At 38.0% G+C, this 57,671-nt stretch carries 56 protein-coding genes and 3 pseudogenes (2 of these 59 only partly in view); 39 read left to right on the top strand and 20 right to left on the bottom strand.

From position 1 onward, the window contains the following. From H1A11_RS05195 to H1A11_RS05205, 3 genes are all read right to left on the bottom strand, one after another. On the bottom strand, window positions 1–1,644 hold the 5' portion of the coding sequence (locus H1A11_RS05195) for a sel1 repeat family protein (RefSeq protein ID WP_181757812.1). 756 nt of this gene lie to the left of the window's left edge; only the first 1,644 of its 2,400 coding nucleotides appear in the window; its start codon is at window positions 1,642–1,644; the stop codon falls past the left edge of the window. Between the two features lie 207 nt (window positions 1,645–1,851). Beyond that, entirely contained in the window at window positions 1,852–2,148 is a 297-nt protein-coding gene (locus H1A11_RS05200; RefSeq protein WP_181757813.1) for a hypothetical protein, read from the bottom strand. Window positions 2,149–2,206: 58 nt separating this feature from the next. Continuing rightward, a complete protein-coding gene (locus tag H1A11_RS05205) occupies window positions 2,207–5,098 on the bottom strand; it encodes a DUF6035 family protein (protein WP_181757814.1) in 2,892 nt (963 codons plus the stop codon). 247 nt (window positions 5,099–5,345) lie between these two features. Here H1A11_RS05205 and H1A11_RS05210 point away from each other — a divergent pair. Beyond that, window positions 5,346–5,945: pseudogene (locus H1A11_RS05210) on the top strand (transposase); the annotation flags it as partial. Here H1A11_RS05210 and H1A11_RS05215 read toward each other — a convergent pair. Continuing rightward, window positions 5,919–6,191: a hypothetical protein gene (locus H1A11_RS05215; protein ID WP_181757815.1), complete on the bottom strand. Its 273-nt coding sequence runs from the start codon at window positions 6,189–6,191 to the stop codon at window positions 5,919–5,921. The pseudogene H1A11_RS05210 and the gene H1A11_RS05215 overlap by 27 nt on opposite strands. A 281-nt stretch (window positions 6,192–6,472) precedes the next feature. After that, window positions 6,473–6,619: an HU family DNA-binding protein gene (locus tag H1A11_RS05220; protein WP_181757816.1), complete on the bottom strand. Its 147-nt coding sequence runs from the start codon at window positions 6,617–6,619 to the stop codon at window positions 6,473–6,475. Window positions 6,620–6,757: 138 nt separating this feature from the next. Here H1A11_RS05220 and H1A11_RS05225 point away from each other — a divergent pair, with 138 nt between their 5' ends. The 8 genes from H1A11_RS05225 (at window position 6,758) to H1A11_RS05255 (ending at window position 12,098) form a co-directional block, all read left to right on the top strand. Beyond that, complete coding sequence (locus H1A11_RS05225) at window positions 6,758–7,669, top strand: YafY family protein (protein ID WP_181757817.1); 912 nt, start codon at window positions 6,758–6,760, stop codon at window positions 7,667–7,669. Between the two features lie 44 nt (window positions 7,670–7,713). Further along, entirely contained in the window at window positions 7,714–8,088 is a 375-nt protein-coding gene (locus H1A11_RS05230) for a hypothetical protein (RefSeq protein WP_181757818.1), read from the top strand. Between the two features lie 601 nt (window positions 8,089–8,689). Next, window positions 8,690–9,604 carry a GIY-YIG nuclease family protein gene (locus H1A11_RS05235; protein WP_255461534.1) on the top strand — a complete coding sequence of 305 codons (915 nt, stop codon included), beginning with the start codon at window positions 8,690–8,692 and terminating at the stop codon, window positions 9,602–9,604. Next, the gene (locus H1A11_RS19020) at window positions 9,564–9,809 is read left to right on the top strand and encodes a hypothetical protein (RefSeq protein ID WP_255461535.1); all 246 of its coding nucleotides are present in this window, start codon (window positions 9,564–9,566) and stop codon (window positions 9,807–9,809) included. Before H1A11_RS05235 ends, H1A11_RS19020 begins: the two co-directional genes overlap by 41 nt. Before the next feature lie 12 nt (window positions 9,810–9,821). Then, a complete protein-coding gene (locus H1A11_RS05240) occupies window positions 9,822–10,088 on the top strand; it encodes a hypothetical protein (protein ID WP_181757819.1) in 267 nt (88 codons plus the stop codon). A gap of 9 nt (window positions 10,089–10,097) precedes the next feature. Continuing rightward, window positions 10,098–10,955, top strand: coding sequence for a hypothetical protein (locus tag H1A11_RS05245; RefSeq protein ID WP_181757820.1), 858 nt, complete (start codon window positions 10,098–10,100; stop codon window positions 10,953–10,955). 33 nt (window positions 10,956–10,988) lie between these two features. Continuing rightward, window positions 10,989–11,654, top strand: a complete 666-nt coding sequence (locus tag H1A11_RS05250) for a hypothetical protein (protein WP_181757821.1) — start codon at window positions 10,989–10,991, stop codon at window positions 11,652–11,654. 36 nt (window positions 11,655–11,690) lie between these two features. Continuing rightward, complete coding sequence (locus H1A11_RS05255) at window positions 11,691–12,098, top strand: hypothetical protein (protein ID WP_181757822.1); 408 nt, start codon at window positions 11,691–11,693, stop codon at window positions 12,096–12,098. 933 nt (window positions 12,099–13,031) lie between these two features. On the opposite strand, the gene H1A11_RS05260 is transcribed toward H1A11_RS05255, so the two are convergent. Next, window positions 13,032–13,877, bottom strand: coding sequence for a DNA-deoxyinosine glycosylase (locus tag H1A11_RS05260; protein ID WP_181757823.1), 846 nt, complete (start codon window positions 13,875–13,877; stop codon window positions 13,032–13,034). A 317-nt stretch (window positions 13,878–14,194) separates the two neighbouring features. Further along, a pseudogene (locus H1A11_RS05265) lies at window positions 14,195–14,400 on the bottom strand (transposase); the annotation flags it as partial. A 1,098-nt stretch (window positions 14,401–15,498) separates the two neighbouring features. Between H1A11_RS05265 and H1A11_RS05270 the strand changes: the two are divergent. Continuing rightward, window positions 15,499–15,828, top strand: a complete 330-nt coding sequence (locus H1A11_RS05270; protein WP_181757824.1) for a hypothetical protein — start codon at window positions 15,499–15,501, stop codon at window positions 15,826–15,828. Window positions 15,829–16,616: 788 nt separating this feature from the next. Here the strand turns inward: H1A11_RS05270 and H1A11_RS05275 are convergent. The 3 genes from H1A11_RS05275 to H1A11_RS05285 all read right to left on the bottom strand — a co-directional run bounded on the left by H1A11_RS05275 (window position 16,617) and on the right by H1A11_RS05285 (window position 20,655). After that, window positions 16,617–16,820: a hypothetical protein gene (locus H1A11_RS05275; protein ID WP_117866667.1), complete on the bottom strand. Its 204-nt coding sequence runs from the start codon at window positions 16,818–16,820 to the stop codon at window positions 16,617–16,619. Window positions 16,821–17,351: 531 nt separating this feature from the next. Next, window positions 17,352–18,596 carry a BT4734/BF3469 family protein gene (locus H1A11_RS05280; protein WP_255461536.1) on the bottom strand — a complete coding sequence of 415 codons (1,245 nt, stop codon included), beginning with the start codon at window positions 18,594–18,596 and terminating at the stop codon, window positions 17,352–17,354. A gap of 835 nt (window positions 18,597–19,431) precedes the next feature. Continuing rightward, window positions 19,432–20,655 carry an AAA family ATPase gene (locus H1A11_RS05285; protein WP_181757825.1) on the bottom strand — a complete coding sequence of 408 codons (1,224 nt, stop codon included), beginning with the start codon at window positions 20,653–20,655 and terminating at the stop codon, window positions 19,432–19,434. Between the two features lie 461 nt (window positions 20,656–21,116). Between H1A11_RS05285 and H1A11_RS05290 the strand changes: the two genes are divergently transcribed. The 28 genes and pseudogenes from H1A11_RS05290 to H1A11_RS05420 all read left to right on the top strand — a co-directional run bounded on the left by H1A11_RS05290 (window position 21,117) and on the right by H1A11_RS05420 (window position 48,536). Then, on the top strand, window positions 21,117–21,455 hold the full coding sequence (locus H1A11_RS05290; protein WP_181757826.1) for a hypothetical protein: 339 nt from the start codon (window positions 21,117–21,119) through the stop codon (window positions 21,453–21,455). Further along, entirely contained in the window at window positions 21,452–21,886 is a 435-nt protein-coding gene (locus tag H1A11_RS05295; protein ID WP_181757827.1) for a hypothetical protein, read from the top strand. Before H1A11_RS05290 ends, H1A11_RS05295 begins: the two co-directional genes overlap by 4 nt. Window positions 21,887–21,890: 4 nt before the next feature. After that, on the top strand, window positions 21,891–22,604 hold the full coding sequence (locus tag H1A11_RS05300) for a hypothetical protein (RefSeq protein WP_181757828.1): 714 nt from the start codon (window positions 21,891–21,893) through the stop codon (window positions 22,602–22,604). A 42-nt stretch (window positions 22,605–22,646) separates the two neighbouring features. Then, window positions 22,647–25,238, top strand: a complete 2,592-nt coding sequence (locus H1A11_RS19705) for a BACON domain-containing protein (RefSeq protein WP_181757829.1) — start codon at window positions 22,647–22,649, stop codon at window positions 25,236–25,238. A gap of 109 nt (window positions 25,239–25,347) precedes the next feature. Further along, on the top strand, window positions 25,348–25,818 hold the full coding sequence (locus H1A11_RS05310; protein WP_181757830.1) for a hypothetical protein: 471 nt from the start codon (window positions 25,348–25,350) through the stop codon (window positions 25,816–25,818). Window positions 25,819–26,398: 580 nt separating this feature from the next. Continuing rightward, a complete protein-coding gene (locus tag H1A11_RS05315) occupies window positions 26,399–26,929 on the top strand; it encodes a UpxY family transcription antiterminator (RefSeq protein ID WP_117867149.1) in 531 nt (176 codons plus the stop codon). A 3-nt stretch (window positions 26,930–26,932) separates the two neighbouring features. Continuing rightward, window positions 26,933–27,424, top strand: coding sequence for a UpxZ family transcription anti-terminator antagonist (locus tag H1A11_RS05320; RefSeq protein ID WP_117867148.1), 492 nt, complete (start codon window positions 26,933–26,935; stop codon window positions 27,422–27,424). 26 nt (window positions 27,425–27,450) lie between these two features. Then, window positions 27,451–27,645 (top strand): annotated as a pseudogene (locus tag H1A11_RS19710) (hypothetical protein); the annotation flags it as partial. A 95-nt stretch (window positions 27,646–27,740) separates the two neighbouring features. Continuing rightward, window positions 27,741–30,161, top strand: a complete 2,421-nt coding sequence (locus H1A11_RS05325; protein ID WP_181757831.1) for an SLBB domain-containing protein — start codon at window positions 27,741–27,743, stop codon at window positions 30,159–30,161. 37 nt (window positions 30,162–30,198) lie between these two features. Continuing rightward, entirely contained in the window at window positions 30,199–31,287 is a 1,089-nt protein-coding gene (locus H1A11_RS05330) for a Wzz/FepE/Etk N-terminal domain-containing protein (protein WP_181758076.1), read from the top strand. Window positions 31,288–31,403: 116 nt separating this feature from the next. Continuing rightward, window positions 31,404–32,540, top strand: a complete 1,137-nt coding sequence (locus tag H1A11_RS05335; protein WP_181757832.1) for a glycosyltransferase — start codon at window positions 31,404–31,406, stop codon at window positions 32,538–32,540. A gap of 61 nt (window positions 32,541–32,601) precedes the next feature. Further along, complete coding sequence (locus H1A11_RS05340; protein ID WP_181757833.1) at window positions 32,602–33,885, top strand: lipopolysaccharide biosynthesis protein; 1,284 nt, start codon at window positions 32,602–32,604, stop codon at window positions 33,883–33,885. A 26-nt stretch (window positions 33,886–33,911) separates the two neighbouring features. Then, on the top strand, window positions 33,912–34,985 hold the full coding sequence (locus H1A11_RS05345; RefSeq protein WP_181757834.1) for a polysaccharide biosynthesis protein: 1,074 nt from the start codon (window positions 33,912–33,914) through the stop codon (window positions 34,983–34,985). After that, a complete protein-coding gene (locus tag H1A11_RS05350; protein ID WP_181757835.1) occupies window positions 34,985–35,380 on the top strand; it encodes a WbuC family cupin fold metalloprotein in 396 nt (131 codons plus the stop codon). Before H1A11_RS05345 ends, H1A11_RS05350 begins: the two co-directional genes overlap by 1 nt. After that, on the top strand, window positions 35,377–36,573 hold the full coding sequence (locus H1A11_RS05355) for a capsular polysaccharide biosynthesis protein CapF (protein ID WP_181757836.1): 1,197 nt from the start codon (window positions 35,377–35,379) through the stop codon (window positions 36,571–36,573). The genes H1A11_RS05350 and H1A11_RS05355 overlap by 4 nt, the downstream gene beginning before the upstream one ends. A gap of 1 nt (window position 36,574) precedes the next feature. Continuing rightward, the gene (locus H1A11_RS05360; RefSeq protein WP_181757837.1) at window positions 36,575–37,750 is read left to right on the top strand and encodes a UDP-N-acetyl glucosamine 2-epimerase; all 1,176 of its coding nucleotides are present in this window, start codon (window positions 36,575–36,577) and stop codon (window positions 37,748–37,750) included. Between the two features lie 48 nt (window positions 37,751–37,798). Next, window positions 37,799–39,016 carry a glycosyltransferase gene (locus H1A11_RS05365; RefSeq protein ID WP_181757838.1) on the top strand — a complete coding sequence of 406 codons (1,218 nt, stop codon included), beginning with the start codon at window positions 37,799–37,801 and terminating at the stop codon, window positions 39,014–39,016. After that, entirely contained in the window at window positions 38,955–40,238 is a 1,284-nt protein-coding gene (locus H1A11_RS05370; RefSeq protein ID WP_181757839.1) for an O-antigen ligase, read from the top strand. Before H1A11_RS05365 ends, H1A11_RS05370 begins: the two co-directional genes overlap by 62 nt. A 5-nt stretch (window positions 40,239–40,243) precedes the next feature. Continuing rightward, window positions 40,244–41,515: a hypothetical protein gene (locus H1A11_RS05375; RefSeq protein ID WP_181757840.1), complete on the top strand. Its 1,272-nt coding sequence runs from the start codon at window positions 40,244–40,246 to the stop codon at window positions 41,513–41,515. Continuing rightward, window positions 41,506–42,492, top strand: coding sequence for a glycosyltransferase family 2 protein (locus H1A11_RS05380; protein WP_181757841.1), 987 nt, complete (start codon window positions 41,506–41,508; stop codon window positions 42,490–42,492). The genes H1A11_RS05375 and H1A11_RS05380 overlap by 10 nt, the downstream gene beginning before the upstream one ends. After that, the gene (locus H1A11_RS05385; protein WP_181757842.1) at window positions 42,489–43,118 is read left to right on the top strand and encodes an acetyltransferase; all 630 of its coding nucleotides are present in this window, start codon (window positions 42,489–42,491) and stop codon (window positions 43,116–43,118) included. The genes H1A11_RS05380 and H1A11_RS05385 overlap by 4 nt, the downstream gene beginning before the upstream one ends. Continuing rightward, window positions 43,118–43,861: an SDR family NAD(P)-dependent oxidoreductase gene (locus H1A11_RS05390; protein ID WP_044468919.1), complete on the top strand. Its 744-nt coding sequence runs from the start codon at window positions 43,118–43,120 to the stop codon at window positions 43,859–43,861. The genes H1A11_RS05385 and H1A11_RS05390 overlap by 1 nt, the downstream gene beginning before the upstream one ends. Window positions 43,862–43,878: 17 nt before the next feature. Next, entirely contained in the window at window positions 43,879–45,279 is a 1,401-nt protein-coding gene (locus H1A11_RS05395; RefSeq protein ID WP_181757843.1) for an AMP-binding protein, read from the top strand. A 14-nt stretch (window positions 45,280–45,293) separates the two neighbouring features. After that, window positions 45,294–45,539, top strand: a complete 246-nt coding sequence (locus H1A11_RS05400; protein WP_118132088.1) for an acyl carrier protein — start codon at window positions 45,294–45,296, stop codon at window positions 45,537–45,539. Between the two features lie 8 nt (window positions 45,540–45,547). Further along, window positions 45,548–45,922 carry a DapH/DapD/GlmU-related protein gene (locus H1A11_RS05405; RefSeq protein ID WP_255461537.1) on the top strand — a complete coding sequence of 125 codons (375 nt, stop codon included), beginning with the start codon at window positions 45,548–45,550 and terminating at the stop codon, window positions 45,920–45,922. Between the two features lie 56 nt (window positions 45,923–45,978). Beyond that, window positions 45,979–46,590 carry a sugar transferase gene (locus H1A11_RS05410; RefSeq protein WP_118132186.1) on the top strand — a complete coding sequence of 204 codons (612 nt, stop codon included), beginning with the start codon at window positions 45,979–45,981 and terminating at the stop codon, window positions 46,588–46,590. A 1-nt stretch (window position 46,591) separates the two neighbouring features. Further along, window positions 46,592–47,179: an MBL fold metallo-hydrolase gene (locus H1A11_RS05415; protein WP_098032044.1), complete on the top strand. Its 588-nt coding sequence runs from the start codon at window positions 46,592–46,594 to the stop codon at window positions 47,177–47,179. Between the two features lie 106 nt (window positions 47,180–47,285). Beyond that, window positions 47,286–48,536, top strand: a complete 1,251-nt coding sequence (locus tag H1A11_RS05420; RefSeq protein WP_181757844.1) for a DegT/DnrJ/EryC1/StrS aminotransferase family protein — start codon at window positions 47,286–47,288, stop codon at window positions 48,534–48,536. Window positions 48,537–48,792: 256 nt separating this feature from the next. Here the strand turns inward: H1A11_RS05420 and H1A11_RS05425 are convergent, their stop codons facing one another. The 9 genes from H1A11_RS05425 to H1A11_RS05465 all read right to left on the bottom strand — a co-directional run bounded on the left by H1A11_RS05425 (window position 48,793) and on the right by H1A11_RS05465 (window position 56,068). Then, complete coding sequence (locus H1A11_RS05425) at window positions 48,793–49,026, bottom strand: hypothetical protein (RefSeq protein WP_181757845.1); 234 nt, start codon at window positions 49,024–49,026, stop codon at window positions 48,793–48,795. A gap of 4 nt (window positions 49,027–49,030) precedes the next feature. After that, window positions 49,031–49,714: a recombinase family protein gene (locus H1A11_RS05430; RefSeq protein WP_181757846.1), complete on the bottom strand. Its 684-nt coding sequence runs from the start codon at window positions 49,712–49,714 to the stop codon at window positions 49,031–49,033. Between the two features lie 160 nt (window positions 49,715–49,874). Then, the gene (locus tag H1A11_RS05435) at window positions 49,875–50,228 is read right to left on the bottom strand and encodes a hypothetical protein (protein ID WP_117879167.1); all 354 of its coding nucleotides are present in this window, start codon (window positions 50,226–50,228) and stop codon (window positions 49,875–49,877) included. Then, the gene (locus H1A11_RS05440) at window positions 50,215–51,204 is read right to left on the bottom strand and encodes a hypothetical protein (protein WP_181757847.1); all 990 of its coding nucleotides are present in this window, start codon (window positions 51,202–51,204) and stop codon (window positions 50,215–50,217) included. The genes H1A11_RS05435 and H1A11_RS05440 overlap by 14 nt, the downstream gene beginning before the upstream one ends. Then, window positions 51,173–52,780: a hypothetical protein gene (locus H1A11_RS05445; protein ID WP_181757848.1), complete on the bottom strand. Its 1,608-nt coding sequence runs from the start codon at window positions 52,778–52,780 to the stop codon at window positions 51,173–51,175. The genes H1A11_RS05440 and H1A11_RS05445 overlap by 32 nt, the downstream gene beginning before the upstream one ends. Before the next feature lie 104 nt (window positions 52,781–52,884). Continuing rightward, entirely contained in the window at window positions 52,885–53,166 is a 282-nt protein-coding gene (locus H1A11_RS05450; protein WP_136011463.1) for a hypothetical protein, read from the bottom strand. Between the two features lie 278 nt (window positions 53,167–53,444). Further along, window positions 53,445–54,482: a DUF3871 family protein gene (locus H1A11_RS05455; protein WP_131225469.1), complete on the bottom strand. Its 1,038-nt coding sequence runs from the start codon at window positions 54,480–54,482 to the stop codon at window positions 53,445–53,447. A 186-nt stretch (window positions 54,483–54,668) separates the two neighbouring features. Continuing rightward, entirely contained in the window at window positions 54,669–54,833 is a 165-nt protein-coding gene (locus H1A11_RS05460) for a hypothetical protein (RefSeq protein ID WP_005824152.1), read from the bottom strand. A 551-nt stretch (window positions 54,834–55,384) separates the two neighbouring features. Further along, the gene (locus H1A11_RS05465) at window positions 55,385–56,068 is read right to left on the bottom strand and encodes an FRG domain-containing protein (RefSeq protein WP_181757849.1); all 684 of its coding nucleotides are present in this window, start codon (window positions 56,066–56,068) and stop codon (window positions 55,385–55,387) included. Window positions 56,069–56,298: 230 nt separating this feature from the next. Here H1A11_RS05465 and H1A11_RS05470 point away from each other — a divergent pair, with 230 nt between their 5' ends. Then, window positions 56,299–57,201: an Rpn family recombination-promoting nuclease/putative transposase gene (locus tag H1A11_RS05470; protein WP_181757850.1), complete on the top strand. Its 903-nt coding sequence runs from the start codon at window positions 56,299–56,301 to the stop codon at window positions 57,199–57,201. A 43-nt stretch (window positions 57,202–57,244) separates the two neighbouring features. Here the strand turns inward: H1A11_RS05470 and H1A11_RS05475 are convergent, their stop codons facing one another. Then, a protein-coding gene (locus H1A11_RS05475; protein ID WP_181757851.1) for a hypothetical protein crosses the window boundary here: on the bottom strand, window positions 57,245–57,671 show its end. Its footprint extends 1,142 nt past the window's final position; the window shows 427 of its 1,569 coding nt (coding positions 1,143–1,569); the start codon falls outside the window, past its right edge; it ends in the stop codon at window positions 57,245–57,247.

Consider the following 57,671-nt stretch of genomic DNA (forward strand, 5'->3'; position numbering starts at 1 on the left):
GTTTCCTTTTTGTCGTTCTCCAAGTATATATAAAATTGCCAAATTCCACAAGCAGCGAATAGAAGGGCAAGGTTCTCCACAAACTTTCAATAGATATTCAATAGCATGTTCAAAATCACCAATACCCCATAATATACTGAAGGTATTTTGCATAGCATTCTTAGAACCATTTGATGCCGCAAGACTTAACCATCTCAGCCCTTCATCCATATCATTTTCGCAATTCAGCAAAAGAATGCCTATATTGTTTGCTACTTCATAGATTCCATCATTGTATGCTTGCACATAACAAGCCTTTATGTCATTATAAAATTGAATATTCTTTTTGAAGAGGTGAGAAAGCATGAACTCATTAAAATTTCCTGCACATTCGGCAAGACTACAAGGTTTACATACCGAAAAATCAGCAAAAGACCTGTTTCCAGAATCCACTACATAGTTTTTATCAAGATTATCAAAATACTTGGTATCTTTTAACGGATTATCAAAATACAAGTTTCTCGTTATGAGCTGAGATAGAATAAACACATCCTCCTGTCTAACCTTATTTTCTACTTTATCAGTTTTTTGTCCTTGAACTTCTTCGTTGTCAATCGACACACCGGGGTAGAATTCAACCACTTTCCGACAGTTCTCGCATACAGACACAACACCGGCATAAGACAATGGACCAAGGTCTATATTTACTTTATACCATACAAGCCCCTCTGATGAATTGCCACACTTCAGGCAAGGAAGTCTTTTGGGCTCACCCGGTATTTGTTCCTGCACATTATCCATGACATAGTCATACGCAAACGGTAACCGTTTAAAACTCCAATACCTAACTGTTGGATCTTGTAATGGGTCTGGCGCACACACCACATGGGTTACAATATCATCCTTAACTCTAAAAAGAACATACATCGGTTTATAACCCTCTACTTGGTCGTACACTGCTACATGACTATAATAATTGCAAAATTTGATACTTGTGCGTACATTGATACAATCATGCTTTAGTCGGTTTTCTTTATCTATCCAATATGATTCAAAATCAGCAATACCACTTAGTTCTTTGTGCTTATAAATAATAAGTTTTACGTTTTCTGATAGGAAAGGCCTTAGTATAGAAAAATCTTGATTATATCTGCAAAACGCAAATCTCTTTGCAATCTCAGTATATATATCATTAGGCAAAGAATCTTCAATCAGCAATCCTTGCCTATCTATCTCCATAGCATCCTTATCCTTTTGAGAAAGTTTCTCCTCAAAACCTTTTCCATATACATCATCCAAAGTAAAAGCTGTTTTATGAGTTTCATTATATTGAGACAAAGTCACAACCCTATCCGAAGTAACATCTCGCACTTTATAAACCGGATACAATCTTCTGTCCCTCGAAGATAAGGGCTTTGGCCGATTTCTATAATACATTTCTTTTAATGCGCTTATTGCAATAAAAGGCACTGCCAATACAAATAGAGGCAATAGAGATGAGATTAAGATTCTTATCCACAAAGCCGGAGTTTTGCCAAATAAGTCATCATCATCGCCATCAACACGTTTAGCATTCTTATGCTTGACATGTCTTACAATAATCCATACTATTGCTGATAGAGTAAGAATAGCATACACGATGCCTATAGTCAACCAAATATTCATATTTATATAAATTTGTAATTTCTGCAAATTCCTATCACCTCTAATGCAATCCAATTCAGAATTTTGTAACAAAAGTAATGATTCCAAAGGATTTGCTCTACCTCGAATTCACGTTAAGCTATAACATCACCAGTATCCATATTTAATACATACATTTAAAGATTATCCCAAAACTCCGGAGATTGTTGATTCATATCCAAATTATCCTTATATGTAATAAGGATTATCATCAATACTTCCCCAACCATCAGAATCCTCCTCAATATAATTCTCCTTTATTACATTATCTTCAAATTCTTCTACAAATTCAGGAGCACCTCCTATCATATCTTCTACCCTATCAAATTGCGCTCTTAACAAATCCTGTTCAACCTCTTCTTCTACATTATTATACTTTGCTTCAAGTGCTGCGTATACATCTTCTTGCTCACTAATAGAAACTTGATTATCAATAGTTTCGTGCATTACCATTTCATCATCCATAATTAAATCTTGTTTTTCCATTTTTATATCTCCTATTTTATTAATATGATTGAATATCTAAAAATTAAGTCTTTACTTCTCACGAAAGGATTGATATTATTTCCCAAATATGTTTCTTATAGAATTGGTCATAATCTATTTTTTTAAGTGTTATAGATTTACTCTTTTCAAGTTCTTCTACCGTATATTTACCCAAATTCGAACTATGCAGAAATATCTTTATCCCATTTAACTCACGTATGATAACACCATCCTTCTTCTTATAAAGGAATCTTCCTGTATAAATTGCTCCGAATGGTATATCTTTATCTTCAATTTTTATTTGTTGCTTTTCTCCTCTCACAGGAACAGCACTTAGGTATAGCAATGACCTTTCGACATTAACAAATGAAAAATATAATTCTTTCATATTTTGAGGCTGCAATCCCAAATTTCGAGCTTTATTTTGTTGACGAAGATTCATAAGAGCTTCCCGTTTACCAAGTTTGAAGATTAACATCTTTCTGTCATTTCTGGATATATATTCAACTTTTACGGGGCAATCTGCATCTATCTTTTCATCTATAATAGAAAAAGAGACACCACTAACCCCGACAAGTCTATCTTTATAGGAACCTATTTCATCATACTTACTGGGAACAACTATCGAGCCATCTTCACGTTCAATCCCCCATTTATCCATTTGAAGAAATTTCTCCATTCCATTATCCAATCTTCTACTCTTCTCCTTCAAGCTCTTACAATTACTATCTATAAAACCATTACAACCATCACATTTGACATTTGCTATATTGTCAGCGTTTAACTCACTGATATATTCATAATTACTTAAAATCTCATTCCCTTGAAAATCCACAATGCAATATAATCCATTGCGCATAGCTATAATTTTGTCTGAAGACCATATCTCCAGCTGAGAATAACAAGCTGGCGTTAAAGGAACCCCCTTTTTAGTCATAATTCCCCAAAGTAATGCACCATCTGTCTCCTTTACATATTTGTTACCTATAGGATTGAATTTTTCAATTCGCCTTATTCCAGTATTAAGAAGAGTATAGTTATTGTCGAACAAATCATGTAACTCATCTTTCGTTCCTTCATACCATCCTGTGTGAGGAGTAATTAATTCATATTCAAAAGCTATTCTTATTTCGCCATCGAATGTAATCAATCCACATTTTCCATCTTTCTTTCCAATTACATATCTTTGAGTACTTTTCATTATGGCATCCAACTCAAATGCTTCTGATAAGCGTTCCAACTTATCTTCTGTTTTCAAATCTTCTTGTTTTTGTCGCCATAATTCATCCAGTTCTTCAAGGACTCTTTTATTCTCTTTCTCAATATCTGAAATTTTCGATTGAAATTCAGGATGCGCTTCAATATATCTCTGTTCCGCATCAAAATAATACGGTTTGTATGTGCTATCATATTGTAAATCAGAGAGACAGACAAATGTTCCACCCAAACCATTTGAAGAATTCTCATTCAGGTACTCCCAACTCCCATCTGCCTTTAACCAATTGCACTTTAAAATGAGTTCACCTCTTTCCTCACTTTCCTTTTGAGCTTCTCTATCAAAAATGAAAACATTCATTTTATTATTATAATAAATATCTTTTGCCATCATATTATCCAGATTGACGTGTTCATCTTGTTCATCAAAATTAAAAATCCAAATGATGAATTTCTCATTAAGCCGATAGAACAAATCTCTTTCTGCAATTACACTGACAAAGGTTGTGCTTAATTGCAATTCAAATACAATTTCTTGTCCCCTAAAACTGGTCAAAATATCAGGACGTTTCCAATTTAGTATAGGGTGATTTCCTATAACGTTTTTTTCTACTTTTACGTCCGAAACACCAGGAGTCATTTCCAAGAGTTCAGCTATTTTATTTTTTAATCTTTTGTGACGCTCCCCTTCATTACATCGGGCATATTTTTCTCTATTAATATCCCTTCTGGTTCTTTCTGTCGTTGTTTTATAATCACATTCATCACTATCTTTGAAATGTGAAAAGAAACTAGCTTTACCACGTTCTATCTTCCGACCTGATATTTTAACTGCCTGACGACAATATTTGCATACTAATTTAGGCTTTTTCAAATATATTGATTTTTGCAATTCAGTTCTAACTTTAAAAATCGCGTTCTCCGGTTGAGCAAAAAAATCTCTTGCACTTATTTCTAAACCAGTGTCAGTATCAATAACAGTATCTATGGTACGTTTAGTTTTATCAACATAACCTAAATTTGTATTTCCTATAGGTTCTATTGTTATCATAGAACCTTCACCTACTATTATTTTCTGTTCTCCGCTATCTGTTTTTACCTTATTGTCTTTTTCTATCGTAGGCACTGACTTGCTCAATTCAGAAATCTTATTTTGCAATTCGACTTTCTCTTTATTCAAAATGTCAATTATTGCATCTTTAGTACAAATTTTAGCCTTACAATCCTTATACTCTTTATTTATGCTGTCATATTGCTCTTTGAGATTTTGATATTGCATCTTCAAGCTGTCTATTTGGTCTTGCATCTGTTCATCAGATATTTTTTCATTATCTTCATCTACAGATTCTAACGCTTGAATATTTGCTTGCAGTTCTTTAATAGCATTATCTTTTTTCCCAATTTCTATTATGTGGTTTTGGCTCTGTAACTCCAAAGATTTAACTTTTTCTTTTGTTAATGTCAATTCCTGTTTTAATGAACTAACACTTTCTTGTAACTGTTGAGATTCATTTATATTACTATTCAACTCATCCAACAAACGTTTTTTTTCATTTTGTAATACAGTATTCTCTTTTATTAGAATGTTATCTTTCTTTTCCAACGTTGCATTTTCCTCCAACAATTGTTTCGTTTTATCTGACAACACTTTGTTTTGTAACTGAATGCCTTTGATATCAATCTTAAAAACTCTCTTTAGAAGCCCCATTACAATATTCTTCATATAGTCTGCCATAATCACCCACCTTTTAAATTATACCATTTAAATAATATATTTATTGTTTATAAGACTGATTTAAATAAAAAAATAAAGTACTATACATATCCCTTTCACAATACCCGATAAGTTTTTTCACAAATACTTAAAATAGCATTACATGAGTTCGGAATAAGAATAAATATAATCTATTGTTAAATAAGAATATAACGATAAAAGTCTTAAACTTATAGTGTCAAGTTATAACATTTAAACGATCACCACTATGTTCTCAGAACCTAAAGTTACGGAAATTTATTGTATGGCTGATGATTTTTGCAAGGAATTTGCATTGCAACAAGAAAAATATATGATTGAGTATAAGAAGACCAAGCATCGTAACAAGCTCAACCGTATGAGTGATGCAGAGATTATGGTTATTCTAATCCTGTTTCACTCCGGTGGTTGCCGCTGTTTTAAACATTATTACAAAGAGTATGTCTGCAAACATCTGAAACACTTGTTTCCGTGCCAGGTAATCGTTTTGTGGAACTAGAGAAGGAAGTACTGTTTCCTCTGGTTATTTTCATCAAGAATCCTGCTGGGAGCCTGTACCGACATCAGTTTTGTTGAATTCACTCCTTTATGTGTCTGTCGTAACCAAAAGATTCTGATTCATAAAACATTTGAAGGGATTGCCGGGCGTGGAAAATGTTCCATGAGCTGGTTATTCGGGTTCAAACTGCATCTGATAATCAATGATAAGGGTAATTTTTTTAATTTCATGTTTACACCAGGAAATGTAGATGATCGTAAATCATTGAAATAGAGTAAATTTCTAGAGAATATCAAAGGGAAACTATGCGCAGACAAGGTATATATTGGCTAGGTTCTGTTCGAAAATTTCTTTTTTAACGATATCCAGTCTGAAAGCGACAACAGAACGTCCTTCTATATTATCCGGAATGCTGTCAAAAAGGGAGTAATTGATATTGGACGAGATAAACCTCATACATGCAGCCATTCCTCCCGGAAACTCAGGTTGTTCTTCCGGAATGGAAAAAAAAGTTCCTTCTTGTGCCTGCGTATTAGAATATGCTAAAAAGAAGGAAACAGACAATAATATTTTCATGATACCCTTTCTCATAAGCCTCTTGAGCCATTAATCGAATGCTGCCCTAAAGATAGAAATTTAATATGAAAATTGAATGGAATTTGATTTCATTTTCCAAGAGATTGCTGCAAAACATTTCCTTCTCAGAGTCTTATGTCCGATGGGATACAGTTCTGACAGTGAATAATTTTTGAAGATGTTTTTTTACATATCATAGGGTAAGCTTCACACCCCACAATAAAAGTGAGAAAAAAGAAAGTCGCTACACCTTTATCCAATATAATAACTTTTAATAATAATCAAGACAAAAGAAAGTAGATATATATTTCTTCGTTTGCCAATAATTTCTTGACACTGTTCATGAATCCTTTCACTATCTGAAGTGTTTCCTTTCTGTCTGCTCCCGTTTTCAGGGAGATCTCATTCACAATTTCTGCTTTAGTCATAATCTTATCTGTTTTAGAGTTGCAAAGATATCCAAAGTTTATTAAAGAGAAGAGGACCGGAATAAAATTTGTTCAACGACATGTTTTGTCGCTTGCCTTCAATATCTTTGCCCATAATAAAATCAAATTCATAATTATATGGGGAAAAAGTTGGAAAGATTACAGCGTATGCTGGTTATCATCAATAAACTGAAAGGACTTCAACGGTATGTCCCTCGTGAAGAACTGGAAAATTATGTGACACATCGCATGGAAGAACGTGGTGGGATACCTGTAGACCTCAGAACATTGCAACGGGACTTTAATGCGATAGAAGAGATGTTCGGTATTCGCATCTGTTTCGACAAGAAACGGAATGGATATTATATCAATGAGGAGGATGACACGAAAAAGGAACAATATGAAAGGCTCCTTCTCAACTTTGATATACTGAATGCTTTGGATACCTCTTCAGGCCTTCATACTTATGTAGTTGCAGAACATCATCGTCCGGTAAACAACGAATATCTACCACTTCTAATCAAGGCTATTAAATTCTCACATCCCATAATCTTTAAATATATGTATGTCCGGGAGAATGGAAAGATGCGTGAAAAAGAAGTGCTACCACACTATTTGAAAGAAGACCAATACCGGTGGTATCTTCTTGCTTATGAAGAAAACGTATTGAAAACTTTCAGTGTGGACTGTATTATTGACCCTCAGATATTGTATGGAAAAACATTCAAGCGTAATATGGACATAGACATAAACAGCCTTTTTAAAGATTGTTATGGCATTTGGAACCAGACGAATATTCCTATAGAAGAGATCGAATTGAGTTATAGCCCTTTGGATGGTAGTTTCCTGAAATCTGTTCCATTGCATCATTCCCAAGAGATCATTGTAGATGATGAGAAAGAATTCCGAATTAAACTGCATCTCCGTATTACCAATGATTTTGTGATGGCCCTACTTTCAAGAAGCCGCTCGCTGACAGTTATCAAACCTCTACATCTGAGGGAGCAGGTGAAGGCTATCTATGAAGAGGCTCTGAAAAGAAACAGATGACCACAAATCGTTCCCTGAACACAACCGTCTAAAAATCAAAGAATATGAACAACAACTCTTACTGGAACAAAAGTAATTTTCTGAAAGGCATAGGTACTCTTTGTATCTTTATCATCTTTGGATATTACGCTTATCAAGATGCCATAAACAGAAACATGCTGGAAAGAAGTCTGAATGAAAACGCTGCCCCACCGCAACGTGACTTTGCCCACAAATCTTCTCGATTACAACGTTCGTCTGCCATACATGGAAATGCGGTTTATAAGGATGTGGCTGGAAAAACTCAGAATGTAGAAGCTAGGGAGTTGAACGATTACGACACCTTCAACGAACATCTGGATGAATATCTTGAAGATCCGGAAGATGAAGTCACTTATCCGCCTGAAATCTATGATGCACTGATAGACGAGACAGAATAAATTGATTAACAAAAAATATAATAATATGAGTCATTTCAGAACATCCCGTACAAAAGAAGCATTTTTATTTAAAGACGCAATCATTCTTACCTCATTTACTGTTATTTGTCCTGTATTGGGGCTTCCTTTCTTAGGGTTATTGCGAAGACACAGCAATTGGTATTATCCATTCTTCTTGATTGGCATTCTATTGTTCATTTGTTGGGCTGCTTTCATGGAACGGCATCTTGACATTGTATATATACCTTAGTTTTACCAGAAGTGAATAACAATATCCCCTTTGAGTTTGATAATCAATAAACTTTTTGTAATTTTGCAAAGTCCCAACATGACTGGTTAGGACGCATTACATAGTTTATTGATGAAAGTGTAGCTTTTATCCTTGTGTTGGAAATCTGGTAAATTTCACGAAATGCAATAGGAAAGCAATCACGCTCATCACTTGTCTGTATATACTTACTCAAGCTATATACATCACAAGTGTGGGGATATTGTTTATCTTGCATTTAGGTTTACCAGAGCCTCCAACACGATAGATGATGTAACTCCACACTTTCTTTTTTGTTTCCCACGAAGAGTTACCGTGGGTAAAAATAATCTTATGATGCAGACGGATGATTTTTCTCCATTTGACCCATTAACAATGAGGCAAAATGTGTTACCGACTAAGTCGGGCAATTATCTCATAGTATTACGAATTGCAGTGTCGTTACCGCAGAACGCCTCAATTAATATAACACCTCAATTCACATCTATTGAATACAATGGAGATTGCTATGCTGTGGCCTATGTAGAAAAAAGTAACAAAAGTATAAGGGGAAGTTATAAACAACATTTTCTGGGAACTGCCGATAGTTCAACGATACGCAAATCTATTGGATGTTTAATGGGGTTCAAACTAAAATCTGATAATATGTATTCGAATTCTTTGTCTCCGAAGAAAAGATTCAACGATATGGAAGAGCAAGTCGTAACAGAATGGATGAAAAAGAATTTAATGATTTTATATTATGCCAATAATGATTTTAAAAATGCCGGACAGGAATTGATGAAAGTATATAATCCTCCTTTAAATCTTCAAGGAAATTTTTATAAAGTAAATGCAGAATATAGAAAACAATTATCAGCACTTCGGGCGGTTACAAATTTGTCCAATCCAGCTATTGTACCTGAAATGACACAGCCTTTTCATACCAATTGCCCTAATTGTAATCTAAATCTTACAGTTCCAGACAGTTTTAAAAAAGAAGAATATATCAAATGCCTTTCGTGTGGTTATGCATTTGAAAATCCTTTTTATAGGCAAAAAAAAAGTAAAGAAGGATTGCAATGGAAAATATTGTTGATCCTTGTTGGCATTGTATTGTTTTTTAGCTTTGTCCCTAGGTATGGAAAAGGTTCAAGTAAAAGTAATAGTAATGGTAGTAAGAGCGAAAACTATGTAAATCGAAAGGGACCTTTCCCAAACAGAGGCTATGGCAGGAGTAAGAGTTTATCTAAAACGCTATTACCTTAAAGACCCGGATAGTTATCAAGGAATAAGTTGGGAAGCCTTTGGCATTTACAACCAAGAAAACAATACTTATTTCGCTCTTCATAAATACAGAGCTAAAAACAGTTATGGTGGTTACGTAGTGGAAGAAAAACTTTTTGTATTGGATTCTAACGGGAATGTTATAAAAGTAGTGGATGATGTGAACGAAATAATTAATGGTTACTAATGTTAATTTTTTATGAAAAAAGAAGAACATATATCAGAAATCAATCGGGTCTTGCTGGAATATTTTGAGAAGCATTTGAATAGTGAGAAAATTGCAGCAAAAGAGTTTATGAATCTATTTATTGAAAACGGGATTTTTAAAAAGAACAACAAAGATGGTTTACCTATCCGGCAATTACTAAGGGAATTGGATAAAGAAAATCAACTGAATAAAATACCATATATTTATGTTGAAAGAAAAAAGAAGAATGTCAATTGGTACTTTTATTCTGAAATATAGAAAGATAATATGAAAAAGTCGGATAATATTGTATTGTTAGTTACAGTAGTCATAATAGGGCTGCTGATAGCCTTAGGGATAGATTACAAAAATAAAATGCCTATGACATTATCTTCTAGTCCCTCTGCTATAGAAATGGAGAGGTACATAAAGGGACGTGTGCAGAAGCATATAGAAAAGAGTCTTACTAAAGGCGAAAAATACACGGGATTAAAGTGGGAAATGGGAGGTTATACTGATGCTGCTGATCAAACAACCGTATATAGTGGGGGAACATTCTCTGTACCTTCTTCAAAATGGAGTAAATTAGTGCTTTCTCATACTTTCATAATAACGAATAAGGAAGGTTGTGAATCACATTATTGTAAACAGATCATAATCGACAAACAAGGAAATATTACAAATTTTACTAATCAAATCAGTGGTGAAGATTATACTGGAATAGAACAAATTACTGGTTTTATCCAGGGGCCATTGAGGAATAGCGATAATGAAGAGCTCATAATATGGGGCGAAGATGTTATAAGAAATTATATTCATGGAAAAATGGCTCCCTCGCAGAAGTATATACCCATAAAATGGATATTATATACGAAGCTAACCTTAGATCAAAAAGTTTTTGATGCTCTTGACATAACTTTTTCTCCTGTAAAACGTATTGGTAATTTCCATCCGGACTGGATACATGCTGCATTATGTATTGAACATAAATACAGCATAGAAGGAAGAAATGGATATAAGCAAACAAGACACAGCGTATTCATAATATCTCCCAAAGGAAAAGTTAAGGAAGTTTCTTTCGATTATTTTTCTATTAGCAAAAGTGCTGAGGAACAATATAAACTATTGTTTACTAATTTTTATTGATATAGAATTTATCACGTTTTAATATTATTGTTTATGAAAAAGTACATTTACTTATTCTTATTTTTATGTTTTGCAACAAATGTTTTAGGACAAAATGCGGAAAATTCTCAAACGGAACAACATCAATTAGTTGAATGGTCAAAAAGTTGTATTAAGGAGTTCTTCAATGCAGCATCATTGTCAGATACACTCATTTATGAACCTATTGAATGGATCTTAATCGTACAAGACGCACGTTATCCCATAGAATTGAAACTGGAGGAGCAAAAAAAAGACACACTTCGCGGTTGTGTAAAACTTCTTGATAATAGAGGCGTGTTTGATCAATATTTTGAAATATCAGAAGATCCTGATGCATTTGTAGCTGTATCATTAGTTTGTGATATGAAATCTAAACGTACAGGTTTAAAAGTAGAATCAAGTGAAATTACATTCGTTCTTGATGATAAAGGAAGGGTATTAGAAGTTAAGGACTATGTCAGGCCTGTGGCAATACGCCAAATGATAACAATGCAAGTGCTTAATATGACAAAACAACAATTAGCTGAAGACTTGGGTAAAGACATACTAAAGTTGGAATGGAAATTTCAATCTGATACTCAAAATTGGATATTAGAAAGGAATGGCAAAATTATTTATCAATGGACGCCTCTTGAACTTATTTATTTTGCTCAGAAATTTATGAGAAAAAACAATTAGAATTATTGCTGTTAGAACAATTTTAAACATACTAATATGCCAATAACTATCAAACAATTAGTAGAAGAAGTCGGGTTGCCACCCACTGCTATTAAAGTAGTAAAATGGAACAGCCCGATTGACTGCAAAAACAAAGGTGTTTATATCGTATCTTTATCTGAAAATGCAGTCTTGAACAGAACGATAAAAGAACTCCCTATTTCAATGAATATTTTAGAAGCTTGGATTAAGAAACTTGGTTACTTTACTATTGATAAAGAAAAAACTCAAGATGCTGGAGTTGTAAAGGGAAGACTGGCTGAGTTTTGGATTCCCGATGAAAACATATTGTACATCGAAAAAGCACCATTGCGAAAATCGAGTGATGGAATTGGTAATAGAGTTCGAGAGTATTATAGGACTGCTATAGGAAATGCAGGACCACATGTAGGGGGCATTGGATGAAGATGCTCGAAAACTTGAATGCCTCATACGTTTTCTATGTTGAATGCCAAGATTCTGGATATGTTGAAGCTAAGATGTTTTCAAAATTTGGAGAGCTGGTTTCCGACTGTGTCAGGAAGAGGTTATCTATAAAGGGGCCAATACTTCCATTTCAACCTTGAGGATGGGAAAGAAAAGAAGAAGCATGGATTGGGGCATATGAAGATAAAAAAATATCCGTAGTTTTCTGATAGGTATATGTTAAGTGAAGACGGATCATTAAAAAATGAACCCACTAGTGTCCCCGTTAAAATTTTGTCCATGTCATTTTTGAAAAAATGAGAATTGTAACTCTTTGATATTGAAGAAAGAATAATTTCTATAGAATGAGTATTATTGTAATCTTCATTTCAAATCCGTTTGCCCTATATTCGGCTTTAAATTATTGAATATCAACAATATAAGAATCATGAAGCAAATTTTAATGGGACACTAGTGAAATGAACCCTAAAAGTCTTATATCCGGACAATTAAAAAAATATGATGATTATTATCTGAATTTATCAATCGAAACTTTATCAAGGAGATTTATAACAAACTTTCCAGTCCGTAGTCATTATTTCAACCCCTTACAAAACTAAACTGATGATGTATGGATCAATAAATTAAATGAATATTTATTCTATGATAATCCCGGAAGAACTAATGTAAGATTTAATAGATTTTTTATGGATATGACGTTGACTTATCCTATGCTATCAACTACATAGACATGGTAGGTCAATATGCAGAAGTTGACAATTTTCATCTATGGCTACAAGGTTTGTCAATAACATAACTCTAGAATGGTCGTAAAATTTGTTTAATCTTTGTTTGAAAGCTACCTCAATTCTTTTGTATCTACTTCACAAAAGAATACGGAATCTAATAGCCTGGTCTCCCCTTATTTGAACATTATGTAGCCAGTTCTAAAATTACCGACCATTCTTCCAACTTCTCTTCAAAAGTAAGGCTACAGGTATTGGATGTTGAAGAAAGTAATACAATCTTTCCATCAAAGTCTATTGTGGAGAAAAAACGTTTGAAAAGGAAAGTTGTTGAAGGATGCTTTTCACTTCCTTTTCCTTTGCCATTCAGAACTATTGTTTTTATACTCGGATATTCCTTTAAAAAGGATTGTATGTCATTAGGAATAAGAGAATCAATATCATACCCATCATCTGTACTTCCTTTTCTTATTCCACTCTGTACACAATCCCACAAGGCTATGTTATGGGAAGTGATAAAATCATGGTTAGACGTCATATCATCCTTTTTTCCAAAGATTGAATACATAATTTTCCAGAATGAATTACGGGCTGTATCACAATAATATGCCTGTTCTTTTAAAGACTTGTCTCCCGGCATAGTCCCTAAAATTAATACTTTTGGTGAATCTCCTACCCATGCAGATAATCCTGTTTTATAATCAGATAGAGGAGAGTTCTTAGGTTTATCATTCTTTATCTTAATTTCTTTGTTTGCCGTCTTTTTTATAGCAATGAAATTAGAGTTTACATTAATATAGTTATAGATGTCATTGATTGCTTGGTTTTCTGCACCATTAAGTTTCTTATTCCAATATTGGGCATAACCAGCTTTTAGTTCTTCCTTACTTTTATTCAGAAAAACAGCATTGTCTTTGGAGTTGTAATCTTTTAGAAAATTGAACACCTTATTTAGGGCATTGTATCTACATTTTGCAATACCTTTACTCTGATATTGTAGTTCTATAGCCTTTTGTAATTCCTCCATTATCATAATCTTGAATTTTATCTTTTCACAAAAATAAGGAAAGTAATTTATTTTAGTTATAAATTATTCATCGGTTAGTGGTGCACGTGGAATGGAAAATGTGTCTTCGTCCAAAAAGCCACCAGCCATTTCAATATAGTCATATATAATTGGAAGTTCAAATTTAATTCGCTTATATACAGTAACTTTTACTCTATCTGCATTTATAGAACCTATGTCTATTTCAGTTTATGATATTGTTAAAGTTTGAACTATATCTGACACAAAGATAACCAAAAAAGTTAGGTCTATCGATTTTTTAGCTAAATTAACGTGAAATAAAATTAGAAAATAATGAGTTGCTTGTTATTGATGAATTTCACATCAATAGCGGGTTGCTTCTCAAAAAAGCTGTATGCTGCGATAGCTAACAATGAATTGGCAATGAAATTACAGAAAGAACGATGTTTGGAATGTCTATCTGTGCAATGTTCTTCAATTCGTCATTGACTGTCTCAATCAATGCTCTTTTTCTGAGCAGAATCTTGTCAGTATACTCATCAGGGAGTTTCCCATGTTATAATACATGAAATATTCAAGTTGGGAATTTTTTTACCTTCATTATTATATTTCAATTCGAAGCCGGTAAGTTCTCTTTCAGATAAAGATTTATGATATTCATCTATTATTTCTTTTACTTGGTTTAATTAACCTTCCATCAAAATTGAAAAATAAAGTAGCTTAACCCATTGGCGAAATCAAGGTCTTAAAAGGCTTTTATATATACTGTTGATATTTAATAAATTATAAAGGTATAATTATCTAATTTGCATTTTTTCGACATATGCAAATGTATGGCTGGTAATTTAATCAATGGATTGGATTCAGTAATATTTTCAGTAGATATGTTGTACCCACTTTTCCATTATGAAAGCCATTACTTAGTTATTGCTGTCGCAAAGTACAGGTATTAAAGAAACTTCAATATGTTATATAAGATTCGTCAAATAGGAGTTTCCTTCGTTGTCAGGGTAAAAAGAATTTTCATGTAGACTTGTCAGATGGGAATGGAGATTAACTAATAATGTATTCGGATATAACTATCAGGTCAACAGTGATTTATGTGAGTTGATGCTATATATTTCCTCTTCGTTTAGTTGGTACTAAGATCAAGAACAAAAACGCGAATTTGTTTTTTAGCCAACCAGACGCATATATCTTCTCTCTAACTAGCTAAACTTTACAAGAATCGTTGGAAAGAACTTTTCTCCAAATAGCTGGAACCCCCTTCAGAATTAAGATTTTTAGGGAACTGCTGAAAATGCTATAAGAATATAAGTCTATCTATGTTGTCACTTGTAGCTGCTATTGTCCAAAAAGACATGCAACTCGACAGAAATATATAAAGTTTTGCAAATTCCGAATATATCATTTGACAGGCAAAACTCCCCCTCAGGCTCCTCTTCATCAAAACTAAATTTCAATATGACAAAGGACGATTAGACTTGAATGAACCAAGCTTATTTGATTTTTAATAACGTTCCCATTTTAATAGTGCATTGATGATTACAATTAATCATTTAGTTTGGTTTTATTGCCAAGATTTATTAGTTTTGTTACTGAATTATTAATTTTAAGAAGTTAAATTATGGCTTATGGAGTAGCTCTTCTCTTAATAAAAAAGGAGAATGACAAAGAAATTGAAGTGCGTTATACAGAGGAATTAAGAATGGATTATCAAAAACTTCTCGATTTATATCCATTCCATGCCGAGTATAATGGTTATATGGATTACTACTTGGATATATCCAAAGAACAGTTAACAGACGTATATGAGCAGACAAAATCCTATTATTATGGAAGTAAAAAGGAACGGCTGAAAGAGAGCGAGAAACAGCAAGAGTATTTGAACTCGATTTTGGCACGAACCGATTATAACTTAATTCGTATACATATATTCGAGTTTAACCTTTATTAGTTCCTTAAAATGATTTTCATATTGCTTTGTGGTAAGAATCTCATAAAAAGTAAGTTCTTATTATTGGAAAATCTGGAATATGTCAGTGGAAAAAATGAATGGCGACTGTTTCGAAACTTTAATTGGTTACGCGGAAGAGTAATATGGACAAGGCTCACGTTATCGAGAAGTATTTAGATTTTTAACAAAATGTTTTTATACGTAACGAAATATCCTTTCTCGCTGATAATAGGATCTGTTTTTGTATATTTTTAAGCTTGCAAGATATATCAAAGACAGCCTGAAGAGCCTTATTGTCTGTGAAGATAGCGTTTCATAAGCTCTATACTTGGGTCAGGCTGTCTTTCTTATTCTACAAAAAATACAAGCCTCCCGGAATACAGCGAACACTATCAGTAAGAGATATACAACCGGAACCTGACTCCACAGATTAACACCATTATCCGGAAGGCTTGAATGGATATAACAGAAAACACGTGGGGAATGTTTGGCTATCTTAAGGGCAATGAATCAAGTGCCTCTGATTATTGGGAAGTGAGTTTATATATATTATTCCCGTATGTCCAAGGCACATCTCCGAATTGCACTGCAAGCTCGGGAATTTTTTCACTCTCTATATTGGCTAATCGGATAACAACAAAAAACGCCCGAAAAAAGATTAGGATATTACCTGTATTAAACCTCTTTACCCGGATAGTTTTTCAGGTTGTCGTACTTGTTGCCTTTTTTCTAATTTGGGTAGGGACTAGATAAAAGTCGGTTCAGTGATGATACGGTTTCCCTCCTTGCTACAGCAATAGTTCCCACAATTTCCTTTTCATTGTTTCCGCACTCTCAGATATGGTATAGTACAGCATAGTCGAATTTTTACCGCCCCCGACAAGCAGTACTCTTGAGGTGTCATCCGTCAGGCTTTCAATACTGACTATATGGTTGACATTGACAAGGACGTTCCCTTTCTCAATGGTCTTGAGCTCTACGAATTTCTTCATGTCTTTGTGTTTTTGAAGTATAGATCCAATTTCAACAGTTATGGCAATAATACGTTACAAAAATAGTAAATATCCTGGAAACATGTTGATTCTTATAGTATATTTCTTGCACCATTGAGAACAAAAAATAAGAGGCAAGCTGTCAAAAGCATTGTTGCATACAAATAAAAATATGTATATCATAAAACCTGGCAAGAGGGGTACAAATACGGCAGGATATAAATTGTGACAAGACTATAATATGCTGCTGTTCAAAAGATTCAAAAAAGAGATGGAGGGGAGTCTATAATTTGTACCCCCTCTTATAAGTACCTCATGAAATATGACAACACTATTTCTTAATGGCTCAGGGCGGATAGTGAATGACTCGTATTATATTTATATCCAACGGGCAATGAATCAAGTGCCTCTGAATTATCGGGAAGTGAGTTTGAGTTTTATTCCCGAAGCTTAAAGGCACGTCTCCGAATTGCCCATAAAAAACAAGAAGAGACAAGCCTTTCAACCGACTCATCCCTTCCATTATCCTGCCTATCTCCTGCATATCACATCATATACAGAGCAACCTTCCGTGCAATCATCCGGTGCGGGCTCAAACTCCTTCCACCATTCCCAGACATACAGAGCATAACCTTTCCATTGCAGCATTTCTATTTCATTCTGCCACTGATAAGACCGTTGATTGTTAATACGTGGGCAAATAAGGATGCGTAGATGCCTTGGAATACCTGTCATCAAATCTCCCGACAATACCTTTCCGCCCGTTGAGAACCATTGGAAACCCGGAAAAAGCCCCGTCATCCCTTCAGCCACGCCATCATCATCCACTATCACAATCCTCATGTCCGGGCGGTATTTCATTGTCGGATTTGGAAGATGATAAAATGAAGGGATATTTTTTACTCTGGAGAACAACGCCTTCAGTCTTTCATCCGCCCCTTCCCTTCTCAGCGTCTTACTCCCGAACCTCTTATTCCTGTATGCATTGCCGACCGTATACCTTATCTCACCGGGCGTAAAGTCGGAGGAGGCGTAAGGGAGAAGGATGTCAAGTGTCTCGTCTCTCCCGATACCGTATTCACAGAGATTGCAGGCCGTATCATAGACATACCCGTTACGGTTGCCTCTCCTGAATCCCCCTTCCGTCCATGAGAGTATGATCCTGAGCCTCTCGTCCATATCTGTTATCGGGATAGTGTAGTTGGCTGTATCCGGATTTATGGTCATCTCCTCTTTTACCTCAACCGTTTTGTCCCATACAAGTGCTCCAGGGTTGAGATAGAGGTCAGGATCGTAGGTGGCGTTCGTATATCTTGCCACATCCTGGGCTCTTCTATCCTCATCCACGCCAAAATCCTCCGCAATGGCCCTGTAGTATAGTTTATGGCTTTCAGCGTCAAGACTGTCCGGAACCTTGACCAGCACTTTGAGCCCTTTTCCGGATATTGAGAGGAAGACCGAGTATACATAAGGGTTCTTCGTCAGCCGTTCCTTCTCTGAAAACACGTCCCCGTCCAGATGGTCTATGTCGATGGCCATGATACCGCTATGCCTTATCAGCCTGTCTTTCCCGCGTCTCTCGAATATGCCTGAGAATGAGAATCCGGGAGCGTCGAATTTAGCCCGGTCCATTTCCTCCCCGGTCCTGGCGTTCCTGACCTTGTCCGCATATTCCCTGTATTTCCCTTCCTTAATCAGACGGAGGGCATAATCCACACTCATCCTTTTTGCCGGAAGTGTATTGCTCTTGCTTGTATAAAAATCTATATCGTTCATTGCTACTCGTTTTTAAGTTGTTGATGTGTGGAGGCGTTCGCTGTTTGGAGAGCGAACACCCCACCAAGATGTATATTTTGATGTTTACCACTGATTACGGGTGTTTACGGGTGTTTACCAGTGTTTAGGGGTGTTTACGGGTGTTTACACTGTTTACTGGTGATCACTAGTGTTTAGGGTGTTTACTAGTGTTTAGGGTGTAAATAAATGAACACCACTATATATTTTTTCTTCTTTTGGGTCATTCTCCAGTCTTACTTATGTGATATTATCCTTTATAATAGTAGTCAGCAATAGGGTATGAAAAGGAATAACCCAAAGAAAAGAGAGAGAATGATGTTTTTTTCTTTTCTTTTGGGTCATTTCCTATTGATATTCCATATATATAGGCTATATATGGGATAATAATAATGAATAACCCAAAAAAGAAGGAAAAATGAATATAAGTGTTCATTCATTTATATAGTGAACATAGGTAAACAGTGTAAACAGCAGTGAACACCTTAAACACTCCTAAACACCTTAAACAGTAGTAAACAGTGTAAACAGTATTGAACACCTTAAACACTTCTAAACACCTTAAACAGCAGTAAACAGTGTAAACAGCAGTGAACACCTTAAACACTCCTAAACACCTTAAACAGTAGTAAACAGTGTAAACAGTAGTGAACACCTTAAACACTTCTAAACACCTTAAACACTCCTAAACACCTTAAACACTCCTAAACACCTTAAACAGTAGTAAACATCAGAAATCAACAGCAGATAATATACAATGTGAAGGATTGGCCCTCAAAAGCCAATCCCTTCACTTCACTTTTAACTATTCTTACATTCATTCCTTCCCGTCAACATCCATCCCTTTCAGCCTTTTTCCGATAGTGGCAGGTGAGAGGTTCAGTTTCTCAGCTATCTTCCTGTTCGACATACCCTGCTCATGTAATTTCCTGATCTGCTCAAGCTGCATATTGTCCGCATCCCTCAACAGATCACATTCCCTGGCTGTCTGGGTAGGGGTTGAGGTTTCCATTCCGGTCTGGTGAAGCTGTGCGGGCTGTATGAAACGGAGCATGGTAGGGTCGAGCGTCTTGTCAATCACATAAGGTATCACACGGTTCCCGTCCCATACTATCCTGCCGTTCCTGCTCTTGAGCTGCTTCACGTATCTGCCCGTCGAGGGATTGCTGCTGTCCGTTCCTATGGCGAAGACCGACTGAACGAAGTTGGTGAGCATGCTTGAGCCCAGGCAGTGGTTTATGTCAAGGGGTGTGAACGGCTGGATCTTCGGGGTATGGTTGACTACAAGGATAGAGTAACCCTCCTTCGCCCAGTTACAGAACTCCTGGCAGATCGGTTTCACATCCTCGGCCTTCATCCCCCCGTTGTTGACAAGAAAGGTGAGGTTGTCAAGGAGCAGCACCCTCGCGTTCACCTTTGCCATCATCCTCCTTATCAACGGCAGGAACCTGCCCGAATCATAGAGGCCGTCTCCGATCATGCTTAAATCCGGGCGGTGGAGATTATCGGGCCAAACATGCAGTTCACCGTCCCTTGAGGTATATCTCTCCTGGAACTGCTTCATGGAGAGTTCAAGGTCGAGATAGAGCACTGTTTTTCCCAGCTCCCCACTTATATGTTCCGCTATCTGGACCGCATAAAGGCTCTTGCCCGTATTTGTCCGCCCGAAAAGGATGCCAAACTCGTTCTCGAACCACAGGGCGTTTCCGTTCCCGTCACCGCCCCATAATATCTCCGGTACGGGTTTCCGTTGCTCTTCCATCATCATATTGTTTAAGGATTGTCCCATTATTAAATCAAGTCCGTCCGCTTCGTCTGCCTGTTGTGTATCCCTGGGTGTGGATGCAGGTGTCGTGTATCCATCCTCCCTCTCCGTATGCCATTCTTTTCCATTGCCGAAGGGGTTGAATTCCGGCACTTCTATGGGTGGCACGACAAGAGGTATGTACGGCAATGGATTTTCCGCATCATTCCAGCATTTCTCAAGACTGGCATTGACGGAAGCGATAGTTTTTTCATCAGGTTCTAATTTTTCAGTCATTATTTTATTACAGTTTTTAGTTGTACATTAATTTAACATTCACACGTATAAGAATCTTCCGCTTTCAGACCGCCATTCTGATACTGATAAAGGAAGGATGACAAAACCGGCCACTGTCCCGCCATCCCTCCATGACTGAAAACTGAAAATAACTTGTACACAGATTAGGGCATGGCTGGAAATGGCGCGCGTTTTTTATATTTGGAGCGCTATTATATATATATAATTGCCCAACGTCCAGCATCCTTCCAAAGCCTTATTATCGAAGAGACAATGCTCACAATGAAGGGCGCCGAAAAAATACCTGAATATAAATTGCCATAGCCGGGAAAAGGCAAAGGGAATGACCGGGGAAATGGACGGCGCTCTTCTTATTTTTTCTTCTTCCCTTCCAAATCGCGTTTTTGCTATCCTAACCAGCCCAACGCCTAATAACTGAAACATAAATAGCACAAAGCAATATGTTTGAAAATCTGATAAGCAAAATATTGGGACTTGAGCGGGAGCCTATGCCCAATCGTCAGGATACTTTTACCGCACCTGATGTCACCGAAAAAGCGGTATCATCCGGACCTATCCCTGAAAAATACCAAAGAGACATTGAAGCGCTCCGACAGAAATATGGAGACGCTTTTAAAACCGGTCTCTGCATTAATCTAACCTTGCAGGAGGCCTTGTCAATCATGCCGAGGGAAAGGAGAAGGATTGATTCATATAGAGGTTTACAATCCTATTTGATGAAAGAATGGGATATAACATTAACAATCACATCACAAAAAACTAAATCTAAATCATTATGAAGAATTATTTTATAGCAAACGGTGAGATTCTGAACACCGATATGAGTATTGAGGAAATCGAATCACAGGTACAGGAATCATTGGACGAATACACCTCCGGAATGGCACAATTTATGGTCAAGGAGCTGAGTGATAAAGAAATCAGGATGTTCTTTATCAGGGATTTTCGTTGCGACCCTAATAAATTAATAGTCTATGACGCTGACATGTCACTCATTACGGGAGTGGGAATCGGAGCATTCCAGCCACAACAAGTCGGAGGGTATCCAATGATTTATCCATTAAATTTTGCAGGGAAAAACTTCTACACGGATATAACGGCTTTCATCAGGTTCTATAAATTCCAACTGTTTGAAGAGATGGGGCAGCTGGTGGAGCATATAGGTCTGAGATGTTATTCTGACAGAATCCTAATGCAGATAGTCTTCTAGGGGTATGAATGTATTGGTAGCATGTGAAGAAAGTCAGGCCGTTTGTCTGGCTTTCAGAAAACTGGGCCATAATGCTTTCAGTTGCGACCTTCAGGAATGTAGCGGTGGTCATCCGGAGTATCACTTCAAGGGAGACATGTTTGACGTGATAGCCAATCGTGGGGGAACTTTAGAGAATGGTACTAAATACTTCCTTGACAGTTGTTGGGATTTGGTCATAGCCCATCCACCCTGCACTTTTCTTGCTGTCTCGGGTGCAAGATGGTATTATCACCCCGATGATAAGAACCTTCCAACAGAACAGAGAAGACCCCATCCGAAGTTCCCCGACAGAGCAAAAGACCGTGAAGAAGCAGTTCAGTTCTTCATGGATGTTTCAAGGATTGGAGTGAGTAGACTGGCCATCGAGAATCCGGTAGGTATCATGAGCAGCCGATGGAGAAGGCCCGACCAGATAATAGAACCCTGGATGTTCGGTCATGAAGCAAGTAAGAAGACCTGTCTATGGTTGAAAAACCTACCTCTCTTGGTACCGACAAATATAGTCGGGAAAGGTGAGATCTATACTGCAAAGAGTGGTAACAAATCTCCTAAATGGACCTCCGACATATTCTTCTCGGGTGTATCAGCAGAGGAGAGGAGAAAACTGAGGAGCAAGACTTTCCCCGGGATAGCGGATGCGATGGCTCTCCAGTGGGGAGGGAAAATGGCGGCATAACTGCACTATAATGTATGGATCAAAACAAGAACAGATAACAAGATGGCACAATATTTCAGAATAGCGACAAAGGACTTCTGCAACACACTCAAACCCGGCTCTTTCACGGAAGAAACGATGGTGTGCCCTACAAGAAGTCAAATTGAATCGGCCGGGTTGCATATAAAGAAGGGTTATACCTATGCGGCCGACCAGCTTGTTCCCGAAGACCATATCGAGCGTCTTGACTGGGAATATACTTTCTCCGTGACTCCTGCGACAGCTACCATATCCGCGGCGGGAGGTTCACGGAAATTCACGGTGACCTCGTATAAGAGACAGTACAGTTACAGTAATGTGGGAAACCGTATCTATGTAGAGGGGTCACAAACAAACGTAGCTTATACCTCAGAAAATTCAGGTTCCGGAACATGGACCGCCGCGAATGATACTGTCAGTTATTCCTCCAATCCCGGTGGAGCGGAGAAAAATGGTATTATTACATGGACCCAATCCGAATCTTTCGGTTCTGATCCTGAGAAAACAGCTACTGCAACTCATAAACAAAATGCAGACTCTATCAAACCGAATGGAGATGGTTATGGCAATCCAAGAATCAAATCTTTCAACTATCCTACAGTTATCCCGGCCGCCGGAGGTAGTTCGACACCTAGTTACACCTATGAACAAACTGTATATTGGGTATCCGGAAAAACTACGACACTTACATCTGGCGGAACTCCAACATTTAATAGAACTTCAGGAACAGCAACCGTAAATTCTTCGAGTGGTTTGGCTAATACTGGATCTAAAGGTACAACCCAATCCAGACAAACTACTGTGGCTGTTGTTTCACTGACTATCACGATGAACGGTAAATCCAGTTCAGCAAGTAGCGCTAATGTTTATCAAGCGGAAAATAAGATTGAAAAAACATCCTGGAACCCTTGGAACGTATCAGTCAGTGCCGATAGAACAAATTTCCCTAGAGAAGGAGGTACTACAACAGTAAGGGCAAGTGCGACAAGAACCGGTACACATACTTGGAGTTCGGGTTCAACATCTTCAGCAAGTGATTCTGGAACTCCTTCACTGAGTCTATCTAATACTTCCGGATTCTCACTGTCTTCGAATACTGGAACTTCCGCAACATTAACAGTATCAGTCAACAATGGTGCGGAAAGAAGCACGGTTATTACAGCTTCTTATGGGGGCGCTGAAGATACTGTAACCGTTAATCAGGAAGCGGGTATACTTACAGATACAGAATATGATTATCGGTATGACAATATATGCAGTATCAGTATATCAAATACTAGTTGGTCTTGGAATGATACATCCAAGAGAAGTTTTTCAGTGGATTCCAGAAGAGGTACCAGTAGCAGATATCGTACAGGTACCTCTACAGATGGAGGCAATACCTGGAATTGGGGAGACTGGAGTGACTGGAGCGGTTACAGCTATACCAATATATCTGCCACTTCGAGTGTGACCGGTCCATTCTCAATCTCCGGTTCAACAGTAGGACCTGATTCCAATAATACAGGAACATCCTCCAGAAGTGGTGCCTTGAGTGCAAGTAATGCATATACCAGTGATTCTGTAACACTTACGCAAGGTGCCAATGTAGATTATGACTATAGAATTTCAATATCTCCAGCTTCTTATGATTTCGGAGCTTCAGGAGGTTCCACGTCGTTTACAGTGACTCCTCAGACAAGAGAGGGGGCTGGAAGTCCGATATCTTGGGGGGATTGGTATGATAGTCCTTCAGGAAGCTATAGTTTAAGTACAAGTCTACCATCAGGAATTACCGCGTCAAAGTCCGGTAATACAGTGTCTGTAAGTGCTACAGCCAATTCCAGTACAAGTAGCGGAAGGAAGGGTTCCTTCACTGTAACTCATAGTAGCGATAGTTCAAAATCTGTCGGTGCTACAGTGACTCAAGACAAAAAGGATGATATAACTACAAAAACTGAATATCAGTATGAATTTTCCGTAAGCCCTGCCTCATTAAGTTTTAGCGCAGACGGTGGAACACAGTCTGTAACAGTTACTTCCAGGAGACGACCGGTTACATTGACTTATACCAATGGAAGTTTGACTGATGAAAGTGCAGGTTCCTGGTCTACTTGGTCAAGTTATTCCGGAAGAATAAGTAGTGGAACAGGATTTTCTGTTTCAGGAACTTCTGTAACAGCAGGTGCAAATAGTAGTACATCAACTCGAGAGGGTAATTTGGAATTGACACAGACACAAACATCTGATTATAGTGGTTCCACCGATAGTTATAAGTCAGACTCTGCCAGCATAAACGTCCCTTTGGATCAGATGGGTGCAGATATCAAGTCCGTCAACTTCATACATCTGAGTTACAGCTGGCAAAGCAGGGATGGTGCCTATGACATTTACAGCGTATATGCATCTGCCAGTTATAAAGTCACCTCCACTGTCATCGTGGAATGCAGGCTCACCTACGGTTCCTCCCTTGGGGCGGGTGAGGAGAACTACGCTTTCACGATATCTCCCGGAAGCACGACATCGTCAGCCCGAAAATGTTATACTTTCGCCGGGAACTATCCGGGTGTGGTATCCGGAACCGGCAGTGTCAGGCCTTCAGAGGATGAAACCTACCACTACTCCTTCCTGGAGTAGACTCTGTAGGAATCCGGCAGCAATACCGTCTCCTGATGTCGGGTAATAGCGGATGCGATGTGCCCCTGCCGGATAAAGGGTAATAATTAACGAAATAAAAAATTAATGTATGGACAAGAATATAGCCAATAACAGTCTAATAATGGATAAGAAAATATTTATAGCAGGCAAGGTGTATGACCTGCAAGTAATGGACAAGGATGAGGTCGAGGCATCGGTGCAGGCGTATCTGGACAGTGCAATAGACAAGGACAAGGTAAGGTTCGAGCTGTGCACAGTCGGAAATATGACCGCCATGTCCTTTCACCGGGGACTTGACTACAGTGCCTATAATGCTGACCCGGTGCAGGATATCATGGATGCCGATGCCTTCATGATGACCGCCCACGAATATGACGGTTTTATGATGCCCCGGCCTTTCCCTATAATTCCAGGTTGTGTATATCCTTATCGAATAAAGCAGACCGATTTTCTGGACGCATACCGGAAGAGTGCCAAAATTCTCGGGGCAAGCAGGATTAAGAACGTTTCCCTGGATATAGCCCCTCAGTCCATTGTGCTGAGGGTGCAGGTCGGATAAATGCCGGATTAAAAAAGGACATAAAAACGGATAATACAACGAGGGTGAAATTGGGTGTTAGCCCCGATTGATATTAGAGTTTTTTCTTATAATTAAAGGAAGTTGCTGTACAGAAGTATGGCGACTCCTTTTATTTTTTGTTTGCAGAAGAGCCGAATAATATCAACTAAATCTTTGGGGCTGTCTATATGCCTATTAAACCATATAGAGAATTAAATAAATTATAAAAATAAGTTGTCTACCATTGATGTGAATTTTGTCTATGAAGGGGCGTTTGTTTTTATATTCATGTTGATTTAGCTACTATATGTATTCATACTTTTTCAATCTCTTCTTTTAGTTTTTCATCATTTTAGTTGCCAATGTTGATTTAATAATATAATTTTGCAGCCGTTACAGAATTCTACTCCTTTAATTTGTGAGGATTTATATAGTTCTCTTGTACAATGTAGGTTTGGTAAAACTGTATCCTTATTGCTTTTTACGTTACGGTTATTAGTTTCAATAAACCGGAGATAAGGGTATATCTTTACATGAATATTTACATTGTCGTTTCTTTTATCGAAAAAGTTTTTTATTCTTGTCACCAGTCTGGTACATACTTCACACTTTCAATTGTCAGGAATTGAGGGTTGGTGATTATTTGGCTTCGAAAGGTAAAACCTATTTTATTCCTATGATGTATAAGGAAAAGGTTAATAGAGAAGGTAGGCATAAACGTGTGTTGCTACCGGTTGTTCACAATCTGGTCTTTCTCCAAAAGGATGATAGTGAGGTAAATTTGTTGTCGCTTCTTTCTGAAAGTCCGGTTCTTGTATACGTTTTACGTAAACAACACACACAAGACTTTGTAGAAGTGCCAGATAGGGAGATGCTTGAATTTCGTACCCTTTGTGATCCGAATTTTTCCGATGTTTGTTTTGTTAGTGACAATGAAGCGGAAATGAAGCCTGGAAAGATGGTAGAGGTTGTCCATGGACCATTTAAGGGAATGGTAGGTAAATTGCATCGTGCCCAAGGAAAATTTTATTTTATAAAGAGTCTTGCAGGGCTTGGAGTTATGATTCGTATTTCGCGTTGGTATTGCAAGGCGTTAAAATGTATCTTATAAATTATGCTTTCAAAAAAAGTCGAAAAACTTTATTCTTTGTCACAAAAGTTATTGTATATAGGTTTAGACGGTACCCCTTTATATGCAGATGAGTATTCTCGGTTAAATGGTGAAGTCTTTCATTTGTGTAGAGAATTATATAATGAAGGTTGCGATAATGCTACTATTGAAGAAAAGGCATTGTTTTATTTGTCTTTATTGAGAGGATATATATCAACTTTTTGTGATGACGGTAATAAACAGAGTCATGTCCAGTCCATACTTGATTGTTGTTGGGATATGTTGGATATGCTTCCAGATTCTTTGTTGAAGGTACGTTTGTTAGTGTGTTGCTATAGCGAAACTTATGAAGCGGATCTTGCATACGAGTCTCATAGGATTATTGATTCTTGGGATAAGTCTTCATTGGGCTCAGAAGAAATTGAGGTGATAGAAGAATTAAAGAATATTGAGGACAATCCATACCCTTGGGAGTATATTGATTCGGACAGATAATTATAGTATTTTATGAATAGGAGAATATTCAGAAAGAATTTTTAGTGAAAGTGCTGCCGGTGTGGGCTATTTTGTCAATTGACGTACTTGTTATATTTGTTTCAAGTCTTTTGGCCTATGCTTTACGGTACGATTTCAGAAGTATTTTTCTGGATTCCTCCTCCATTGATAAAACTATTGAATATCCGGGAAGCGTGGTACTAACTCTTTCATTACTACGCGAAGTAATAAATATAAATCACCTTTGGTTCCACCTTTCCGGATTAGTTTGATTTTTTCAGTGTGTGACATATAAGAATCTAACAAACATTAAATTATGCGTCGAATCTTATTTCTGATTTTATGTCTTTTTATTTTCTTCGGTTCTGCCTATGCCCAGCGCATGTCCGACGAGCAAGTGGTTGAATATGTGAAACAAGCACAGGCAGCCGGAAAATCTCAGAAGCAGATGACTGCCGAACTGTTGCGCCGTGGTGTGACCCGCGAACAGGTGCTCCGCATCAAGGATAAATATGAGAACTCGGGTGTTGCTGTCCCGGGTTCCGAAGCTCCCTCACAGATGCGCAAGCGTTCGGTTGCTGTGGGAGAATCCTACGAGGCTGCCGAACTGGATGACCAGAAAGCGGTTGTTGATGAGAGACTTGAAAGCCAGTCCGCCCCTGAGGCTGCCGGCATACAGATTTTCGGTCATAATCTGTTCCAGAACCGTAATCTCTCCTTTGAACCTAGTGTGAATCTGGCTACTCCGGCAAATTATCGGCTGGGGCCCGGTGACGAGGTGATCATAGATATCTGGGGAGCTTCCGAGAATACCATCCGCCAGACCATCAGTCCCGAGGGTAGTATCCAGGTGAAAGATCTCGGTCCCGTTTATCTGAACGGCATGACTGTTAAAGAAGCCAACGCTTATCTGCAACGGGAACTGTCCAAGATCTATTCCGGTATCGGAGGGGGGGATCCCAATTCACAGATCCGTCTGACTTTAGGCGATATACGTACCATCCAGATCCATATCATGGGTGAGGTCACGGTGCCGGGTACTTATACACTTTCGGCCTTTTCCACGGTTTTCCATGCCTTGTACCGTGCCGGTGGTGTGAATAATATCGGTAGCTTGCGTGACATCCGTCTGGTTCGTAACGGAGAGACGATAGAGCATTTGGACGTCTATGAGTTCATCATGCAGGGCAAGATGAATGACGATGTCCGTCTGCAGGAGGGCGATGTGATTATTGTGAGTCCCTACCAGTCGTTGGTCGAGATAGTAGGCAAGGTGAAACGTCCCATGTATTATGAAATGAAGCCTGCCGAGACGGTTGCTTCCTTACTGAAGTATGCGGGTGGCTTTATGGGAGATGCCTATAAGAAGGCTGTACGCATCATCCGTAAAAGCGGACGTGAACATCAAGTATATAATGTGGATGAGATGGACTATTCCGTATTCCGTTTAGACGACGGTGACTTAATGACGGTTGACGCCGTACTCGACCGTTTTGAGAACAAGGTTGAGGTCAGTGGTGCCGTCTATCGTCCGGGGCTTTATCAGTTGGACGGTGAGGTGAATACGGTGAAGCAGCTGATAAAGAAGGCTGAGGGACTCCGGGGAGATGCTTTCCTTGCCCGTGTCCTTCTGGACCGTGAGCGTGAAGATCTTACGCACGAAATTGTTGCCGTTGATCTGGAGGGTATCATGAACGGTACGGTTTCTGATATACCCCTTCAGAAGAACGACCATCTGTATGTTCCCGGTATCCATGACCTGAAGGAGAGCGCGACGGTCTCCATTTATGGTGAGGTGCTCAATCCCGGTACTTTCCTATACTCCGATAACTTAACGATAGAGGATATGATTGTCCAGGCGGGAGGTCTTACTGAGGCTGCCGCCACTACCTGTGTGAGCGTGACGCGCCGCATCAAGGATCCCAAGAGTACTGCCTACAGCAGCAAGCTTGCGGAGACATTCACCTTTGACATCAAGGACGGTCTTCTGACGGGTGCCGGTAGTTTCTACCTGCAACCTTTCGATGTAGTCCAAGTTCGTCGCAGTCCTGCCTACCAAGTTCAGCGCATGGTGACAATTGCGGGTGAGGTGCTTTTCAGCGGCAGCTATTCGTTGTTGAAAAAGAATGAACGTCTGAGTGATGTGATAGGTCGTGCAGGCGGAATTACTCCGGCGGCATATATAAAGGGGGGACGTTTGATTCGCAAACGCAATGATGAGGAACGTCGGCGTGAGACGGATGTGCTTCGCATGGCACAGAGCGGTGAAGGTTCCGATAGCATTGCAGTGAACAAGCTTGCTATCTCCGACACTTACACGGTAGGCGTTGACATGAAAAAGGCTCTGTCACATCCGGGTAGTGATTATGACATTATCCTGCGTGAGGGAGATATCGTGTATATTCCTGAATACATCAATACGGTGAAGATCAGCGGTTCTGTGATGTATCCCAATACAGTAACCTGGGAGGAAGGTGCCAAGCTGAAACATTATATCAATATGGCAGGTGGCTATGGCGAGAATGCGAAAAAGAAGAAGGCATACATCATTTATCTGAACGGTACGGTAGCCCGTGCTAAGAAGAGTGACAGTGATTTAATCCAGCCGGGTTGTGAGATTGTGGTTCCCACGAAGTCTGAGAGGAAGCGTCTCCAACTTTCCGAGATTATGGGTATGAGCTCCATGACTGCAACGATTGCGGCGATGGTGGCTACATTGACTAATGCTTTTAAATAAGAAACAAGTGGAAGATATAAAAAGAAAGGATGCTGATATGAATGACGGACAACAGAATAAACATCCACAGGAAGAGGAGATTGATTTGCTTGAGCTTGCCTTGAAAGTCTGGGCAGAGCGCAGGTGGATATTGAAGTGTTGCGGCTATGCAGTGATTGTGGGACTGGTGATTGCTTTCAGTATTCCGAAAGAATATACAGCTACAGCTACAATTGCTCCGGAGTTGTCGGATGGAAAGAGTGGGGGAGGATTGTCTTCTCTTGCTGCCATGGCAGGATTTAATATAAATACTTCTTCTGGTGCTGATGCTATCTATCCTGATTTGTATCCCGATATTGTGAGTTCGACTCCCTTTATTACTGGTCTTTTCAATATTCCAGTGAAAGACCTAGAGGGGAAAATAGATACTACACTTTATTGTTATTTGGACGAGTATCAACGTTCTCCGTGGTGGAGTGTGATAACTTCTGCTCCTTTCAAGGCTCTTGAGTGGGTCGTTTCTTTGTATAAGGATGAAGAAGAAAAAGAAGGAATGCAGTTGGACCCTTTTCATTTAACAGTAAGAGAATCCTCTATTGCAAAACTTCTGAGTAATAGTATCAGCGTTTCTGTTGACAAGAAGACAGGACTTACTACTTTGTCTGTTACGATGCAGGATGCCCGTATTGCTGCCTGTTTAACAGACAGTGTGATGTGCCGTTTGCAAAATTATGTCACAAATTACCGCACAAATAAAGCTCGTCAAGACTTTGAATTCCAGAAGGGACTTTTTGAACGGAAGAAGAAAGAATATGAAATAGCTCAAGAGAATTATGCAAAGTTTGCCGATGCTAACAAGAATATAATTCTTCAGAGTTACCGTGCTGAACAGGTACGTTTAGAGAACGAGATGAACCTTGCCTATCAGGTTTATACAAGTGTGGCGCAGCAATTGCAGATGGCTGAAGCAAAGGTACAGGAGATTACTCCGGTTTATACGGTAGTCGAACCTGCAACGATTCCTATTCGGGCATCAAAACCAAAGAAAGTGATACTATTGATAGGTATTGTTTGTATGGTTGGTGCTGTTTGTGTAGGTTGGATACTTTTTATAAAAAATGTAGTAGCAGAGTTAAGGAAGAAATAAAGAAAGGATTATCATCAATTCTATATGTTGATTTACTTGCTTTCCTGTGTCCCCCATATAATTATCTTTTGATTGGGATAGTGATAAAGAGAAGTTAGTTAAAAAAGCTATATGTTATGTCTGTAATCTATTATATAGGACATTATGATTTAAAGGATGAGCCTCGTAGTGTTTCACCAGCGGCTGTTACTATGATGGATTATGTAAGTGAAGTGATACAACGAGAAGGCTTTCAATGCAATATTCTTTCTTGTGCTTCTGATGTTGTTTCTCATATTGAAAAGAAAGTTGTCTTAAATGATGGTCGTAAAGTTGTGTTTAAATCTTGTTTTGGTAAAGTAGGAAAAACTAATTTACCAAAATGGTTGCATTATGCATATAAACGTAAAAAGTCACTATTTCAATTTCTTGACCACCATATAAATGATGGGGACACGGTTATTCTCTATCATTCATTGGTGTATATTGATGCTATAAAAAAACTCATTTCCCGGAAAAAAATTCATTTGATTATTCAAGTATGTGAAATCTATTCTGATGTAATCAATGATAATCGACAAAAGCAAAGGGAATTAGATTTCTTTAAATTGGCAGACGGTTTTATATTTTCTACGGCCCATCTTGGTAATCTGATTAATATCGACAATAAACCTTCATGTGTATGCTTAGGTACTTACAAAATAGAACATTCATATAGTGCAGCATCCTTAACTAATGATTGTATAAATGTTGTATATGCAGGTACTTTGGATCCTCGTAAAGGAGGTGCAACGGCAGCAGCAACGGCAGCAGCGTTTTTACCTAAAGATTATACTGTTCATGTGCTTGGATTTGGAAGTCAAGAGGAAATTGACCATATATGTTCAATCATAGAGGAAGCAAATGCCCAAGGTAACGGTAAGGCAATTTTTGAGGGAGTAAAGCGTGGCTCTGAATTTAACCATTTCGTACAAAATTGTAGAATAGGATTAAGTACCCAAGAGCCTACAGCCAAGTTCAACGCTACCTCATTTCCTTCAAAGGTATTAATGTATATGGCTAATGGACTCAATGTGGTAAGTATTGATATTCCGGCTATCAGGCAATCAGCTGTAAGCCCCGCTATAACATTTTACTCAAAACAAGAGCCTGATAAAATAGCAAAAGCAGTTGTGGAGGCTGTATATAATCCTAAAAGTCCAACTGAAATCTTAAAGAGGCTAGATAAAGAATTCGGAGAAAAACTTGCGTTTTTGCTTAATAATGAAGTTTAGTAGCATAAAAAGGAGACTGAATACCAACGAACGCATAATAGCAAAAAACGCGGTCGTTGCTATGGTTTTAAGAGGTTTAGGAATTTTTGTGTCTTTTGCCATGACTCCAGCCTTTATACGATATTTTAACAATAATGAAGTGTTGGGACTATGGTTTACGATTCTTTCAGTCTTGATTTGGATTATGAATTTTGATTTGGGGATTGGCAATGGCATTAGGAACTTTTTGGTAAAGGCTCTCACGGACAACGACCGCATAGAAGCACGTCGTGTTATTTCTTCTGGTTTTATATCAGTTGGTGTTTTGTCTGCTGTGTTTTTAATCGGAGGCTTGGTATTTCTATATATTATAAATCTGAATTGGCTTTTCAATATATCTCCATTAACAATAACAAACGAGACATTGCTTTGGTCATCAGCATGTGTCTATATAGGTATAGTAATATCATTCTTTCTTACTAATGTAAAGACTGTGTTTTATGCATTGCAAAGTTCGTATGTTAACAATATATTATCATTTATATCAAGCATATTAATGCTTATATATGTACTTTTATTTCGATTTACAGATAGTAATGAAGCTTTAAAGGCTATATCTTTGGTGTATGTGCTCATTATAAATGTTCCGGTACTGTTGGCAGGTATATGGGTATTTATGAAGAAAATGCGTGACTGTATTCCCACGCTGAGATTTGTTACTTACACTGCAACTAAGAATGTACTATCTTTAGGAATGGTGTTTTTCATGTGTCAGATATTCTACGCCATGATTATGAATACTGATCAATTCTTGATTACCAAATTTTATGGTCCACTTTATACGGCCGATTACACTTTTTATTATCGTGTAGTAATGTTTTTGGCTACTGTATCAACATTGGCATTAACTCCGACTTGGGCTGTAGTAACCAAAGCTTGTCAAGAAAAAGATTATAAATGGTTATGTAAACTTTTTCGGGTTATCAAATTGTCTGCTTTGGGGCTTATGATCCTAGAATTTGCCTTGATTCCATGTATACAATTCATTATGAATATTTGGTTGGGTAAAGGGCAGATTAATGTGGAGATACCTGTAGCATTTTCATTCGCTGTTTTTGCTAGTACATTTATTTATTCAGGAATGCTTTCAACAATGGTTTGTGGCTTAGGACGAATGAAGTTACAATTATATTCCTATGGAGTTGCAGTTGCCGTGAAATTTGTAGTAGTCGGACTCCTTTACGAAACTTTCGGTTGGCAGATGGTGGTTTGGATTAATGCAATAGTATTAGGCTTGTACTGCATCGTTCAACAAATTGATTTGGATAGATACTTTTCCCACATGAAACAAACAACGGTTTCTTAAAAAAACAATAAACCAAAATATATATTATGTCAGTATTTAAAGATAAAGTGTTGCTGATTACGGGTGGCACCGGATCGTTTGGAAATGCTGTGTTGCGACGTTTCCTCAATAGCGATATAAAAGAAATTCGCATTTTTAGCCGAGACGAGAAGAAACAGGATGATATGCGTCACCATTTGCAAAATCCAAAGGTGAAGTTCTATATCGGCAATGTGCGTGATAAGTCATCGGTCGATATAGCAATGGGCGGTGTGGATTATGTTTTTTCGGCTGCTGCACTCAAGCAGGTGCCGTCGTGTGAATTTTTCCCTTTGGAGGCAACAAGGACGAATGTCATCGGAACGGAAAACGTTCTATGTTCAGCCATTGAGCATGGTGTGAAAAATGTAGTGGTATTGTCAACTGACAAGGCTGCGTACCCGATTAACGCTATGGGTATCTCTAAGGCTTTGATGGAGAAAGTTGCTATAGCCAAGGGGCGCGAACTGGGCGAGGATGCAAAGACCACAATATGCTGCACACGTTACGGCAATGTGATGGCATCGCGCGGATCGGTAATTCCGCTATGGGTGGAGCAGATGATGAAGGGTAAGCCCATTACTATCACTGACCCAGAAATGACTCGTTTTATGATGACTTTAGATGATGCTGTTGATCTTGTGATTTATGCATTTACCCACGGTAAAAATGGAGACTTGTTTGTACAAAAGGCTCCGGCAGCTACACTCGATGTACTTGCTGAAGCACTTAAGCAGATCTATGCTAAAATTGACCCTAAATATGGTGAGACAGAGGTAAGGGTAATTGGAACACGTCATGGTGAGAAGTTGTATGAAACGCTCGTTACTCGTGAGGAAATGGCAAAGGCCATCGATATGGGTGATTACTACCGTATTCCTTGCGATACTCGTGATCTCAACTATGATAAGTTCTTTACTGAAGGTAATGAGAAAGTTTCTAAGATTGAAGACTATCATAGTCATAATACAGTACGTTTGGATATTGAGGGTATGAAGGAGCAATTGATGCGTTTACGTTTTGTTCAAGCAGATTTGGGTATGATTGAGACAGATACCAAACGAGAAATTCGTAGTGAATAATGATTATTACTAAGAAACTGTTTGATGATTTGTCGTATGAAGCAGTAAAATCATCTATACTGAGAGTAAATTACGATCTGCGTAATTCCGATTGTGAGCAATCGCAACGCATGCTTAATGCTTTAGAACCTGGGACACAACTTCCAATACATCGTCATCTTAAAACTTCTAAAATATGTTTGATACTTTGTGGTACTGCGGAAGAGATATTTTATGATGATAGCGGAAAAGAAAAAGAGCGTTTTTTGCTTAAATCTAATTCTGATTGTGTGGGAATCCAAATTCCAGCTGGAGTTTGGCATCGAATAGAGGTTCTTGAATCAGGAACTGTGATTTTTGAGGCCAAGGATGGTACGTACGAACCTATTTCTACTGAAAACATAATGAATATATGAAAATATTGGTAACAGGTGCCAAAGGATTTGTTGGTAAGAACCTTTGTGCGCAACTAAATAATATTAAAACGGGAAAAGCGCGGAATTATGCTGTAAAAATTGATGAAGTATTTGAATATGACATTGATTCTACACACGAGGAACTTGAACGGTATTGTCGCGAAGTTGACTTTGTGTTTAATTTGGCTGGTGTCAATCGTCCCAAGGATGAAAAAGAGTTTATGGAGGGTAATTTCGGTTTTGCTTCTACTCTGCTTGATACTTTAAAGAAATATGGCAACACCTGTCCTGTAATGCTTTCTAGTTCTATTCAAGCAACGTTGATTGGTCGGTATGCCCAAAGTGATTATGGTAGAAGCAAGTTAGCAGGCGAGAAACTTTTTTTTGCGTATGGAGCACAACACAAAGCCAAGGTACTCGTTTATCGTTTCCCAAATCTGTTTGGTAAATGGTGTTGTCCCAATTATAATTCTGTTGTTGCTACTTTTTGTTATAATATAGCAAATGATTTACCTATTCAAGTGAATGATCCATTGATGCAATTAGAGTTGCTGTATATTGATGATCTTGTTGAAGAGATGATTGCTGCACTTGGTGGTCAGGAGCATCACTGTGAATTTGATGGAGGAGAAACTGTACTAGACGAGAAGGGGCGTTATTGTGCTGTTCCGGTACGTTATAAGGTTACATTAGGTGAAATTGTCGAGATGCTTAATCGCTTCAAAGAGATGCCCAAAACTTTGGAAATACCGAATCTTACCCCGAATGGATTTGAGAAGAAATTGTATTCTACCTATTTAAGCTATTTGCCTAAAGAAAAAATGATATATGATTTGAAGATGAATGTAGATGATCGTGGTTCATTTACCGAAATTATTCGCACGGGTTCAGCAGGTCAGATGTCGGTCAACATTTCAAAACCGGGAGTTACCAAAGGTCAACATTGGCATCATACTAAAAATGAAAAATTTGTAGTGGTCAAAGGACATGGCTTAATTCAACTTCGTAAAGAAGGCTCAGAAGAAATTCTGAATTTTGAAGTTTCTAGCGATAAAATTCAAGTAGTAGAAATGATTCCCGGTTATACTCATAACATTGTTAACCTTTCAGAAACTGATGAACTTGTCACACTAATGTGGTGTAATGAGGTTTTTGATTCTAATCATCCCGATACATATTTTGATCCCGTATAAAATGAAAATAGATTATAGTGACATTCAGTTTACAGATAATGGTAAACTCAAACTTCTTATTATTGTAGGTACACGTCCAGAGATTATTCGTCTTGCGGCTACTATTAATAAGTGTCGTAAATATTTCGATGTTATCCTTGCTCATACAGGGCAGAACTACGATTACAACCTTAATGGGGTGTTTTTTAAAGATCTCAAACTTACCGATCCAGAGGTATATATGGACGCGGTGGGCGATGATCTTGGAGCAACAGTAGGTAATATTATTAGTTGCTCTTACAAGCTAATAGTCGAAATCAAACCTGATGCTTTGCTCATTTTGGGGGATACTAACTCTTGCCTCTCGGCTATTCCTGCTAAACGTCTTCATGTTCCTATTTTCCACATGGAAGCAGGTAATCGCTGTAAAGATGAATGTTTGCCCGAAGAAACTAATCGTCGTATTGTCGATATCATTTCTGACGTGAACATCTGTTATTCCGAACATGCTCGGCGTTATCTTGCTGACTGTGGCTTGCCTAAAGAACGTACTTATGTTAGTGGTTCACCTATGGCAGAGGTACTTCATGAAAATTTGGTTGAGATTGAAACCAGTGATATTCATCAACGCTTGGGACTTGAGAAGGGTAAATACATTCTGTTGTCTGCACATCGCGAAGAGAATATTGATACTGAGAAGAACTTTCTTTCTTTGTTTAATGCCATTAATGCCATTGCGAAGAAATACGATATGCCTATTCTTTATAGCTGTCATCCTCGCAGTCGTAAACGTCTTGAAGAAACTGGTTTTTCACTTGATTCGCGCGTGATTCGACACGACCCTCTCGGTTTTCACGACTACAATTGTCTCCAGATGAATGCTGCTGTTGTTATCTCAGATTCAGGTACGCTTCCCGAGGAATCTAGTTTTTTTACATCAATAGGACATCCATTTCCTGCCGTATGTATTCGTACTTCTACAGAGCGTCCAGAATCACTTGACAATGCGGGGTTCATTCTTGCTGGTATTGACGAAAAGAGTCTTCTGCAAGCTGTTGATATTGCACTTTCTATGGATACAAATGGTGATTATGGTACTCCTGTTGATGTATATGTAGGCGAAAATGTAAGTAATATAATCGTAAAACTCATCCAATCTTATACGGGTGTGATAGATAAAATGGTTTGGAGAAAGTAGAGATGCTTTTCTAATATATGAATAAATTCAGTTAAAAGTTGATTGTCAATGAAAATTGTACAAATAAATATTTTTTTTGATGAGGGTTCCACTGGTAAGATTGTTGGAGATATTCATTCCAGACTTTTGCGTGATGGTCATCAGTCTTATGTTGTATTTGGACGTGGAAAACATCAAGTAGATGATGACCCTATACATCTTTATCGTACAACCTCTGACAAAGTGAGCCAAATTTATCGTAAGATATCACGTGTGACAGGTTTACGATATAATATTGCGTATATTGAAACGTATCAATTGATTAATCGTATAGAGCGAATTAATCCGGATATAGTACATCTGCATTGTTTAAATTGTGCATATATCAATCCTTTTATTCTTCTAAAATATTTGGGCAAGAAGGGGTATCCTGTATTAGTGACTCATCATGCAGATGTGACAATAACAGCCAATTGTGATTATGCCTTTGATTGCAATAGATGGAAGACGGGGTGCGGAAAATGTAAAACAAATCAAATAGAACGGCGTTCATTTTGGTTTGATGGAACTCATTTATCTTGGATTCAGATGAAGAAGGCATTTGGATATGTAAAACACTTATATACTTCTGGAGTGTCGGATTGGATGTCTGATCGTGTACGTCAATCTCCTTTTTTTACAAATAGTGAGTGTCGTACCATTTTTAATGGTTTGGATATTGACGCATTCCATTACCGAGGTAAATGTGAGAATCTGAAAAAACAATTAGGATTGAAAGAAACTGATTCTGTTATTCTTCATGTAACTCCGGATTTTTCTGCTCCCAACAAAGGAGGGGAATATATAACAGAATTGGCAAAAAGGCTTCCTGATATAAAGTTTGTAGTTGTTGGAATCAAGGCTTCTAATTTGAAGGGCTTACCTTCTAATGTGATACCGATTTCTCATATTGATTCTAAGGAAAAGCTTTCCGAGTTTTACTCTATGGCAAATCTAACCCTGCTGACTTCTTATCGTGAATCATTTTCGATGGTTACCGCTGAAAGTTTATGTTGTGGAACACAGGTTGCTGGATTTATGGCTGGGGCTCCTGAAACAATTGCAATACCTGAGTACTCCACTTTTGTGGAGTACGGAAATATTGATTTACTACAGACTAAAGTTATGCAGTATTTGATGAAGCCTGTGTCTAAAACGACTATTTCTGAGGTCGCTTGTAAAGTTTATGATGCAGAAGAAATGTATTGTAAATATAGAAAGTATTATTGCTCAATTCTTAATGGATAAAATGTTTCGGGCTGAGAAAAAACGATATTACCAATTATGTGTGATAGTAGCTTTGTTATTGATAGTTTCTTATGATTCATATTGGTTTGGGACAAGCGGAATTGCTATATTTGAGCGTTTAAGAAATGTCTTTATTTTATTCCTTCCTATAATATTATTTGCAATAAATTATAAACAAAAATATTTGCAGAAAAATATTCACTTGTTATTAATATTGCAGATTATCGTTTTTTTCTCATCAATCATGAATGGAAATACTTTGGGTGCTCCATTACTAATCTTTTCAGGAATGATATTAGGTGTTTTTTTCGAGAAGAAATATTCTGTGGTTGAGTTTTTTTCATCTTTCTCGGATGTTGTGCTTGCTATATCATTATATTCATTAATAATCTGGCTTTGTGTAAATGCACATATTCTCCCTTCTACTCCGATTTCAAATATAGCAGATGCTGAAATGACCACTTCTTATGGCTGTGTTTTTTTTCCTATATTGTTGGGTACGGTGATTAGGAATTCTTCAATATTTCGAGAACCTGGTGTATTTATGATTATATTGAATATAGCTCTTATTTTTGAGTTGTTCTTTTTAAATAATAAATATAGAAATCTGCGTGTAGGGATTTTAATTGCTACTTTACTATCTACTTTTTCAACGGGAGGCATAATTAGTGGATGCATGATTGTTTTGACTTTTTTGTTTAATAAAAGGAATAGTGTATATGCTTGGATGGCTGTGTTTGGCATTATTTCAATATTGGCTTTTGGTTTTGTTACAGAAGACTATATGAATGAAATATTTGGGAAGTTTGAAACAATTCAGGAGTCAGGATCTGGTTTTGCACGATACTCCTCTGTTTTAGTTCCTTTGAATATTTTCTTTCAGCATCCTCTATTGGGGTGTGGGTTTGTTCAGTTTCCAGCGGAATACGAGAGGGTAGGCTATGAATTGTTTAATCGTTATATTGATTCAAAAGGTTTGGCAACAAATACATTTATGAATGTCTTTGCTATTTTTGGAGGCTTTTTAGGTGTTTTTATGCTTTGTGGATTATATAAATTTAGTAAATTGTTATCATCCGGAAGGCGGATATATACATTGTTATTTTGTTTGATATTATTTCTGATGTTTAGTAATGAATCAATGCCTTACTTCTCATTTTTATATATTTTTTTCTATTATGGATTTAATAGGAAAAGTATTTTACCTACTAAAAGCCTGTAGTCAATATGAATAAGAAGGTGCTTATTTTATCACGTAGTTTTAGAGCTGGTGATGCCATAACTACTCTGAACTTATTTTCCCGATGTCCTAAGAGTAATCTGTATTGTGTTTCTATGGTAGAAACAGAATTCGCATTAAATTTTAATGAGTATTATGTCTTAGGGAATGATGAAGTCTTATTTCGTTTTCCTTTCACCAATCTTGTGAACATTGGAAAATCTCATATCGCAACAGATAAATCTGTTGCTAATGATAATAAAAAGACATTAAAGAGGATAGCTTATGAAAACTTGTTACTTCCTGTTTTGCAATGTGTAGATTTGTACGAAACTCGGTATAAAATATTGTTGAGTGATAAATTGGAAAAATGGATTGTGAAAATATCTCCAGATATTATTTATACTTCAATAGGGGATATTCCAATGGCTCATTTTGTACTCGAGATTCATAGGCGTTTTCCAAATATAAAAATTGCGATTCATGGGTTTGATGATTGGTTAAGCCCTACTTATAAGATATTGAATGGTGCTCGACATAGAAAGCAGGCAGAAATATTACTAAAAAAGAATTTGGATATAGCTACTTATCGTTTTACGTCTAGTGAAAAGATGGCGTTAGAGTATGAAAATCGCTACGGATATGTATTTCGCTGTTTTCCAAATCCTGTGAAACTAAATACATTTCATGCAACAGCTAAAAAATCACTGATACCCAATATTGTTTTTGCTGGTAAAATAGGATGGCATAATAACTTAGCGATTAAAGATATGGTAGCAGCTGTTGATAATCTTAATCGTAAAGGAATCAAAGTACAATTTGATATTTATACAGATTGTACTTTAGAACAGGTACGTTATTTTTTAGGTGTTGTTGCAGATTCAACGGTTATTCATAAACCTGTGTCTAATATGATGATTCCATCTATTTTGGCAGCTGCGCACGCTTTATTTCTTCCGATTTCAATATCTGCTGTCGCTGAAAGGTTTACACGTTATTCGATGTCAACTAAAATGGGAGAATACTTGTCATCGGGTGTACCTATTATATATTGTGGACCGTCATCAATAGCTATGACAGAATTTTTCGGATATAAAAATTGTGCAGTAGTAGTTGAAAGACCTGGTGAGCAATATATGGAGGAAGCTCTTATAAAAGTATTGGCCGGTAGTGAAGAAATAAGTAAAATGTGTGATCGAGGAATTGAACTTGCTAAGTCTTATTTCAACATTGAACTTGTAAGTCAGGATTTTGCTAATGTGTTAGGGCTATGGGAATGAATATAAATCCTAAAATAAGTATAATAGTTCCTTGCTATAATGTTGCAGATTATTTACAACACTGCTTGGAGAGTGTTGCTGTTCAGCCAATAGGGCAAGTTGAATATTTATTCGTGAACGATGGTTCTACTGATGGAACTCTATCATTGCTTACTAACTTTTGTATAGATAAACCTTATTGCCATTTAATAAATCAAAGTAATACAGGTGTTTCAGGAGCTAGAAATGTTGCATTGAAGGTGGCAAAAGGAGAGTATATTTATTTGTTGGATGGTGATGATATTCTTACTGACGGGGCGATTTCTGCAATGTTAGAATGCATAGAGGATTCTTCTGTGGATATTGTTTTGTCAGAAGTAACTTTGTTGAAAGATGGAATCTCTCAAAGAATAAAATTACCCATGTGTACCGGAGAATATACCCCCGGTACTTTATACCGTTCTTGTAGAATATTTCCGACAATGCCTCAACTTCTTTATAAACGGGATATTATTGAAACTAATCATATTTGGTTTAATCGTGAGATACGTCTTGGAGAAGTGTATGAATTTACTATAAGGGTGTTGGCTAAGTCATCAAAGGTTAAAGTAACTTCTGATTGTTTCTTCTATTATGTTATGCGTTCGTCAAGTGCAACTCATAAGCCTAATTTTTTGATCGATTTGACAATTGTCGATACTTTAAAGCAATATGAACTCCATAGTAATGGATTGAACCGCTATACTTCATTTCAGGTAACGGCATTTAAGATGTTGATGTCCTTTACATATAATAAATATGTAAAATTAGGACTGGACGATAAAATCGCGGTAAATACAGTTGAAACAATATTATGTAACCAGTTATTCCACAAATATATAAGTAAGGTGGCTTATGCTCGAAAAGTTCCTGTTAAAGAGCGGATATTAGCTTTATATGTATTGCTCTTAGGTGTATTTGGCTATAAAATGCTTTCAAAATTAAAGAAATATATATGAAAAAATTAGTAATAATTGGTGCTGGTGGCATGGGGCGTACTATGTACGACCTTGCCCGTGAAAGTATTGGTTATGGTAGTAAGTTTGAAGTTGTTGGATTTATTGACGATAACTTGGATGCTTTGTCCGGTTTTGAGAATTACCCTCCTGTATTAGGAACTATTGCTGCCTACGAGTGTAAATCTGAAAATGTATTTGTCTGTTCTATTGGCGGGCATTCTAGAAAGGCATGCATTGAACAATTATTGATAAGAGGAGCAGAGTTTATTTCTTTAATTCACCATACAGCTCGTATTGGGACAAATGTTCATATGGGAAAAGGTAATTTAGTAGGTGCATTTACAACTATAGCAGCTGATGCTAAAATTGGTGATTACAATTTTATCCAATCGTTAACTATTATTGGTCATGATGTGACAATTGGTAGTTGGAATAGGATTGACTCGCAAGTGATGATGGTAGGAGCCACTACAATCGGGGATCATAATATGATTCATACAGGAGCAATGATAAACCATAATGTACATATTGGTGACAATTGTACCATCGGAGCATGTTCGTTTGTAACGATGGATGTCGAATCGGAATCAACCTTATTTTCTTCACCTGCAAGAAGACTAAAATAATGAGTGAGTTACTGAAAGATAAAGTCTGTATCGTAACGGGTGCAGCTCAAGGCATAGGTAAGTCTATTGCCTTGAAAATGATTGAAGATGGTGCAATAGTGTATGGCTGTGATCGTTTGGAAGGTTCCATGAGCGCTTTAGAGCTTGAGTTTGAAAGATTTCATGCATTGTATTTTGACGTGACCCATGCACAGGTTGCCAAAGAATCTATGATGCAGGTAAAAAAAGAACAAGGGCACATAGATGTATTGGTTAATAATGCGGGGGTGGTGTTCAATAAAAAAATAGGTATGATTGTCAGGGAAGAGACTGAATTGATGTTTCGTGTCAATGTGATTGCCGTGATTGAGTTGGTGCAATTAGTGTCTCGTCTGATGGCTCGCAATGGCGGAGGTTCCATTGTAAATATTGCATCTGTTACGGCTGTATTGGGCTCTCCGGGACAATCGGCTTATTCGGCTACAAAAGGGGCTATCATTTCTTTTACAAAGTCGGCTGCTAAAGAGTTGGCTCCGATAGGTGTACGTGTCAATGCTGTAGCACCCGGTATCGTGAAAACAGAGCGTTTTGCTGAGCTTTATGAAGATAGTAAAGAAAAAATAGATATGCGCATCGCTAAGATTGCTTTGGGGCGTTTGGGTTCTCCTGATGATATAGCTAATGCGTGCTCTTTCTTGGCTTCGGATCGTTCTTCATATATCTCTGGTCAGATATTGGGGGTAGATGGTTGCGCTTCAATTTAATGAAATAATTCTTGGTTATGATATTACAATTGAATAAACATCCGCAGGAAGCAATTGCTGCTATTGATGCAATGGAAAACATCCTGACTTACGGAGAGTTGGTGGATTTTTCTAATGAGATAGGCACTCTTATACCTTCTCGTTCCTTACTTTTTTTGTTGACAGAGAACAATGTGGGTGGTGTGGCCTGGAGTATAGGATGTCTTAATTCAGGAAATGTTCCTTTGATTTTGAATGCGCATATTGAAGAGGGATTATATAAGAATCTGTTTGAAATATACCGACCTTCTTATTTATGTGTACCTGTTGTAATGGCTATTTCTTTAACCTCCTATGAAGTGGTAACGGAACGTTATGGGTATGTGTTGTTGAGGATAGGCTTAGAAGCTTGTCCGATGTATGAGGATTTATCCCACTTATTACCTACTTCCGGTTCTACGGGAAGCCCTAAATTAGTGAGGCATAAATATGAAAATATTGAGGCCGCGGCACTTAATATATCCACATTCTTCCAATTAACAAAGGAAGACCGGCCGTTATTGGTATTGCCTCTTTATTATACTATGGGGCTTTCTGTTGTGTTCAGCCATCTCTATGTAGGTGCCACGATACTTATAACTAATCAGAACATGACTGACCGAGCTTTTTGGAATTTTATAAGGGAACAAAGGGCTACTAGTTTTACAGGGGTTCCTTATAGTTTTGAGATTCTGAATATGATGCGTTTCTTTCGTATGGACTTGCCTGATTTGAGATTATTGACACAGGGAGGCGGTAAAATGCCTCGTCAGTTAAATTTAAAGTTTGCAGAATATTGTAGGGACAATGGCAAGCAGTGGATTGCTACTTATGGACAGTCGGAAGGCACAGCCCGTATGGCTTATTTACCTGCGGAGTGGGCCGTTGAGAAAGTTGGTAGTATAGGATTAGCAGTTCCTAATGCCGAATTGTCGCTAATAGACAGTGAAGGGAATCTTATTGAAGAGGCAAATACCGAAGGTGAGATGTGTTATCGCGGTAAAAATGTGACACTTGGATATGCCCGTAAACGAGAAGATTTACTTTTGGGAGATGAACGCAATGGATTTATGCGTACCGGTGATTTGGCTTATCGTGATGAGGATGGATGTTATTACATTGTAGGTCGTATAGGACGTTTCTTGAAATTATTTGGGATGCGTATTGGACTGGATGAATGTGAACAGATAATCAAAGGAAAATTTCCTATAGAGTGTGCTTGTGTAGGAACGGATGAAAGAATGGTTATTTATCTCACAAACGGGCAATATGCTCAACAAGTGAAAGAATTGTTGGTAGAGAAAACAAAATTGGTAGCTTCTGTTTTCGATGTACGAATAATTGATGAAATACCCAGAAATGAAGCAGGCAAGATATTGTATAGTAAGTTTAATATATAAAAGTTGTAATAGAAATGACTAATATTGAGAAATATAACGCTGCTTTTGTAGAAGTGTTTGGTGTGACAGAAGAGGTCTTGAATGACAGTTTTTCAAAAGAAAATGTAGAAGGATGGGACTCGGTTCATCAACTGAATATAATTTCTATCTTGGAAGACTCTTTTGATGTAATGTTCGAGCCTGAAGAAATTATGGAATTAACTTCTTATGGGAAAGGAATTGAGATTTTGAATAGGTATGATATTGATTTGAAACTTTGAATTGTGCTATGCAAATAAGAAGAATTCTGTGGGGGATTCTCGTTGATTTATATCCTCGTTATCTCCGTTGGAGATACGGAATGGATATAGGTAAAAATTGCAGAATTTCATGGAAAGCCCATTTAGATAAGTCAATTAACCCTAAAGGTATCCATATTGGGGATAATACTTGGGTGCTTTCTGGTGCTATGATATTGGCACATGATCATTGTAGAAGTTTGAAAGCTGATACATATATTGGGAAAAATTGTGTGATAGGAGTTCGATCAATAATTATGCCAGGTTTATCTATTGGTAATCAGGTAGTTATAGGGGGGGTAGCGTGGTTACAAAAAATATTCATTCGAATTGTATTGCAGCAGGAAATCCTGCAAAGATATTGAAAGAGAATGTAAATGTTCAAAATGGAAAAATATTAATGAATTGATTGACGAATGTTATGCTATATTCTTACTTTTTAAAACGTACGATTGATTTTATTGTTGCTTTCTTTGTTTTGGCAGTTATCTGGCCCATATTACTTCTTCTGATAATTTTCCTCCATTTCACCAATAAGGGTGCCGGTGTCTTTTTCACCCAGGATCGCCCTGGAAAAAATGCCCGGATATTCAAAGCCATAAAGTTTAAGACAATGACAGATGAGCGGGATTCTGGAGGAAACTTGTTGCCGGATGCTGAACGCCTGACAAAGATTGGTAAAATAGTCCGTTCTCTTTCCATAGATGAATTGCCACAATTAATTAATGTATTAAAGGGGGATATGGCATTGGTTGGCCCCCGTCCTTTATTGCCGAAGTATCTTCCTTTATATTCAGAGGAACAGTTCCGTCGCCATGAAGTACGTCCGGGAATTACGGGGTGGGCACAGGTAAACGGGCGGAATGATATCAGTTGGAAACGTAAGTTTGAACTGGATGTGTGGTACGTGGATCATATTTCTTTCTGGCTGGACGTGAAGATTATTATGCTAACCATAAAGAAAGTGTTCGTTAGAGAAGGGATCAATAAGGAAGGTAATGCTACCACTGAGGCTTTCAACGGTCATAACTGAAATGAACATCCATCAGATTGTCAATTCTGTTTTCACCTCCAATGCTTATATACTGTCTGTTGAGGGGAAAGATGGGCATGTATTGATAGATATTGGGGATATTGCTCCTATAAAGCTGTGTGTTCAGGAAAAGTGCGGAACGGTACAAGCCTTGTTTCTGACTCATACTCATTACGACCATATTTATGGTATAAAAGATTTATTACGATTGTATCCTGATTGCACAGTTTACACTTCCTCTTTCGGTAAGGAGGCTTTAGGTTCGGATAAACTTAATTTTTCCCGTTATCACAATGATCCTGTAATATGGATGGGAGATAATGTGACGGTTTTACATGAGAATGATAAAGTGGAAATATTTCCGGGAATTTTCGTGGAAGTGTTTGAAACTCCCGGACATGATAAAAGCTGCCTTACCTATAAAGTCGAGAACAATGTTTTCTCGGGTGATTCATATATCCCGGGTGTTAAAGTCATTGCCTCATTCCCTAATAGCGATAGGGAAGATGCACGGATCTCGAAAGAACGTATCATGGAATTAACAAAGGATTGCAGTCTGTATCCCGGTCATGGAAACATTTATGAGTAAATTATCCCGATATCTGGAAAAAATTTATAAAGCCGTTTCCTTTCTTTTTATTCCCCACTATGTGAGGAATCCGGAGTCTGATCATTAAATAATCACATATATATTTATGGATAAAACTATTTATCTCTGCCTTGCCCATATGAGCGAGGAGGGTATTGAACAGAAATATGTAAAAGAAGCCTTCGATACGAACTGGGTGGTTCCTCTCGGTCCTAACGTGAATGCTTTTGAAGAGGATTTGAAACGTTTTGTAGGCGAAGGCAAGGAAGTGGTGGCACTTTCGGCCGGTACGGCGGCAGTACATTTGGCTCTGTTGGCTTGCGGAGTGGGACAGGGTGACGAAGTGATTGTACAAAGCTTCACATTCTGTGCGTCTTCGCATCCGGTCACTTATCTGGGGGCTGTTCCGGTATTTGTGGATTCTGAGAAAGAAACTTGGAACATGTCTCCGGAACTGTTGGAAGAAGCCATCAAGGACCGCATTGCCAAGACTGGCAAAAAGCCAAAAGCTATTGTTCCTGTGGCATTGTACGGCATGCCCTATGACTGTACACGTATCATGGAGATAGCCGATAGGTATGCTATTCCGGTGGTGGAAGATGCTGCCGAAGGTTTTGGCTCCCGTTTTAAGGGACAGGTACTGGGGACATTCGGCAAGTTCGGGGTGCTGAGCTTTAACGGTAACAAGATGATTACTACCAGTGGTGGTGGTGCGTTGATTTGTAAAGATACCGAAAGCAAGAATCAAATCATGTGGTATGCCACGCAGGCTCGTGAGGCTTATCCTTATTACCAGCACGAGGCGATAGGGTATAACTATCGCATGAGCAATATATGTGCAGGTATTGGTCGTGGTCAAATGACCGTTGCCGATAAGCATATTGCACATCACCGGCATGTGCAGGCTCTCTATAAGGAACTGCTTAAGGATGTGGAGGGGGTATTGCTGCATGAAGCTCCTTCGGCTGATTATGACTCTAATTTCTGGCTTTGTACAATCACTCTGGATTCTTCACTTCGCATCAAAGGGCAGGAAAATGCTTATAAGGATGTTGTCAAGACTGCCGTAGGTGGTGCTGCAGGTGTGATTCATGCCGTAGATTGTGCTACAACAGATTGCCAGCCCAACGAGAATGTGGAGGCTTTGCGTGCTTTTATGCTTGGCAAAAAAATAGAGGCACGCCCGGTTTGGAAACCGATGCACAAGCAGCCGGTCTATAAGGATGCTCCGGCTTATATCAATGGGGTATCCGAAGCTATTTTTAAAATCGGTATGTGTCTTCCTGCCGGGCCGTGGGTGATTGATGAAGATGTATATTATATTGTAGAGTGCATAAAAGAGGCCATAGTAAGATAACGGGTGATAATGTTACACATCTCAATGATAGAGAAATGTAGCCTTTGAGGCTGTCATGGGCACTATAAAATATTTTATAGTGCCTACAAAAACGTTATTCTTTAAGCATTTGTACCTTATTTGCACACTTTTTTATTCCACCTTGTCTTTCAGTTATGTATTACATTCCACTTACGTTCCATACTCTTGTCTTCGACTAACCCGAAGAAAGAAAAAAAGAAACCAAGCATTACCCCGGTTTCTCTTCCTGATTTGGCTATAACAGATTGGGATCTGTCTCTTCCCCGTTCTGATAGCAATGGATGTCCAGATTTTCTGTAACCATCCATTGGCAACTATTAAGTCTGAATCCGTATTTCCCCTCGATGATTGAGAGAAAATCCTCAAAGTCCTCATAGTTCTCCGATTCTCTCAGTTCTTCGTCCGTCAGCCTTATGATATTCAGGCAGCCGACAAAAAAGTCTAGAATCAATACATACTTAGGTTCCATAATTTCAATCCTCTTTTAAGTTATACCTTTTCAATAATATACTCACCTGCGAAGCTCTGAACTCTTTACCCATAGCTGTAACAAAACCTTCACTGTTCAGGATTCTAGCCATTTCAGACAAACTCCTGTCTTCTTTTACCAGATTTTTCAACAATGCTATAGCCCTCTTGTTATTAGGATTGTCAAGAGCTTTCTGATGATTGGTCTTATTACTGTTCTCTACTGCTTGCTCCAGTTTATTCAATAAATTTTCAGATTTCCCCAGTTTATATCCCCTTGCTTTCTTGGCTTTCAGGGATTGTTTGGTCCTTTGGCTGATCAATCCGGCTTCATATTCTGCTATACTGCTGATGATATGAAGTACAAGTTTGTTAGCCTCCGGAAAATCACAGAATACTATCTCCACATCACTCTCCAACAGTTTGCTGGTGAAGGCCACATTTCTGCTCAGCCTATCCAGTTTTGCAACAATCAGGACAGAATTTGTTTTTCTGCATAATTCCAAAGCTTCAGTAAGTTTGGGTCTGTCAGATTTACGGCCGCTTTCCGTTTCAATATATTCAGCAATCGTTTTTTTATCCTTCAGGTAATTCTGTATTATTTCTCTCTGTGCCTCTACACCTAATCCTGATACTTCCTGTTTCACTGTGGATTGTCGCAGGTAGGCAACATAATTTTTCTGTTTCATAATTAACACTTATTTAACGCTCTTCCCGGTTACTAAACGAGCGTTCAATAACCTTTAAGCTGATTTATAAAAAAGGCTTTCCATGAGATTTCGAGTTCTTATAAAATCTACTCCCTCACAGAAAGCCCGTTGTCACATTTCCCGATTTTTCAGAGAACCGCTAATACCTTATAATATTATATGTTTCAGCAATCCTCTTTTCATAATCATCGGTTTTCTCCACAAGTCCATCCACCTCGGAAACAAGCATGTCAAAGTAGATGTCTTCCCTCTTATCCCTGATTTCTCCATCCTCACCAATCAGACAGACTTCAAACAGGTCCGCACCTTCATTCAAGACTATCTGAACTTTTCCGGTGTGCTTGAATCCGTTGACCTTGAATTCAATACCACACTTTATCACTTTCACCGTCTCAATCTCAACTCCCCAGGACATAAGAACGGGGAGATTGGATTTCAAGATTGACCAGATATACCTGGCCAGTTCCAAATCGTAGCTCTTATCTCTTTCCATAATCCAAAGTTTTTAAGTCCATACTTTTTTCTTCATATATATCTTCTTCATCATCATACCAGAACATCCGGTAATCCTCACATATCCTTCGATAATCCTCCAGCCCGAAATGAGGAAAATTGGTGGAATACATGTCATGAAGGTCTTCAGGAGTTAATGTCGGGTCATGGTTCAGCATATCGTAAACCTCGTCCTCAAACTCATAGGGGCTGAAATATGAATCATCCTGAACATGGGGATAGACACCGGTACAGTCCTCTATGATATGCCCTATAAACATCAGGCATTTCAGCAGGTCTTTCTTCATTGTTATCTCCTCGTCAGAATGGGCATTGTAGTAACCGCATGAGACATTTATGCAGGAGACCCCAAGTCCGTTTTCTTTCAATGCCAGAACATCGGTCATCAAGCCGCCTTCTTCCTTATAGTTCCATTTCTCAGGTTCTATCGCTTCAATGAACTCGTCTGAGCACAACCCGGAATAACCTATGTTTGTAATCAGATCCGAATCACCCTTTCTGTCAGGCTGGATAACGAACCTTACATCATCAAAGAAAGACATCACCGCTTCAGAACTTCCCCTGCATCCGGTCTCCTCCTCTCTAAAAAAGGCCATTTTAACAGCATCATACTTCTTCAGGCATTCAAGGCAGATGAACACTCCGTTCTTGTCATCGGCTCCCAAATTCTCAAACCTCCTGTTCTTAGGCGAATAACCGAATATGATTTCCCTGGTCTCCACCGCCTTGAAATCCTTTGAATGCTTGCAGTGTGAAACCTGGTCGATATGGCTCACCAGGCAGGGATAAGTTTCAGCTTTACCCTTGACTACATACAGGTTCCCGAATTTATCCTTTGATACGGATATGTTTCCGGGGAGTTGTTTTATATAGGAACAGAGGAACTTCACCATCTTCTGCTCCTTTCCGCTCGGGCTGTAGATACTATACAGCTTCTTCAATAATTGTATATTCATGATTCATCTCTTTTTTTAGTTTATAACCGTATGGAAGGTTGGTGCTCGGATTTACCTTGTCAAATACATCCTCATCAAACTCCCATGCTTCCTCATTTCTCAATAGCCTGCATAATGTATCCGTATTGATGCTTTTATCCTCATAGAAGCATTCCTCTTCGTTCCAGATATGGATATAGGTTATATCGGTGTAATCCTCATACCATTCATCATCATATTCTGAATAATTCCAGTTCTTCCGTTTGAACTCATCCTCCGCTTTCTCCATACACTCCTTGCAGCAATAGTATTTCTCCGTCACTTCCGAACACATGGCGTCATCTTCCAGAATACCCGTCCCGCACTCATCACAGCAGACACAATCGTTCTCATGATGATATTCCCCTTTCGATTCTATCCATACAAAATCATCCAGGTTCTCTGAATCCACCCAGATCTCCCTTCCGTTCCGATAGCAACAAATTGTTGCTGAACAATAGTATTGGTGGTAATCGTCCCACTCTCCATCATCTTCATCATCATCCCCGTAAAGATTAAGGTCTGTTGTATCAAGGTTGTATGAGGTCCCGGAGTTCTCGTAGTTATAGGCCTTGTTCCAGCTGTAACTGTACCATTTGAAGGAATCCTGATAGGAAAGCGTGTCTTCCAATTCGAGATTACAGTCTATCTCAAACTTTTTATCGGATAATGAACTGCCGTCAATGTCCACGAATGCGTTCGCCTCATGACAGGACGCGCCCACAATCTTATAACCGTCTATATAATCCTCTTGAATGAGCTTGTCAATCAGTAACCGTTTCAGTACATCATCACCATCTGAAGAATACTGTCTTTCAAGCAGCCTCCATTTCTTGCCGTCCTGGTCTGTAACATCGGTAAAAAGAATGGCTCTCGCTACAATCAGACCCGTCTTGTCTGTTATGTATGCAGCCTTGGCTTTTACCGAATCATGATAGAACGAAGTCCTGTTCTCATCCACCATGCATGAACCGAAACTCCCTTTACAATAGTTACTGTCATAGATTCTCCCAAAATCATTGTTGACATGAAGTTCCATATCAGGTGATTTCCCATGAGTATAAGTACACCATTGCTGGGTGAAAACATCTCCTGCAATCCAGTTTACTACACAGGGAGAAATAAGTTTCCCTATCCCTGTTTCAAGTATAAGCTCCCTCATGAACTTTCCGGCCCTCATCTTGAAAACCCGGTTACGTTCAATGTTGACATAGCGGACTGAACTTTTATCCAGATCCTCACACAGGCCTTTGGCTTCGTCAGTCCTATATTTGGAAGAGTAGTATGTCCTGCCTATCAGTTCCACTTCATAAGGCAGCTTTTCATCATCCTCTCCTGATTTCAAAACGGCTTCAACCACTTTCTTCTGCAGGTCAGCCATATCATATATATGTAGCAGGGTATAATCACCATGTTCCTTGCAATACTTTAGTAGTACAGGATTTTTCAGGTGGGCCAGCAATATCCTGTTTTTTCTTACCACTGTACCATTCTCTCTCTTTTCAAGTCCGAAACGGGCCTTGAATTCTTCATAACCATAAAAATTATAGAATAACATAATCTTCTGAATTTTAAATTGTCGGTAAATAAAAAAGGAGGGATACTTCCTTTTAATCGGAAATATCCCTCCCCGGAATATTAGTTCGGTATGTCTCAACCGTTTCAGATAAATGGTATCGTCTCGTCCTCCAGAACTCCTGATTCCACTATCTTCTTACATATCTCATGGGAAGCCCTGTTCCTCAGGTCATATCCGTAACCTTCACTTCCCATAATCTTAATCACTTCAACCATACTTCTGAATAAGGTCTGTTGCAGGGTCCTGTGGAATGTGGTAACTGCAATAGCGAACCTTTTCTCATTCCACCCATAGTCGTTCAGGGCATGTTCAAGTTCTTTTGCAGCCTTGAACTCCCTGCTGTTTTCCAATTCGTATCTTTCCATAATATTCATTATTGTTTATATATTATTCCTATTGCAATGATTTAGAATAAGCACCTTTCCTACATTCATCTATACGTGACTGACATTCCTCCGTTACTTCCTTTAGAATCTCGGCACATCTTTTATCAGAACAGCCTTGCAGCAATCTGTCTATGTATGTCATAATATCATTCACTTCCATATCATATATCTGTCAAAGGGTTCAACAAAAAAGGGAGAAAGAACCGGTTTGCCATATTTTAGTTCTTTCTCCCTTGTGAGTTAATTTATTTTCAGGTCTAACTCAAAAACCATCCGTAATTCTCAGTATCTTCACCGTTTAAAGCTCTCTGGATACCTACAGAAAAATCAGTGCAGTTCTGATTTCTCTCCAGGAACTTGTCTATGTAGGATTGCTTTGCGGCATCATTGAGTAGCTGCATCAAATCCCAACAAGTAATATTCTCTCTGCCACGTAACCCGAAATTAGGGTTTTCTATATAGCCTTTCGTAGCCGCATTGACATTGGAATCACCCAGAATTACCTTCGGCAGTTCTCTGAGTTGTGAAGCAGGCAAGGCTTGATACAATCTGAGCCTGCCTATTATCTGACAGAACTGTTCTTGTGAAATCTTGGTTCTTCCCAGGTTTTCAAGAAGTCTCAAATTTTGCTCCGGTTTGAAATCTTGAAATAGTCTGAGTGCTGAACTATAAATATCTGCATCACTCATTACTTCCAGTCGTCCGGTCAAGCCATCGTTGGTCAGCATCAGATTTGAACACACACGAACCCTCCACCCGATAAAGATCTTGAATTTCTCGGGTGATTTTCGGGCGTATAAGTTTTCCTCGTTCAGGCTTCTTACACCTCCAATACATAAATGTACTTCCTCGCCGTTCATCATTCTGCTCATGGAACGGATATGAAAACAGAAAGCCATACGTTGATAATAGATGGTCTCGTCCTCCGGTCTAAGCTCTTCTTTCCTTTTTGTCAATGCTCCCGGAACCCTGCCTAAAATCTTATGTGAAACTCTGATTTCCGTGTTTCCAAAGTTTTCTCCGGTAAAATACATTCTTGCAGCATCTTCTACCTGGTGGATAAATTTCTGGTGGCTGATTGTTAGCTGGTTGTCTCCGAAGCTGGGTACAATACAGTTCCTTTCAAGTTCTTCAAGTGTTATTCCCGAAGTGTTGCTCTCAATAAAATTAGGATGCTCTTTCTGTTCTTCTTCAGATACGATTATAGCATCTTCGACACCAATTGCATCCATCATTCTTGTTACCATTCCGATTGTTCTTGGAATGATAGTAAGTTCATTAGTCATTGTTTCCATACTCTTGTTATTTTTTAGTCGGTTAATAAAATGCGGTGAAAAACAAAAAGCCAAGAGGTGTTATTTCTTTGCTTTTATAAATATTCCTCTTAGCTTCTTTATCCCTTTGAGTATTGAAGTTGCTACCTCCAATACCGTTATTATCACGTCCGCTTTCTTGTCATAATCCATTCATCAGACGTTCTATCAGTTTTCAGTCGCAGCATCAACGGCCTTGACTTCACCCGTGGCAATCTTCTTTTTTCCGAATTTGCCACAATACTTTTCTGCAAGCTCGATTACTACGGAACCTGCCACGATAATCTCGGCCACATAAGCTGCGACCTTCAATCCTTTAATTAAATTTCCCATGTCTCTTAGTTGTTTTAAATTGTTAGTTATTATGTTTCTATTCTCTATTTCTCTTATATACTTTTCTCATATATAAGGCTTTGAAGGGAAATCAAGGAAGGGAAGAAGAAAAAAATAGACCAATCTTTCGACTGGTTGTGATAGTTGAACCGTTGTAAATAGCTCCTCGCATTTACTTGGCCTATCATGCGGCATACATTCTTTCGTGGGGAACTTTATGTCTTGTCCACATACTGGAATTGCTACGCATCATCGAATCTCCATCTTATCCATCGTCTGAAAATAAGAGTGACCCGGTAATTGTTTTTATCATTAATGCTTGAAGCTGACGCACCTTATCTTAATGGTGCTGAATTATACTCCAAGCCATTTTCTCATATATAAGGATTTGAAGGGATTGGAGAGGGAAGATTATAAAAAATACAGCTTTGTCTTCATGTGAATATTGAGAATATATTATATAAAATAACTTTTAGCAAAAAGATGCTTGGGGGTGAACTTTAGTTAAAACTATTTCAAGAGAGTAATAGGCTTGTATTAGCAAAATAGCTCTATTTTATAGCATATGAATATCTTAAATTATAGATATCAACAATATCTTTACACAAACTATCCAAAGAAGGCATTATAAATGACCTTGTGATTCCTATTTTTTTAAGTTTGCGCAATATCTCTCTCTTATTATGTGCGCGGATTATATATTTGGCAAAAATGTATCCGAAATCTTCTTTCCATGGTTCTGGATAAAGTACAAATAAACCGTTTTGATTTTTATATCTAACATCTGTCATATTAGGAACTAATAAAGTTATTGCGGGAAATGAAAGTATGTCATCTTTATCTTCATTGAAAACCCTCATTGAGAATGGATAACTATGATAAACAACTCCATCTTTATCAAAATTTGAACAACATGCAAAATATAATGCAATCAAGGGATTATAAGTCCAATCAAGAAGTCTCGTTGGAAGTCCATAGTGCTGTGCAAGAAACAAAAATTCTTTATCATTCTTCGGACGCGTATCTGTAAACATTGAATATTTTCTTTTAAAATCTACAAATATCTCCCTCTCATATTGTTTCAGTACATCCTCTTGCCCTTCATTAAACCTTCGACCTATTGAGGGAATTAATTTATATTCAGAAGATGACTGTCCTCTGAAGAAATCTATTTCAGGGACTCCATATTGAACAGACATAAAATCTTCCAAAGTTTGTATAATTAATTTTTTCATCAATGGTATTATTATGTATTTAGTTATAAGATAGCTTATATTCACTGCAAATATACTCATTTTGTAAGAAGTGACACATAAGGATACTTCAAAACGCTATAAAATACTTCCTGCTATTTAAAGTAATTGGAAATGAAAGTTCAAAGATTTATATGAGGCTCTCCCCTTATGCAATTTGGTACTCTGAATCTTTTTGTTTACCTTTGTAGTAACCAATATATTAGACAATTATGAATAGCAACAATAAGAATCAGATAATCCGTTTTGACTGGGCTATGAAACGCCTGCTCAGAAACAAGGCCAATTTCAGTGTCCTTGAAGGTCTGCTCACTACTTTATTGGGTGAGAAAATCATTATTCAGCGACTCCTGGAAAGTGAAAGCAATCAGGAGGATGAGTATGACAAGTATAACCGTGTCGATATGCTTGCCGAGAACTCCAAGGGTGAACTGGTGCTGATAGAGGTGCAGAACAATAATGAATACGCCTACTTCCAGCGTATGTTGTTCGGCACTTCGAAGCTGGTGACTGAATATATCAATAGGGGAGAAAGCTATGACAAGGTTCGTAAGGTATATAGCGTTAATATCGTCTATTTCTCTCTGGGACATGGTACGGACTATGTGTATCATGGAAAGACGGAGTTCAGAGGCATCCACACCAACGATCTTCTTGAACTCACTCCATTCCAGAAGCAGACATTCAAGGTGGATACGGTAAGTCAGCTATATCCTGAATATTATATCCTGAAAGTAAACGGTTTCAATCAGGTAGCCAAAAGTCCCCTGGAAGAATGGATCTACTACCTGAATACCGGAGAGATACCTTCCAGTGCTACAGCTCCCGGTCTTGAAGAGGCCCGTGAGAGATTGAAACTGGATAGTATGACCAAGGATGAGCTTGCTGCCTATTACCGTCATCTGGATAATATTGTAATCCTTCGTGATAACATCAATACTGAACGTGAGGAGGGCAGGGCGGAAGGTCTTGAAGAAGGATTAAATAAGGGAAGAGAAGAAGGAGAGAAACAAAAAGCTATAGAAGTAGCCCGTTATTTAAAATCATCCGGCACTTCAATAGAGTTGATTATCGGAGCAACCGGATTGACCAAAGAAGAGATTGAAGAACTATAATAGCGAGAGGGGGGATCCTACTCCCCCTTAGTTAATTGGGCAGTTATAAATCTTTCCTTGAGGCAGTTGTTTTTTGTTTCTTACGTTCCTCTCTCATTTTTTCATATTTTTTTCGTTGTTCTTCTCTTTTATGTGTACATGAGCTATTAATTTCTTTTGATGTTATTATTGCGTTTAAAATAGGGTCATGCGTCCACAATTTTTTAGCAGCGTTTACAAGCTTGGTATTGCCTTCTGTATATTTTGTAGAACAACTAAATTGAAAAATTTTAATAATCTCATCCCGAAATTTAGAAAAATCCCTATTAAAATAGTTCTTATTAAAATATTTACTTTTCCATAAGACTAAAGCAAATCCTACCACATTCAGTGAATTGTCGGACGCTTTCAATTTAGAGACAGTCTCTTTTATTATTAGTGGCAAATGAACATTTGTAAATGTTTCAAGTTCCTCATTAGTAACTTCCTTA

Origin of the sequence: Bacteroides sp. CACC 737 (assembly GCF_013874375.1) — a bacterium.
In the GTDB taxonomy this organism is placed as follows: Bacteria; Bacteroidota; Bacteroidia; order Bacteroidales; family Bacteroidaceae; genus Bacteroides; species Bacteroides uniformis.

Coding starts and splice junctions, on each gene's coding strand:
- H1A11_RS05200 (WP_181757813.1), bottom strand. CDS start 2,148: ATGGAAAAACAAGATTTAATTATGGATGATGAAATGGTAATGCACGAA.
- H1A11_RS05205 (WP_181757814.1), bottom strand. CDS start 5,098: ATGGCAGACTATATGAAGAATATTGTAATGGGGCTTCTAAAGAGAGTT.
- H1A11_RS05215 (WP_181757815.1), bottom strand. CDS start 6,191: ATGAAAATATTATTGTCTGTTTCCTTCTTTTTAGCATATTCTAATACG.
- H1A11_RS05220 (WP_181757816.1), bottom strand. CDS start 6,619: ATGACTAAAGCAGAAATTGTGAATGAGATCTCCCTGAAAACGGGAGCA.
- H1A11_RS05225 (WP_181757817.1), top strand. CDS start 6,758: ATGGGGAAAAAGTTGGAAAGATTACAGCGTATGCTGGTTATCATCAAT.
- H1A11_RS05230 (WP_181757818.1), top strand. CDS start 7,714: ATGAACAACAACTCTTACTGGAACAAAAGTAATTTTCTGAAAGGCATA.
- H1A11_RS05235 (WP_255461534.1), top strand. CDS start 8,690: ATGATGCAGACGGATGATTTTTCTCCATTTGACCCATTAACAATGAGG.
- H1A11_RS19020 (WP_255461535.1), top strand. CDS start 9,564: ATGGCAGGAGTAAGAGTTTATCTAAAACGCTATTACCTTAAAGACCCG.
- H1A11_RS05240 (WP_181757819.1), top strand. CDS start 9,822: ATGAAAAAAGAAGAACATATATCAGAAATCAATCGGGTCTTGCTGGAA.
- H1A11_RS05245 (WP_181757820.1), top strand. CDS start 10,098: ATGAAAAAGTCGGATAATATTGTATTGTTAGTTACAGTAGTCATAATA.
- H1A11_RS05250 (WP_181757821.1), top strand. CDS start 10,989: ATGAAAAAGTACATTTACTTATTCTTATTTTTATGTTTTGCAACAAAT.
- H1A11_RS05255 (WP_181757822.1), top strand. CDS start 11,691: ATGCCAATAACTATCAAACAATTAGTAGAAGAAGTCGGGTTGCCACCC.
- H1A11_RS05260 (WP_181757823.1), bottom strand. CDS start 13,877: ATGATAATGGAGGAATTACAAAAGGCTATAGAACTACAATATCAGAGT.
- H1A11_RS05270 (WP_181757824.1), top strand. CDS start 15,499: ATGGCTTATGGAGTAGCTCTTCTCTTAATAAAAAAGGAGAATGACAAA.
- H1A11_RS05275 (WP_117866667.1), bottom strand. CDS start 16,820: ATGAAGAAATTCGTAGAGCTCAAGACCATTGAGAAAGGGAACGTCCTT.
- H1A11_RS05280 (WP_255461536.1), bottom strand. CDS start 18,596: ATGAACGATATAGATTTTTATACAAGCAAGAGCAATACACTTCCGGCA.
- H1A11_RS05285 (WP_181757825.1), bottom strand. CDS start 20,655: ATGACTGAAAAATTAGAACCTGATGAAAAAACTATCGCTTCCGTCAAT.
- H1A11_RS05290 (WP_181757826.1), top strand. CDS start 21,117: ATGTTTGAAAATCTGATAAGCAAAATATTGGGACTTGAGCGGGAGCCT.
- H1A11_RS05295 (WP_181757827.1), top strand. CDS start 21,452: ATGAAGAATTATTTTATAGCAAACGGTGAGATTCTGAACACCGATATG.
- H1A11_RS05300 (WP_181757828.1), top strand. CDS start 21,891: ATGAATGTATTGGTAGCATGTGAAGAAAGTCAGGCCGTTTGTCTGGCT.
- H1A11_RS19705 (WP_181757829.1), top strand. CDS start 22,647: ATGGCACAATATTTCAGAATAGCGACAAAGGACTTCTGCAACACACTC.
- H1A11_RS05310 (WP_181757830.1), top strand. CDS start 25,348: ATGGACAAGAATATAGCCAATAACAGTCTAATAATGGATAAGAAAATA.
- H1A11_RS05320 (WP_117867148.1), top strand. CDS start 26,933: ATGCTTTCAAAAAAAGTCGAAAAACTTTATTCTTTGTCACAAAAGTTA.
- H1A11_RS05325 (WP_181757831.1), top strand. CDS start 27,741: ATGCGTCGAATCTTATTTCTGATTTTATGTCTTTTTATTTTCTTCGGT.
- H1A11_RS05330 (WP_181758076.1), top strand. CDS start 30,199: ATGAATGACGGACAACAGAATAAACATCCACAGGAAGAGGAGATTGAT.
- H1A11_RS05335 (WP_181757832.1), top strand. CDS start 31,404: ATGTCTGTAATCTATTATATAGGACATTATGATTTAAAGGATGAGCCT.
- H1A11_RS05340 (WP_181757833.1), top strand. CDS start 32,602: ATGGTTTTAAGAGGTTTAGGAATTTTTGTGTCTTTTGCCATGACTCCA.
- H1A11_RS05345 (WP_181757834.1), top strand. CDS start 33,912: ATGTCAGTATTTAAAGATAAAGTGTTGCTGATTACGGGTGGCACCGGA.
- H1A11_RS05350 (WP_181757835.1), top strand. CDS start 34,985: ATGATTATTACTAAGAAACTGTTTGATGATTTGTCGTATGAAGCAGTA.
- H1A11_RS05355 (WP_181757836.1), top strand. CDS start 35,377: ATGAAAATATTGGTAACAGGTGCCAAAGGATTTGTTGGTAAGAACCTT.
- H1A11_RS05360 (WP_181757837.1), top strand. CDS start 36,575: ATGAAAATAGATTATAGTGACATTCAGTTTACAGATAATGGTAAACTC.
- H1A11_RS05365 (WP_181757838.1), top strand. CDS start 37,799: ATGAAAATTGTACAAATAAATATTTTTTTTGATGAGGGTTCCACTGGT.
- H1A11_RS05370 (WP_181757839.1), top strand. CDS start 38,955: ATGATGCAGAAGAAATGTATTGTAAATATAGAAAGTATTATTGCTCAA.
- H1A11_RS05375 (WP_181757840.1), top strand. CDS start 40,244: ATGAATAAGAAGGTGCTTATTTTATCACGTAGTTTTAGAGCTGGTGAT.
- H1A11_RS05380 (WP_181757841.1), top strand. CDS start 41,506: ATGGGAATGAATATAAATCCTAAAATAAGTATAATAGTTCCTTGCTAT.
- H1A11_RS05385 (WP_181757842.1), top strand. CDS start 42,489: ATGAAAAAATTAGTAATAATTGGTGCTGGTGGCATGGGGCGTACTATG.
- H1A11_RS05390 (WP_044468919.1), top strand. CDS start 43,118: ATGAGTGAGTTACTGAAAGATAAAGTCTGTATCGTAACGGGTGCAGCT.
- H1A11_RS05395 (WP_181757843.1), top strand. CDS start 43,879: ATGATATTACAATTGAATAAACATCCGCAGGAAGCAATTGCTGCTATT.
- H1A11_RS05400 (WP_118132088.1), top strand. CDS start 45,294: ATGACTAATATTGAGAAATATAACGCTGCTTTTGTAGAAGTGTTTGGT.
- H1A11_RS05405 (WP_255461537.1), top strand. CDS start 45,548: ATGCAAATAAGAAGAATTCTGTGGGGGATTCTCGTTGATTTATATCCT.
- H1A11_RS05410 (WP_118132186.1), top strand. CDS start 45,979: ATGCTATATTCTTACTTTTTAAAACGTACGATTGATTTTATTGTTGCT.
- H1A11_RS05415 (WP_098032044.1), top strand. CDS start 46,592: ATGAACATCCATCAGATTGTCAATTCTGTTTTCACCTCCAATGCTTAT.
- H1A11_RS05420 (WP_181757844.1), top strand. CDS start 47,286: ATGGATAAAACTATTTATCTCTGCCTTGCCCATATGAGCGAGGAGGGT.
- H1A11_RS05425 (WP_181757845.1), bottom strand. CDS start 49,026: ATGGAACCTAAGTATGTATTGATTCTAGACTTTTTTGTCGGCTGCCTG.
- H1A11_RS05430 (WP_181757846.1), bottom strand. CDS start 49,714: ATGAAACAGAAAAATTATGTTGCCTACCTGCGACAATCCACAGTGAAA.
- H1A11_RS05435 (WP_117879167.1), bottom strand. CDS start 50,228: ATGGAAAGAGATAAGAGCTACGATTTGGAACTGGCCAGGTATATCTGG.
- H1A11_RS05440 (WP_181757847.1), bottom strand. CDS start 51,204: ATGAATATACAATTATTGAAGAAGCTGTATAGTATCTACAGCCCGAGC.
- H1A11_RS05445 (WP_181757848.1), bottom strand. CDS start 52,780: ATGTTATTCTATAATTTTTATGGTTATGAAGAATTCAAGGCCCGTTTC.
- H1A11_RS05450 (WP_136011463.1), bottom strand. CDS start 53,166: ATGGAAAGATACGAATTGGAAAACAGCAGGGAGTTCAAGGCTGCAAAA.
- H1A11_RS05455 (WP_131225469.1), bottom strand. CDS start 54,482: ATGGAAACAATGACTAATGAACTTACTATCATTCCAAGAACAATCGGA.
- H1A11_RS05460 (WP_005824152.1), bottom strand. CDS start 54,833: ATGGGAAATTTAATTAAAGGATTGAAGGTCGCAGCTTATGTGGCCGAG.
- H1A11_RS05465 (WP_181757849.1), bottom strand. CDS start 56,068: ATGAAAAAATTAATTATACAAACTTTGGAAGATTTTATGTCTGTTCAA.
- H1A11_RS05470 (WP_181757850.1), top strand. CDS start 56,299: ATGAATAGCAACAATAAGAATCAGATAATCCGTTTTGACTGGGCTATG.